A 57,671-nucleotide genomic window follows, 5' to 3' on the forward strand; every position below is an offset into this window, starting at 1 on the left:
CATTTAATTAATAATTTAATTGTTCAGATTTATATTTTTTCATTCTTATTTTAATTGAGATTTAAGTTTTAAAATTCGGATATAAAAAATAAAGTGTTAAGTACTACTGCTTAACACTTTATTTTAATCTTTTTTTGAATATCTAATTTTAGCTTCTTGAATTTGCTTATTCAAAACTTCTTTTAATGGCATGAAACCCTTTTTAGCTCTTTTTGAGGTCCAAAAATGAACTCTCTTTTTTCTCGCTTCTTCGACTTCTGGAAGTACCGCTCGTCGAGATAGGCTAATTTGATTAGAATATGGATCTATATCAATGACTTGTACCTTTATAGTTTCTCCAACTTGGTATTCTCTTCCTATATCTTTTACGTAGCCACCATGAATCTCAGAAATATGAATTAATCCTTCTATCTGACTGTCCAATCTTACAAAAATTCCGTATTGTTGTATACCGCTAATTTTTCCATGAACTATATCACCAATTTTAACTTGCATACTATCTCATCCCTTACTAATATTAATTATAACTGTCTTTTTAATTAACGCTAAAGACATGACTTCTAGATTAATTCTTATGGAGGATTGCTTATTACAATGGAAAAATATGATTTAGCTATTATCGGCGCTGGGCCGGTTGGTCTATTTGCTGCTTCTTTTGCTAATTTACATGGATTAAAAACTATTACCTTTGACGCGTTAGATGAAGTTGGTGGTCAAATTAATATGCTTTATCCACAAAAATATATTAAAGATGTACCAGCTTTTTCTTCTATTAAAGGAAAAGAATTAGTTTCTCGATTATTTGAACAAACCGAGAATACTAAATTAACCCTCTCACATAAAGTAAAAAAAATCTCTTTCTCAACAGGAGAAGATATTATCATTGATGATGATTATCAAGTGAAAAGTCTTCTTATTGCTACAGGTTTAGGAGCATTTAAGCCAAAAACTCTGCCTTTATCTACTACTCCAGAGCTCCAAGCCCATATTCACTATTCCATGCAACATCCCGAAATCTTTTCTAATAAAAAAATCGCCATTCTTGGTGGTGGCGACTCTGCGCTTGATTGGGCAGTGGAATTAAGTAAAACATCTGATGTATATGTAGTACACCGTAGAAATGAATTTCGTGGACTTGAAAGTTCTGTTAGTCAACTTAAAAGTTTAAAAAATGTTGAACTTTTAACTCCTTACCTTCCAAAAGAACTTCACTTAAACAATAATAGAATAGAATTAGTTTTGCATAGAGTTGGTGCAAGTCACGATTTTATTACTAAAGACGTTGATGAAATTCTAGTTGCATATGGTTTCAAAAGTGATAATCGTCAATTACGTAAGTGGGGCATTGAATTAGAAAATAATTTAATTTCTGTTTCTCAAACAATGCAAACAAATTTGCCTCATGTTTACGCAATTGGTGATGCTATTACTTACCCAGGCCGGGTACCAATGATTGCTCTAGGTTTTGGCGAGGCTCAAATTGCAATTAGCAGCATTATGCAAGACCTATTTCCAGAAAAAACAATGACTTTTCATTCTACGAGTATCTAATTTTTGAAAGGAATATATAGTTATTTATGGGACTTATTGATTTTATTCTTCATATTGATGACCACCTAGTCACAATTGTGAATATGTTTGGAAACTGGACATACTTAATTCTGTTTGCAATTGTTTTTATTGAAACAGGTTTAGTTATCTTTCCATTCTTACCAGGAGACTCACTTATATTTGCAGCTTGTGCAATGGCAGCAACACCAAAATACAATCTTCACTTTTGGATTTGCTATTTAGTTTTTCTTGCAGCTGCTGTTTTAGGCGATACAATCAATTATGAAATCGGTCGTTGGTCACAAGCTGAAGGTGCTAAACACAGTTGGTTTAATAAGTTGATTAATCAAGATAAACGAAAAGCTGCCGAAAATTTCTTCGACAGGCATGGCGGTATTACTATTGTAATTGGAAGATTCATTCCATTTATTCGTACTTTTGTTCCATTTGTATCTGGTGCAAGTAAAATGCACTATGGCACTTTTATCCGCTATAACTTTCTTGGTGGTTTTCTCTGGGTAACTTTATTTGCTGCTCTAGGATTCTTCTTTGGAAATATTCCAGTTGTTCAAGAACACTTCTCATTAATTGTCCTAGCAATCATCTTAATCTCCGTGGTACCAGTATTGATCATTTGGATAAAGAAAAAATTAGTATTAAAAAAGGAGCTTGGTTAAAGCTCCTTTATTTTTTTGTCAAAATAAAACATGAAAAATATAATTCATAAATTATCCCACCAGTTGCAAAGCATCCTGCAAAGAATTCCTCTGTTAGTACATTAATAATGGGATCGGTAGTAGGATCAAAAAGCCAATCACTATTGTTAAATAATAAATGATGAAAAGAAATAAAAAATTCATCAAAATTCATTAAAGCAAAAGGCAAAATAATTACAGGTAAAATCATAAAGATTAAGGCTGTAGTTTTCGAAATATAGATATAATTCATTCTCTTTCTCATTTTTAAGAAGATAAGAATAATTAATCCAACAATAAAGACAATTATTGCTAATTCAAACAATAATTTACACTCATAAAAATGGCGTGCTGCACTCGGAGAAGTAGGAAAATCAGACATTTGCAATTTATTTTTAAAGGGGAGCAACAAATAATCCAAAAGTTGAGTATAGTTTTTCATTATTGTTCCCAGTGACTTTCTTACTATTAAATCAGTCTTTTGAGCCTTTACAAAAATTGCTAGTAAGGGCCAGCTCAAAACAACTGCTCCTAAAGCCGCGGTAGCAAGCGCCATCATTAAATTGTAAACAACTGCAATTATTGGTTTTCTTTTCATAGTTTCCATTCATCTAGATTCTCTACAATATATGTCGGCTTTTTATCTTTTCCTTTTAACTGCTCCTTATTTGTTACGCCTGTCAACGTTAAGAGTGAATCAATATTGCAGTTAATCCCCGCCATAATATCGGTATCGTAGTTATCTCCGACTAAAATTGCATCTTGTCCTTGTGCATTCAACATTTTCAATGCACTCGCTACAATAATCGATGAAGGCTTGCCGATGTAAGTTGGCTTAACCCCCGTTGCTACTTCAATCATCGTGCAAAGGGCGCCGTTTCCAGGTAGTAGCTCATCTCCAGAAGGTAAATTTTTATCTGCATTTGTTCCAATAAACGTTGTACCATTTCTAATTGCTCGAGTTGCTATACGAATTTTGTGGTAGGTTAAATCTGTATCCATCCCTACAACCACATATTTTGGATTTCGATCATCATAGTAAAAACGTTCATTTTTTAATAAACCTTGTACTAAGCCAATTTGACCAATAATATAAATTGGTATTTTAGTTGCATCTGGATTTTGAGAAAGTAAATAAGACTCTGTAGCTAAAACTGGCGTATAAACATGGTAAATATCAGTATTAACGCCATGTCCTCTAAGCTTATCAACTACCATTTGTGGTGTACGAGTTGAATTATTAGTTAAAAATAAGTGTGGAATATTTTTTTCTTGGAGACGATGTACAAATCTCACACCACTTTCAATCGTATCGCTGCCACGGTAAATAGTTCCATCTAAATCAATTAAGTAACATTTATAGTCTTTATGTTCCACAATTATCCCTTTCTCTTCTTAATTACAAAGCTTTTATTTTTATGATTTCCACGTTGAAATTTTACTGCTGTCTTATGACTGCCAATCTTTGTTTTATGAACGCGTCTTTCTTTAAAGTAAGGACGCTTTGCACGGTAGCGGTTATTGTTTGTGCTCTTTCTCTTATTTTGCCTACCAAAAGCAATTTTTTTAATTTGGTTTTCTTGAGCTAAACGCAAAATAAAATATGCACTACCAGGATTACAGTATTCTTCTAAATAATCCACAATTGCATTAGCTTTTTTATCAATTGCAACGCGATCATTCTCATCATAAAAGCCCTTTAATCTCAAATGCTCACTTGATACATCCCCTACTAAATAATCATATTGATCTAAATAAGGGTCATACTTCTCCTTAAGCATTTCAATGTCTAGAACATCTTTTACGTTAGCTATAATTTCATACTCTCGCCCGTTAATCATTACAATATCTTCATTAATAATGACATGAGCTAAAGGATGGTATAGCGGCTGGTCTTTATCTGCTTCTTTATACTCCATTATTTTTCTTTCTCTTTATTTATTGGGTATTTCTTTTTTAAATAGTTTCCTATTACGGTTCTTAGATAATCGGGGAATAAAAATTTATTTTTACCCATAATTGAAATTGTAGGAAAAAATGGAATCAAAACATAGTGATCAAGCAAGGCAAGTGTATATTCTTTTTCAGGGTCAATTTCTTTTCCATTAATGTAAACTGTTCTACTTGCATGATCAACTTGTATTCCCTTATATACAAGATCTCCAAAAATCTTACCTCTAAAACTCATTCCCTTAAGTGCAAATTTACTTAGAAAATGACGATTTTTTTCCATCTCCATTACCATGCGCCAAACATCACTTCCAAGCAGCTTAGTTTGTACCACATGCATTGGATGAGGCAAAGCAGCTTGTAAGTCAGCTTCCGTTAAAACTCCCTGATGAAATGGTTTTAAAAATAAACCACTATTCAAGACAGCAACATCAGTTCCAGCAAATTCACTAATTGCATCAAGTGAAACTTGAATTGCTGCCATCTTGTCATGATCAAATTTACCTGGTAAATAAGCAATTTTTCGTGCTTTAAGCATCTGCTCACCTTTTTGATGCCAATCTACAATTTGCTTTTGATCGGAATCTAAACTTGGTAAGTCATCATTAGTGACAGTGTTTGGTTTAATTGATAATACTTGATGCTCATCATTTAATTCAACACTAATGTCACCAATATGTTGACCCCATTTTCCTGTCTGAGTGATCCAAGTATTGTTTACTTTTTCACCTTTTGCTAAATAGTCATGACTATGTCCGCCAACAATCAAGTCTACTTCAGGATAATGATGTGCTATATATCGATCCACCCTTAAACCAATATGACTAACAATAATTAACATATCATATTGACCCTTTATCTTCGGCAGTAATTTATCTAAAGTATCAGAAATCAAATTCACGTGCCAATGATTGGGACCATAGGTCATTGGATATGCAGCTGTTAAACCAACAACTGCAATTCTAGTCTTCTTTTTGGTTTCAAATATTTTATAGGGAGTACACCACTTTGGCATACTCTCATCTTCCTCACGTAGGTTAGCTAATACAACGGGAAAATTAGCGTGATCAAATAATTTTTCTAAAACTGCATGAGAATTTGAAATACCTTCATTATTTCCAATGGTAATTGCATCATAATTAAATTCATTCATTAATTTAATGTTAGCCTGTCCTTCTGTTGCGTCAGTCAAAGGATGTGATCGATCCATAAAATCACCAGCATCAAAAGTAAATGTTTGATCAACGCTCTTATCGTTTTGAGCTTTATGCAAGTATCTTTTTATTTTAGGAAATTGTTCAAAATGTGAATGTAGATCATTAGTATGAACAATACGTAATTTTTCCATACTTTTCCTCTTCTAACCAATATGATTGGCTTTTAATACTGTGTTATAGGCATCTAATACTTTTCCTTTAGGTTTTTCCCACTCCACCCATTGTGGGTCTTTCCAATCATCCTCATTAGTTAAGGTCTCTAATTGGTAGGTTTTATTAATATATTCTTCATATAGTTGTAGTGATTTAGTTCTAGCTAAATTCAACTGCAGGATTCGAACTTTTTTAATTAACCCACGGTCTACAGCTAGTTCAGCAATTCCGTTTTGATCGATATTTGAAATTTCATAATATTTCGATCCGTCATTGCGAGTAACTTCTTCAATCAAGTCTAGTTGCTCATAAGCCATATTTCAGCATCTACTTTCTTAAAATGATTTTAACTACTATGTTAATTATAGAAAAAAGTATACATCCATGCTATTGTTAAAAAGAATAGAGGTGTACACATGAAAACAAGCCGGCTTTACTTTTTAGCCCTTTTTTTTAGTTTAATTTTTATTTTTGAATCTGGATTTCTGGTTATCGGACACCGAGGCAACCCCAGTAAATATCCGGAAGAAACAATTCAAAGTGACAACTCAGCTTTCGCAGATGGTGCAGATTATGTTGAACTTGATCTTCATGTTTCAAAAGATAACGTCTTAGTCGTTTCTCATGACCGCGACTTAAGCCGAGTTATTGGATCACCGGTTATTGTATCACAAAATAATTTTTCCTATTTAAATACCTTAAAACAAGCTAACGGTGAGTCAATCATTTCGCTAGATCAATTATTTGATTATTATAAAGATAAACCTAATACTAAGTTCCTTCTTGAAACGAAAAAGACTAAACATAATAGCCCTAAAAATATGGAGGAGCTTCTTGCTAGCAGTATCAAAAAATATCATATGCAAGATCGGGTCATGATCCATAGCTTTTCTGCCCCTAGTCTAAAGACTATGAGTCAATTATTACCTGATGTACCTAGAATTTTTATTGTTGGCTCCTTGCAAAGAATTAATTTTGATGTATTAAGCTATGTAAATGGAATTAACATTTCATCTGATTTAGTCACCCAAAATCCTAAACTTATCAGTCAGCTTCATGCTCTACATCAAAAAGTATTTGTTTGGGCCGAAATGAATGAATCACCTAAATTATGGAACTGGTTAATTAACAATGATGTAGATGGTGTTGTAACAAACTTTCCTGCAAGAGGCTATAAATATAAATTAGCTAAGAGTGGTACTAAAAAATATACTGTTAATAAAGATGGTATTTACTTTGGTCGTACTCCGACTGGAGTTAGCGTAAATCCATATCTAAAAGTGAAAACTTCAAAGCAAATTAGTTTCTTACAACCTGTCCATGTTTCTTCAGCTGTTATTGCATCAGGACAAACTTTTTATCAAATTGGTGATAAGGAATTTGTTCCTGCAGATCTAGTTAGCTTAGATTTGCAGCCTGAATGGATTTTGCCATATTGGAATTTAAGTATTATTAATCCTACCCAAAATCCGATTTTCACTTATAATAAACCTGATAGGCAGTCTGGTAAAAAAGCCCAACTCATGCCTAATAAACGCTATAAAATATTAGGTGTAAGTGGCGGAGTCAATGATTTATGGCTTCTTACTGACTATGGCTGGGTAAAATCTTCTAATATCTTATATTATGGTCTATTCAATAAGAACACTTTTGCCTATAAGAATTATCGAAAACTTGATCTAGCTTATCGTCAAACCAACGTTGCACTATTTCCTTATTTACCAGTAGAAAAAGTCCCAATTAAAAACTTTTGGTCGACTTATTCTGATGTAAATGCTGTAATATTTAATCAGAGATAAAAATTAAAGGAGTATATTTATGGAAGAACTAGATTATAAAAAATTAGCTCAGGAAAAAAAGAACGCTATTTTAAATGATTTAAAAGAATTAATCGCAATTGATTCTTCTGAAGATTTAAACAACACCAGTAAAGAATACCCAGTTGGTCCTGGCCCAGTTAAAGCAATGAAGAAATTTTTATCTTTTGCTAAACGCGATGGTTTCGACACTGAAAATTTTGATAACTATGCAGGTCGAATCAATATGGGTTCTGGTGATAAACGTGTAGGTATTATTGGACATATGGATGTTGTTCCTGCTGGCGAAGGCTGGAAGACTGATCCATTTAAGATGACTATTAAAGATGGAAAAATCTATGGTCGTGGTAGTGCTGATGATAAAGGACCTTCTTTAGCTGCTTACTACGGAATGCTTATCTTAAAGGAACATGGATTTAAGCCTAAAAAGAAGATTGATTTTGTCCTTGGAACTAATGAAGAAACTAATTGGGTAGGAATTGATTACTACCTCAAGCATCAACCAGCTCCTGATGTCGCCTTCTCACCTGATGCTGAATTTCCAATTATCAACGGTGAACAAGGAATTGTTACTCTAAAGCTTGACTTCAAATTTGACCCAAGCCAAGGTGACGTTAAGCTTTGGACATTCCAATCCGGTATTGCTACTAACGTCATCCCTCAAACCGCTCATGCCCAACTTGAAGGCGATATTGACGGCATTAAAGAAAAATTTGATCTTTTCCTTAAAGAACACAAACTTGAAGGTAAGGCCGAAATGCTTAGCGGTCGCCTTGCCTTAACATTAATTGGTCATGGCGCTCATGCATCAGCTCCTGAAACTGGTAGAAATGCTGCTACTTACCTTGCCCTCTTCCTTGATGGTCTTAACTTTGATGGCCAAACAAAGAACTTCTTACACTTCCTAGCAACTGTTGAACATAAAGACTTCAATGGTAAGAAATTAGGCATTTTCCACCATGATGATTTAATGGGTGATTTAACCAGTTCACCAAGTATGTTTAACTTTGAAGGTCAAAATGCATACCTCTTAAACAATGTTCGCTACCCTCAAGGTATTGAACCAGAAGAAATGGTGAAAAATATCAACGAAAAGTTTGGTGATATTTTAGATGCTAGAGTTGAAGGCTCTGCTGAAGCTCCACACTATGTTCCTGGAGATGATCCAATTGTTAAGACACTTCTTTCTGTTTATGAAAAACAAACTGGTAAGAAGGGACATGAGGTTATCATTGGTGGTGGTACATACGGTCGCCTATTCAAACATGGTGTAGCCTTTGGTGCTCAACCAGAAGGTGCCCCACTTGTTATGCACCAACCAAATGAATACATGAAGGTTGATGATTTAATTAATTCAATTGCTATTTACGCCGAAGCAATTTATGAATTAACTAAGTAAACCAAAAATATTAATAAATTCGTAAAGAAGGACTGCATCAATGCTAGTCCTTTTTTTGCTATAATAGGTGAAAAGTAATTAACAAAGGATCCTGATCTGTGAAAAATTTAAAAGAGAAAATCAGAAAGTTCCTAACTGCGGGGCCAGAAGTTAAAACACTGCAAAGCGAATCAGATGAAAGCCAGTGGAAATTTTACAGTGGTATCGTCTATTTAACTTTTCGCCGTGTTTTTCATTATTTTATCTTAATTGCATTTTTCGGTTTATTTTTACTAATTGGTTTTGGCGGCGGTTATGCACTTGGTATTGTTCGTAATCAACCTATTCCAACTATTAGCGAATTAAATCATCAAATAAATCATGCTCAAAATTCAGCTACACTCTACTATGCTGGTAATAAAAAAATTGCTACTGTTCGACCAGATACAGTTACTAAAAAGGCGAGTGAAAGTGAATTAACTCCCCTCGTTAAGAATGCTGTAACAGCCACTGAGGATGAAAACTTTTATATTCATAAGGGTGTTTTACCTAAGTCTTTAGTTAGAGCTGTACTTTCTGAATTAACAGGTGTTGGTGTGCAGACTGGTGGGTCAACTTTAACTCAGCAGTTGGTTAAGATGCAATTCTTAACTAGCCAGACAACTTGGAGAAGAAAAGTGACTGAAATGTTTTATGCTCATAAGATCGAAAAACATTTTTCTAAAGAAGACATTCTCCGTGCATATTTAAATGCTGCTCCTTATGGTAAAAATAATCGCGGAGAAAATATTGTCGGCATTAAAACTGCTGCTGAAGGTATATTTGGTAAATCAATTTCTGAACTTAATTTACCGCAAGCTGCTTTTATTGCCGGTCTACCTCAAAGTCCGTCTGTATATACTCCATATCGCTTAAATGGAAAAGTTAAAAGTGATCTTGACTTAGTAATGCGGCGAAAAGACATTGTTTTATTCCGTATGTACAGAAATGGCGACATTAGTAAAAAAGCTTATCTTGCAGCTAAAAAATATGATTTGCGCGCTGACTTCCTTGCTCCTGAAAAAGCACCGAAGCAAAAGAAACAAAGCGGTTATTTATACAATCTAGTAATGAATAAGAGTGCCAGTCTTTTAGCCGAAAACTTGATTGAACAAGATGGTTTAAAAGTATCTGACGTTAAACAAGATACAAACCGCTATAATCAGTACCTAACTAGTGCAACTGAGCTTTTTCATCAAAAAGGCTATCACATCAAAACTACAATTAGAAAGCCACTATACCAGACTATGCAACAGGTTGTTAAGCAAAACAAGTATGGTCAAGACCGAACTTCTCGTGATTTTGATTCTTCTACTAACAAGTGGGTTAATACCACCGAACACGTGGAAAACGGTAGTGTCGTAATTGATAATGCAACAGGTAAAGTTTTAGCATTTAGCGGTGGGGTTGACTTTAAAAATTCTCAAATTAACCATGCCTTTGATACTTACCGCTCTCCTGGTTCTTCAATTAAGCCATATTTAGTTTATGGACCAGCTATAGAGCATAAGCTTATTTCAAGCCAAACTGCAATTTCTGACTTCCCTACCAGATTTGGTAACTATATTCCAACTGACTATAACTCAACTGTTGAAAACAGATTTATTTCAGCTCAGGAAGCTTTAAGTAAGTCTTATAACCTTCCTGCTGTAAATTTATACAGTAAGCTAGTTAACGATAAAAATATCAATCTGCGTCAAGATATGAAGAAATTAGGCTTAAATTTAAGTAAGAGCGAATTTGAAAACTTAGGATTATCTCTTGGTGGTACTGATTACGGTTTTTCAGTAGCTGATAATGCTAGTGCCTTTTCTAACTTCTATAACAATGGTAAACGTGCCGATCCATACTATATTGAAGAAATTCAAGATCCATCAGGTCGAGTAATCTATAAGCACAAACAAAATCCACAGAAAGTCTTCTCTACAGGCACTTCCTACATTATGCAGAAGATGCTACACCAAGTAGTAACTAAAGGGACAGCTTCAAGCTTAACGGGTACCTTGAAGTTTGACTATAAGAACTTAATTGGTAAAACTGGAACCAGTAATGATTATCGTGATATTTGGTTTAATGGATCTACTCCTGGAATTACAATTTCTAGTTGGATGGGCTATGATAACTTCTACGGTCATTCATACAACTTAGATTCTAATTCTAGTGAGACTAATTTAAATCTATGGGCCAATATTGCTAATGCATTATATAAGGAAGATCCATCGATCTTTAAATTAAATGATGCGCCTAGCCGTCCAAGCTCTGTTTATAAAAATAGAGTCTTAACAAGAACAGGAACATTACCTGGAACAGTAAGCTACGATGGCGATAATATTAATCTTAGTGGCAAAAAAACTACTGCATTAAGTCTTTCACCAGCACCAAATGCAACTGCTAGATTTGGTATTGGTGGCTCAACTAAAGACTACAACCTCTTCTATGATTACTTAGAAGGTAAAAATAATGACTATGGTAAAGTCTTAATCTACACTGGTAAGACGATTTCTAAGAAAAAGAATATTAATAGTCTCTTTGCTGTAGCTGATGGATCAACTTCAGAAAATGCAAAAAATTATTATGGCAAAAACCATGAAGTTTATCGTGAATCTAATAATAATTCTTCTTCCTCAACTAATCGGAATGTAGGAGCCAATGATGAACAAGCTAGGAGTACAGGACAAGGTGGAAACAATAATTCTTCCTCAACTACGAGAAGTACCACTTCTACTCGTGAGTCTCCTTCTTCATCTCAAAATAACAGATCAGAAAGTAGTAACGCTAATGAAGCTAATGAAGCTAATGAAGTAAATTCAAATATTAGTCCAAGTGAAAGTGCTCCTACTAGCGGATCTGCTAGCACAGAAGCTACTGCAGGTGATACGGCAGCAGATAATGCTCCTACTGCTCCATAATTAGAAATTTTCATATTAAAAAATCCTCTTAGGTTGAATTCAACCTAAGAGGATTTTTGGTATAACTATACTTTATTTAGTAGAACGAGATTGCTTTAAAGTATATGGCAAGATAACATGAGCTTCATCTAGTTCTTCGTCACCCATTAATTTAGTTAACATTCTCATTGCAACAGCACCGATATCATAAAGCGGTTGTTGAACAGTGGTTAATTGTGGACGAACAATTTTAGCCACATTAGTTGAAGCTGCAGAGATAATTTCTAAGTCATCTGGAATGGATACGCCCGCATCAACTGCTGCATTAATAATACCTGCTGCAGTTACATCACGAGTAGCAATAATTCCATCTACTTTATCTGCTTTAATTTTTTCGAATAATTCATAGCCATCTTCGTAAGTTTTAGCATCTTCATAGATATGAACATTATCTAAATTATGTTCTTCCATAAAATCTTTATAAGCTACAAAGCGATTGTTCTTATTAACATAAGCTTTTCCATCATCAACAACTAAAGCAAGATTTTTCTTACCATTCTTTAATAATAAGCCTAAAGCTTCTTTTTCAGCTGCCTTATAGTCAATTGTTACGCTAGGAAAATCTTGATTTGCATCAGCAGTACCTGCCAAAACAACTGGTGTATTAGTGCGCTTAAAAATCTCTTGTGCACTTTCACTCATTAAGTTTGACATGTAAATTACACCATCAACTTGCTTATTAAGTAAGTTTTGGATCACTTGATCTTCATTTAACAAAGTATTACCAACGCTAGAAAGTAAGATATTGTACTTATACATAGTAGCAATATCGTCAATTCCTTTAGATAATTCTGCAAAGTGCATATTCGTTAAATCGGGAACAATCAAACCAACTGTTGTAGTTCTCTTTGAAGCTAATCCTTGAGCTACAGCATTAGGTTGGTAATGCAAACGATCAATGACAGCTAATACCTTTTCACGTGTTTCTTTACGTACATTATTATTTCCATTTACTACTCTTGAAACAGTAGCCATAGAAACTTTTGCTTCACGAGCAACATCATAAATAGTTACTTCTTGTTTTTGCATAAATTTCTCACACTCCTGTAAAAACACTCTTTTATAACTTATCAAGAATATCAAGACATTGCAACCGTTTACGACTAAAAACTAATTATTTTACCATATTATATGGTATACTCCCAGTATATGTTAAAAAAGGAGTTAAAATTATGAACTTAGATAAGTTACAAAATTGGCTAATTTCAACCAATAATGATGTTGCCTACATCTCTGATCCAATTAGTATTAATTACTTTACCGGCTACAGTATGGATCCTCATGAAAGAATTTTTGCTTTACTTGCTTTTAAAGATAAGGCAGCCTTTATTTTTGCACCTGAGTTAAACGTTGAAGAAGCTAAAAATTCGGCCTGGGATGGAGATGTTTATGGCTATCTTGATCACGAAAATCCATGGTCAAAAATCGCTGACTTGGTAAATCAACGTATTGGTACTCCAAATAATGTTGCTATTGAAAAAGCCCATCTTTCAGTTGATCGCTTAGAAGCATTAAGAATCGCCTTTCCTGATTCTTCATTTACAACTAATGTATCCCCATTTGTTGCTGAAGCACGCTTACGTAAAACACCAGAGGAAGTTGAACAATTAAAGGCTGCTGGTGCAGAAGCAGACTTTGCTTTTCAAATTGGCTTTAATGCACTTAAAAATGGTGTAACTGAACGCTACGTTGCTGGTCAAATTGATTACCAGTTAAAACTTCAAAAAGGTGTAATGCACACTAGTTTTGAAACAATCGTTCAAGCTGGTAAAAATGCTGCTAACCCTCATCTTGGTCCAACCATGAATAAAATCGAACCAAATGAATTAGTTCTTTTTGACCTTGGAACAATGCATAATGGCTATGCTTCTGACTCAAGTAGAACTGTTGCTTACGGAGAACCAACTGCTAAAGAAAAAGAAATATACGAAGTTGATCGTGAAGCTCAACAAGCAGCGATTGAAGCCGCAAAGCCTGGTATTACAGCTAGCGAACTTGATGCTGTTGCTAGAGATATCATAACTAAAGCAGGCTATGGTGAATACTTCATCCACCGTCTTGGTCATGGTATCGGGATGAACGTTCATGAATTTCCACAAATTATGGAAGGAAATGATGTTGTTCTTGAAGAAGGCATGTGTTTCTCAATTGAGCCAGGTATTTATATCCCTAACGTAGCTGGTGTTAGAATCGAAGACTGTGGGGTTGTAACAAAGAATGGTTTTGAGACTTTTACTAAAACAAGCAAAGAATTGAAATACATTCCCGTTAAAGACTAATTTATACTAAATTAACTGGTGATAGATTATCTCTATCACCAGTTTTTTATACAAAAAAGAACCAAGTGAAAACTTGATTCTTTAATATTAATTAATTTTTTTCAGCGTTATTTAGATCACTAACAGCTTCTTTGTCAGATTTTTCATCTTCACCAAGATCTTTGTTAGTATCATCAATTACGATATCATCAAAATCTTTCAATTCTGAATCATCTTCAACTGATTTAGGGAATGAGGCTAATTGATTCTTAATTGCTTCAGTTCCCTTGTCATATTTTTCTTTTAAGTCTTGTAACTTTTCGTTTTCAGCTAGCTTTTTCTTTACATCATCAGTTGTTTCTTCTGGTAATAATAATGAGCCAGCAATCAAGCCAACACCTAAACCGACAACGCTACCTAATAAAAATCCACCTAATTTACGCATAATTGTTCTCCTTTAATAAATATTAGTCTTCCCCACGACGACGCTTACGTCTTGCGAACATTCGACTAACTAGAGATGAAAAGATGCCAATTCCAGCTCCTCTAATACCCATACCAGAGAAGCGCTCAATCATTCTTCTTGATGAAGAATTAATATCTGACACACTTTCACCTAAATCTGCAGCTGCTTTTACAACTGGTTCTAATTCAGTTACTTTACCATTTACATCGGCTAGAAGAGCATTACTTTTTTCTAATAAATCTTCACTTTGTTTCATCAATACTGCAGTCTGCTTAGTTAAGTCATCAACAGCTATATTAACGCTATCCATAGTTGAGTCAACTTTCTTCATTGTCTTAGTTGCTCTAACAATTAAAGGCAAAGTAAATAAGACTAAGATTAAAAAGGCAACTGCTGCAATCAAGCCAGCTAATGCACCATATGAAATTGACATAATCTATCCTCCATTAATTATTCCTCTCATAAAAAGTCTAGCATTATTCCTCCCTTCAAGCAATGAAATAGTACCTTACTTTTTGATATACTATCTAAAGAAATTGCTAAGGAGATGATGTTTTGAACTGGTCAACGATTTTAAAAGGAACATCTACAACTAAAAAAAATAGTAATGTTGATTCTCTAATTGATTGGAATAGTGTACTTCATACGCTCTTAAGTCGTGGTACTCAAATTCTAATTACAACTGGAATCTTTTTCTTGATTTGGCGTATAGGTAAACGCTTATTAACTCGCTACTTACTGAAAAATCCAAAGTTTCAAGAAAACATGACTGGTCGAAAAAGGACCTTAGCTCAACTTGGTGTTGCTCTTTTTCAATATACAATTCTTTTGTTTTATTTATACAGTCTTTTAACACTTCTAGGTATTCCAGTTGGCACTCTTATCGCTAGTGTGGGACTTGTTTCTCTTGCTTTAGGGATGGGAGCACAAGGCCTAGTAAGTGACGTAATAACGGGAATAAATATTTTCAGTGAGGGCGAATATAACATTGGTGATACTGTCAAGATTGGAACCTATACTGGAACTGTTCTTTCTTTTACTTTACGTAATACTCGTCTTAAAACTACCAATGGGGCAGTTATTTATATTCCCAATCGCAATATTACTATTGTAGAAAATTTAACTCATGGTTCACATTCTGGATGGAGTATGAACATTGATTTGAATTTATCTGTTGATAACGATCTTACAACCGTTAACCATGCAATTAACACAGTAAATGCAGCACTCAAAGATAAGTTTAAAAATCAAATTAAAAAGGGACCACAAATTATTGGCATTATCAATCAAACCGGTTCAAGTATTACTTACCAGATTCATTTTCAAGTAGTGACTAACAGTCAAAGCCAGGTAAAAAATGCTTATCTGGGCGCCTATATCAAAGAGTTTAATCAACAAGATATAAAATTTAGTTCTATACCTACAAAACAAGAAAATACTACTACTTCTTAAAAGATTAAGTAGTTAGACCTTTGTCTAATCCTACTTAATCTTTTTTTATTGCAAAACTCGCACTACCTCACGAGCAATCATTAATTCTTCGTTGGTAGGAACAATCATTGCTTTTACTTTTGAATTAGGTTTAGAAATAAACTTTTCTCCATCTGTCCGATTAGCTTTAAAATCAGGATCTAGTCCTAAATATTTTAATGATGCCATCACTCCTGCTCTAATGCCAGGATCATGTTCTCCAATTCCAGCAGTAAATATAATTGCATCAACACCATTTAATTCAGCTGCATATGCACCAACATACCTAACTACACGATTAATAAATATCTTTCGAGCTAGCTTTGCACGTTTATCTTTGCTCTCAATTAAATCTCTCATATCTGAAGATATACCTGAAATCCCCAATAATCCTGATTTATAGTTCAAAACTTTAACAGCTTCATCGATATTCATTCCAGTTTTATGCATTAAACGTTGTAAGGCAGCTGGGTCAAAGTCACCACTTCTAGTTCCCATTGTTACCCCAGTAAGTGGACTAGTTCCCATTGAAGTATCATAAGATTTTCCATTTTTTACTGCGGTAACAGAAGCCCCAGATCCTAAATGACAAACAATCAGATTGACTAAGTTAGGATTCTTATTAAGCATTTTTGCCGCACGTTGTGCCACATAAGAAATTGAAATTCCGTGCGCACCATACTTTCTAATACCATATTTTTGATAATACTCATAAGGAATGGAGTAAAGATAATGAATCTGATCTAAAGTTTGATGATATGAAGTATCAAAAACTGCTACTTGAGGTACATTAGGAATGATCCTCATGAATGTCTTAATACCATTTGCTTCTGGAATATTATGCAACGGTGCTAGCTCTCCCAGATCAAATATTTCCTGTAGTTCCTTTTCTTTAACATGGACGGATTCTTTAAAAATTTCTCCTCCATTTACTACTCTATGACCAACACCACTAATTTCTCGCAAATCTTCAACTACGTGAAATTTTTTTAAATCCTCAATTAATAATTTAACTGCCTCTTCTTGATTATGAATAGGCAGATTTTTTATATATTCTTGACCATTACTCAATTTAATTTTAAAGACAGCATTTTCTTTTCCTACTCTATCGGCCATTCCCGAAGCAATTACTTTTTCATTAGGAAAAGAAAATAACTTATATTTGAAAGACGAACTTCCAGAATTAATCGCCAGAACTTTTTTCATATGCTATAACCTCGAAATCTACTTAAACTTATATAACTATTCTTTCATTTTTAGTATAGCGCTTTCATATATAAATAAAAGATATTATTTAACATATAAATAACAAAAAGACTTAATTCCAATAAAATATCAGAACTAAGTCTTTTAAATAACTATTAATTATTCATTTTCCATTTTTTTCCACCAAGTTGGTAGCTCAGCAAGTAATTTTCTTAAAGCTTGGCCACGGTGAGAAATAGCATTTTTTTCATCTACTGTCATTTCAGCAAATGTCTTCCCCTTATCAGGAACAAAGAAAAGTGGATCATAGCCAAAATTACCATCCCCCCGCGGATAAGTCAAAATTTCGCCTCTAATTTCACCTTGCGTTACTAAATCATCATCAAATCTACCAGGCCAAGAAACTACCATAGTTGTATGAAAGGTAGCTTGTCTTTTCTCTTGAGGAACACCACCTAGTTCAGCTAACAATTTTGCATTATTTAAGGCATCATTATGAGCTTCTCCTCCATAGCGAGCAGAATGAACTCCAGGAGCTCCGTTTAATTTATCAACTGATAAACCTGAATCATCAGCAAGAGTTGGCAAATTACTGAACTCTGCCATTTTATGAGCTTTTAGTTTTGCATTAGCTAAAAATGTTGTCCCAGTTTCTAAAACATGAGGAGGATCAGTTAGATCCTGATTAGTAATTACATGAATGGGAAAATTTATTTTCTTTAAAGCCTCTTCAACTTCTCTAGCCTTATTTTTATTGTTAGTTGCAAATAATAAAGTATCCATTTTTAATCCTCAGCATCTACATGATGACCAACTATCGTGTCGTCATTCATCCATTGACGGGTAATTTCAGTAAACTTCTTTGCTTCTCCAGTTGTATAGTAGTCATGTTTTACCAGAGCAGTACTCTCAGCAAATAAATCATCACGTCGCAAAACATTATATGTATATTGTGCCACTTGATCAGCTGGATCTACAATTTTTTTATCTTGACCCACCACAGCCACAATTTCGTCTCTCAATAAAGGATAATGTGTGCAGCCCAAAACTAAGGTATCATAATCAGCATTTTTCAATGGGGTTAAACTTTCACTAACCACTGCATTCTTAGTATCTTCATCGGGATCTTCTTCAGCTAGTGGTGCCAATTTAGGCTGAGCAAATTCACTGACCTTAATTTCTGGATCACGATACTGAATTTCCTTTAAATAAGAATGACTATCCACAGTAGCCTTAGTACCAATTACAGCTACATTTTTAGTCTCTGTAGTTCTTGCTGCAGCTAAAGCACCAGATTGAACAACACCAATTATCTGTAGTGGTATTTCTTTCTGAATAGTTGACATTGCTACAGCGGTTGCTGTGTTACAACCAAAAATAATAATTTTTACATCTTTACTTAATAAGAAGTTTACACTATCGCGAGTTAGAGAAATAATTTCTTCTCTTGAGCGATCCCCATACGGCATATTAGCCTGGTCGCCAATAAAAATTGTTGACTCATTAGGCATTTTTTCAATTACTTTTTTTAAAACGGTTAAGCCGCCTAATCCTGAATCTAAAACTCCAATTGGTCGATTATCCATTAAAAAAACTCCTTTAAACAAATGATGATTAAATTCTCTTTTCTACTCCACCTATTTTAAGTTAAAATGATATAGAAGACAAAAGGAAATGAAAGCATGGAACATACAAACGAACATCTTTATTTTTTAAATTCATTATATCGTGATTTTATCTTACCTACCATTTTAGGTAGCGAAGATAAAGAAATTCTTTACTGGGCCGGAAAACATGTTAGTCGTAAATATGATTTATCAGATATCGATGATTTAATCGAATTTTTCGATATGGCTCAATTTGGAACTTTAAAAGTACTTAAAGATCGCAAACATACCGCAGTTTTTGAATTATCCGGCCAAGTCGTAACTGATCGACTGGATAGCCAAAGTGATGAATTTTCACTTGAAAGTGGAATTATTGCGGAATGTTTAGAGCGCCAAAATGGTACTCCAACTGAAGCTTCAGCTACTGTTACTAAAAAGCATGTAGTTCAAATCACTGCGCAATTTGACTAACTATTAACCAAGTAAGAGAATAGCAATAATAAAAACCGGGTAAGTCTCAATACAGAGGCTTACCCGGTTTTTGTTATTTATATTAGTCAGTATATTGATCTAAAATTTGTTCAAGTTTTTCCTTAGGAGTATAACCAGTTAAACGGTCAACAATCTTTCCATCTTTCTTAATTAATAAAGTTGGGATTGCCATAATTCCTAAGTTACGAGCAGTTTCTTGGTTTTGATCAACATCCATTTTGGTGAATTTTACATCATCCATTTCTTCAGAAAGTTGGTCAATAACTGGTGATTGCATCTTACATGGACCACACCAAGTTGCCCAAAAATCAATTAAAACAACGCCTTCGCTAGTTTCTTCTTCAAAAGTTGCATCTGTAATTTCATCAACCATTGTTATTACCTCACAAATAAATTCTTTAAATTATAAGTATAGTTTAGTAGAACGACTTACTTTTTGCAAGTATATTGCTTACTGTAACTGAACGATTGTCGCTCCAGTTCCACCCTGGTTAGCAGGCGCATAACTATAGCTCTTTACATGCCTATTTCGCTTCAAGTATTGTTGCACACCATTTCTAATTGCCCCAGTTCCAATTCCATGGATAATTGTGACGGTATTTAAACCAGCTAAGAGGGAAGAATCGATGTAGCGATCTAAGTTAGTTAGAGCCTCTTCATAGCGTTGTCCCCTTAAGTCAAGCTCACTACTTGCACGCGTAGAACGAAGGCCACGACTCGAGCGAACAGCTCTTTCTGCCTTCTTAGGAGCAGCTTGTGTACTAATCTTTTCAACATCCCGATCAGTGACTTTAACTTTCAAAATGCCAATTTGAACTTCAAATTCATGATCAGCAAGTTTCTTTGTAATTACACCTTGTTGTCCATAAGATAGAACTTTCACAGTATCACCAACACTTACATCATGACGCCGCTTTTCACGTTGCAAGACCTTGTTCTGGGCCAAGTTTTGATTTTCACGCTCAAGTTTATTTAAAGCACCTTTAGCTTCAATAACTTTATTGGTTCTAACTTGACCACCAGCTCTTCTTTGTTCTTCAAGATCATTGATGATCTTATCAGCTTTTTGACGCTTTTTAGCAAGCATTTCATCAGCTTTTTCTTGAGCTTTTTCAAGTTGCTTTTGTACTTGTTGATTATACCAGTCAAGACCATTCTGGAGTTGACGCTTCAAAGTGATACTTTGGTCAACATTTTGCTTTAAAGTTTCATGAAGTTGCTCAGCAGCCTTAGTCTGCTCCGTCAATCGTTCAATCATCTTATTAATATCACTATCTTCGTCATTCATCAAACTTCTAGCCTTGTTGACTACAGTTTCATTCATCCCTAATTGATGTGCAATGGCAAAGGCATTACTTTGTCCAGGGATACCAATTCTCAAACGATACGTTGGAGCAAGTTTCTTTAAGTCAAATTCCATTGAGGCATTCGTAGTTCTTGCACGATTATAGCCATAGAGCTTTAATTCCGGATAGTGTGTAGTAATCGCAATTTTAGCTTGTGCTCCCCGTAAATCATCTAAAATAGCGATCGCTAGACTAGCTCCTTCTTCAGGATCAGTTCCGGCTCCCAATTCATCAATTAAAACCAAATCATCCTCAGTTACATCTTTCATTATTTTTATAATTTGGTCCATATGTGATGAGAAAGTACTTAATGACTGTTCAATAGATTGCTCATCCCCAATATCGGCGTAAATTTCATTAAAAACAGTTAATTGACTGCCTTCTTCAGCTGTGATGAATAATCCCGCTTGAGCCATCAATTGTAGCAGCCCTAAAGTCTTCAGCGTGATAGTCTTACCACCTGTGTTAGGGCCCGTAATCAGCATGGTATCAAAGCTAGTTCCTAGTTCAATATTATTAGGAACAACTTTTTTAGGATTAATTAATGGGTGTCGAGCCTTTCTCAACTTAATGACATGATCTTGATTTAAGACTGGTTCTGTAGCTTTCATTGCTTTAGCTAATTTGCTTTTAGCACTTAAAAAGTCTAATTGTGTTAATGCATCCGCATTATTTTTTATTTCTTTTTGATACATACCAGCAAGTTCTGATAATTCAATTAAGATACGGTTGATTTCCTGACGCTCTTGAGCCATTAAATTTTGCTGTCGGTTATTAAGAACTAAAACTGCTTGTGGCTCAACAAATAAAGTCTGTCCACTGGCACTTTGATCATGAACAACTCCACCGAATTTATTCTTATATTCTTGTTTTACAGGTAATACATAGCGACCATCTCTGATGGTTACGATATTTTCTGACAAATATTGTGTATGCTTTCCACTGATATAATCATTCATGTGATTTTTAATATCAGTTTCATTGCTTTGAATATCATGTCGCAGCTGCATTAACTTAGAAGAAGCTGTATCCTTAACAGTTCCGTCATATTCAATTGCCTGATTCAACTTCTTAAATAAGTCTTCTGGAATTGCTAAATTTTTAAGAGTTTTTTCAATCGGTCGGATATCAATTTCACGCTCTTCTAAGTCATCAGTAAACTGAGAAACATCTTTAGCTAAGCTAAGAATTAGAAAAATATTACCTAATTCTTCCCCATTTAAATTTGCCTTGACCTTCAAACGCTTCAAACTAGCTCTAACATCTTTAAAGTCAGTTATCGGCATTGGTCCTTTAACTCGTAAAATATTAGAAAGGACCCTAGTTTGATCAATTGATTTTTTTACTTCATCAAAATTACTACTTGGCATTAACGTTAAAGCCTGCTCTTTTGCAGGTGCTGTAATAGCCAAATCACTTAATTGTTTAATTATGCGATTATATTCTAATTTTTCAATAATTTTAGAGTTCATATATTCCACCTAGCAAAAAGGCCCCAGAGTTGGGACCATTTTTTATATTGTTGTAATGAATAAATTTATAAAAACTTGGGAAATTACAGGAGAAAAATGCAAGATACCACTTGCTAAAATAGAATGCCCTAGCATATTTTGCAAACCATCATTAGGAATTGTGGCTAAAATAAACAAAAGCAAATAAACACTAATCTGTGTCACAATAAAAGAAATAATTAAACTTCCCCAGAGATTTAGGTTAGAGTTTACCGTAACATATCTTAATTGATTAAACCCTAGCATCACAAAACGCCATAAGCAACAAACAATCAACAAAATAATTGAAAAAGCAATTGCTGCATAAAATGATTTATCTAAGGTTAATCCCGTAGTTTTATCAAAGAAAGCAAAGCTGCTTCGATCATTTGCGGATGGATATGGAACCCACAAATTTAAAAAGTTACTAAATGGTTTATACATTAAAGTGGCTAAAATTAGCCCGATTACATATCCACCAGCTGCTAAGCCTTCATATACTACACCACGCCGATAGCCTACATAACAACAATAGATAAAAATTAATAAAATGAAAAAAGAAATCATTGCTCATCCTTGATTAAGCAAAAAAGACTAGCTTCAATCGCCAGTCTTTTTTGAAGATTATTCGCCGCTTAAGCGATCGTCTGACAAAAATGTATTTAAAACTCCTTGTACCATGTTCCACTCATCATCATCTGTGATTTCATGTAAGTCAGAACTAGTTACATCGCCATCTGCATCTGCATCATAGCTGAAAGCTTGTACTTCAACATCATCATCGTCACTAACAGCTGCTGGATATAGTAAAACGTAAGATTTACCATAATCTTCAGATGTAAAAGTAAATAAGATTTCAAATAATTCTTCATTACCTTGTTCGTCAACTAAAGTAATTTGACGATCATTATCTTGGTTAGCGTTAATTTTTTCACTCATTTTAATTATCCTTTCTGGTTGCTTCTAAATAGTTTTGCAAGATTAAAACAGCAGCCATTTGGTCAATAACTTTTTTTCGTTCAACACGATCATGGACGCCAGCTTCTTCAACTAAAATTCGATCAGCTTGCACTGTTGTAAGGCGTTCATCCATGTAATAAACAGGTAGGTCAAACTTTTCTTTCAAGCGCTCACCATACTGTTTACTTCTTTCTACCGAACGTCCACTACTACCATCCATGTTTTTAGGTAAACCTAAAACAAAGCCTTCAACATCATATTTACGTACAATTTTTCTAATCTGACGCAGACCAAAGCTAAACTTGCTTTCGTCAATCTTAATTGTTTCAAGCTCTTGAGCGGTAATTCCCAAAGGGTCACTGATTGCAACACCGACAGTTTTAGAGCCAACATCAAGTCCAAGTAATCGCATTATTTATTTTTACCTAAATAACTCTTAACCAATTCCTCAATAATTTCATCACGCTCATGTTTCAAGATCAAATTACGTGCATCATTATGCCGAGGAATATATGCAGGGTCGCCTGAAAGTAAATAACCAACAATTTGATTAATTGGGCTATAGCCCTTTTCCTCAAGTGCATTGTATACGTCTTGTAGAGTATCGTATACATTCTTACCCTTATTTTGGTTAAAGTCAAAATGCATTGTTTTATCTAGCGAACTCATAATAAAATTCCTCCTATTCTTCTTAATTTTACTTGAAATATCGAACGAACTCAATTAATTTTGTTTTTCTTCAACTTCTTGTAACACTTTAGCGATAGCAGCTTTTAATCCTGCCGGATTCTTACCACCGGCTTGTGCCATATTTGGACGGCCGCCACCACCACCACCAAAGATTGGAGCAGCAGTTTTAATCAAATCGCCAGCCTTAAGGCCTGCTTTAATAGCCTTATCATCTAAGCTAATTACCATATTAGCTTTACCATTCACTTCAGCAGCTAAAACTAAAACATCAGATTTATTGCTGCTCTTCCAGTTGTCAGCAAGTTCACGTAAATCATTCATGCCTTCAACATCAGCTTGCGCAGCAATTACAGTTAAATCTTTAACTTGCTTAATGTCATTAAAGAGATCGCCAGCTTTTGCCTTATTAATTTGAGCCTTTAATTGTTCAGCTTCTTTTTGGCTTGCACGTAAATCAGCTTCGATAGAAGAAATCTTATTAACTACGTCTTCAGCCTTAGTTGCCTTAACTTCATCTTGAACTTCTTTCAAGATTTCGTCACGGTCTGTTACATACTTGTAAGCTTCTGGGCCGGTAACAGCGATAATTCTACGAGTGCCAGCACCAACAGCAGACTCAGAAACAATCTTTAGCATACCGATTTGATCAGTATTTTCACAGTGTGTACCACCACAAAATTCAGTGGAGAAGTCATCGATTTGAACAACACGAACTGTGTCACCATATTTTTCACCAAATAATGCTAAGGCGCCCATCTTTAAACCAGTATCTGGGTCGGTAACAGTGGTCTTGACTGGAATTTCTTCCCAAATCTTTTCGTTAACTAACTTTTCAACACTGGCAATTTCTTTCTTAGTCATTGGCTCTAAGCTTGTAAAGTCAAAACGTAAGTAATCTGGTTCAACTAAAGATCCAGCTTGGTGAGTATGAGTACCTAAAACTTCACGTAAAGCTGCATGCAATAGGTGAGTAGCAGTATGGTTATGCTTTAAGCCGCGACGACGTTTTTGATCAACTTTCAAGACATACTCTTGTCCCTTTTCAAGTGGCAAAATAACATCTACAAAGTGCAAGTTTTGATCATTTGGTGCATGTTGTACATCAGTTACACGAGCAACTAATTCACCATTTTGGTTCAAAATTTCACCGTGATCAGCAACTTGTCCACCACGCTCTGCGTAAAATGGAGTTTTATCAAAGATTAAAGTTGCATGTTCACCATCTGCCTTATCAACTAACTTGTCATCAACAACAATATCGATTAATTTGGCATGCTTTTCTTCTAAAGTACCATATTCAAATTCGCTCTTATCTTTGATATTCATCAAAGTAACATCTTGTGAACCCATTGATTGCAAGTTACCACGAGCTTTACGAGCACGTTCCTTTTGAGCTTTCATTTCTTCATCAAAGCCCTTTTTATCAATCTTAAGACCTGCATCTTGAGCAGCTTCAAAAGTTAATTCATATGGGAAGCCGTAAGTATCGAATAACTTGAAGGCATCTTTACCAGAAATAGTCTTATCATCGCTCTTCTTAGCTTCAGCAATGATATTATCAAGTAAGTTTAGACCAGATGAAAGAGTTACTTGGAATCTTTCTTCTTCGTTCTTAATTACTTTTTGAATGAATGCTTGTTGTTCAACAACTTCTGGATAGTGGCTCTTCATAATTTCGCCAACTACAGGTACTAATTTGTACAAGAATGCCCCTTTAATACCTAAACGTTGACCGTTTAAGTCAGCACGTCTAATTAAACGACGTAAAACATATCCACGTCCTGAGTTTGAAGGAAGTGCACCGTCAGCAATCGCAAAGCTTACTGCACGAACATGGTCAGCAATAATCTTAAATGCAACATCATCTTCTTTATTTGCGGCATACTTCTTGCCATCACTTAACTTTTCAGTTTCCTTAATGATTGGCATAAATAAATCAGTTTCGAAGTTAGTTGGAGCATCTTGAATAATTGATACTACACGTTCTAATCCCATACCGGTATCAATATTTTTATGTGGTTGGTCAACATATTTACCATTTGGTAAGTGGTTAAATTGTGAAAATACGATGTTCCAAATTTCAAGGTAGCGAGCATTTTCTCCACCTGGGAAGTTTTCTGGATCATCTTCAGCCACATCGTTATTTTCTTGACCACGATCATAGAAAATTTCTGAGTCAGGACCACATGGACCTTCACCAATATCCCAGAAGTTATCTTCTAGCTTAACAATATGGTCTTCAGGTAAACCAACAACATCGTGCCACATGTGGTATGCTTCAGTATCCTTAGGATAAACAGTTACGTAAAGCTTATCTGGATCAAGACCTAACCATTTTGGACTAGTCAAAAATTCCCAAGCCCAAGGAATAACTTCTTTTTTAAAGTAATCCCCAACTGAGAAGTTACCAAGCATTTCAAAGAAAGTTTGGTGACGAGCGGTTTTACCAACGTTTTCAATATCGTTAGTTCTAATTGATTTTTGAGAAGAAGTAATTCGGTGATTCTTAGGCACAACGGAACCATCAAAGTATTTCTTCATTGTAGCAACACCAGAGTTAATCCATAACAAGGTTGGATCATCTTGTGGAATTAATGATGCACTTTGCATAACCATGTGGCCATGCTCTTTAAAAAAGTCCAAGAACATTTGACGTACTTGTGAACTAGTCAATTGTTTCATAAAAAGTTCTCCTACAAATATAAAAAACACTATTGCATAAAACAAGGACGCTCCCAGCGCGGTACCACCTTGATTGCAACAGTGTTTGTTACCTCTTTAAATATTTATTTCTCTAATTATCTTAGGTAGCATTACTAAATATTTTCTAGACCTTCTCACCAAGCAGTCCTCTCTTTGAAGAAAATACTTTAATAATATGTCCTAAACGTGCTTTATTTTACTACAAATTTTCTAGTTGTCAAAATTACTACGTGCTTGCTCACGTTCACGCTTACGTTTACGCTTTGCTTTTCGAATTTGATGACGTTCTTCAAGCTTACGTTTTTGCTGACGATCTTTTTGAATGGCCTGCTTAATCTTCTTCTTGTAGCCTGGCTTTACTTTTTTCTTAGTTTTCTTAACCATACCAATCATGCGGTTATCAAGTTTATGGTTGCGCGTTTGACGATTATCTCTTCTGTGATAGTGAGTTCTTTCAACTAATTCACCATTTCTAAGATCTTTAAAGTCAAAATGAATACCCAATTTTTCTAAGTCCTCAATCTGACTCATTTCATCATCATAGATTAAGGTAATGGCATGTCCTTCAAGCCCGTTTCTGCCTGTTCGACCAATTCGGTGAATTACAAATTCTAAGTCTTTTGGAATTTCATAGTTAACAACTAAGCTAACACCGGGTACATCAATTCCACGAGCAGCTAAGTCACTAGCTACGACGTATTGATATTGTCCTTCTCTAACTTGACGAATAATTCTCTTTCGTTCGCGTTCAGTAATTCCACCATGAATTTTTGCCACTTTAAGGCCTTGTTCTACAAGGTAGTCCGTTAATTCATCAACAGTCTTTTTCGTATTAGCAAAAACAAGGGCTAAATATGGCTGTCCCATTGTTAATAACTTATACAAAATTGATTTCTTGTCTCTTGAACCTACGTCAATTAAATCATTTTGAATCGTTGGCGCAATAATTGCCGGATTGTCAATAACGATAAATTCTGGCTTTGACATGTACTTTCTTAAAAAGTTTTCGAGCTTAACAGGGATCGTGGCTGAAAATGCACCTAAGACTGCTTTTTTGTCCAACTTAGACATAATTTCATCCATTTGACTTAAAAAGCCCATATCTAAAGTCATGTCAGCTTCATCGATAATAAAAGCTTTTACATTCTCCAAGTTAATAAACTTTTTGGATGCAAAATCATGTAAACGACCAGGGGTTGCAATAATTAATTGTGGAGCTCTACTTTCAGCCTTTTCAATTTGGCGATTACGGTCATTTCCACCGCCTAAATATTCAATTGAAATATTTAAACCACTAGCATCCCTTAACTGACGCGCAACTTTATATAATTGATTAGCCAATTCACGACTCGGTGCAGTAACAATTGCTTGTGTTACAGGTGCGTTCTCATCAATCATATTCAAAATTGGAATCAAATAAGCATGAGTCTTTCCAGATCCCGTTGCAGCTTGCACTACAACATTCTTTTTATTTAAAAGTGCTGGAATAACCGAAGACTGTACTTTAGTCGGTTTCTTAAAATTAATTTTTTCTAATCCGGCTTGTAGTTCTGGCCGGATTTTTTCATTTTGAAATATACTACTTGTTTGTGCCATGTTCTTCTTTATACTTCTTTGTTACTTCTACTACTTCATTAAAGACTTGTTTTACTTCATCCATGTCTTTTGCATTAGCTCCAGATGCTAGGGCATGACCTCCACCATCGTGCTGTTCAGCTAAATGATTAATAACAGGTCCCTTTGAACGATAATGAACGCGGAAAGTTCCATCTGGCTTTTCTACAAATACATTCCAAGCTAAAACATCTTTAATTCGACCAGGAGTTGAAACAGCAACATTTGCTTGATCGTCAGTTAACCCCATCTTCTTCAAATCATCTTGCATCAAAATTGTATAAGCAGCCCCAACTGGATCAATATCCATCTTATCCATTGCTAAAGCTTGTAATTTCGCTTCATCAAAAGTAACATCAGCAATTTCTCTAGCAATATCGGTAATATTAATTCCAGTTTTAGTTAATTCAGCTGCAACATCAAAAGTATGAGCTGAAGTTTCAGGATACATAAATCTTCCCGTATCACCTACAATACCTGCATATAAAGCTGCTGCAACTTCCTTAGTAATTGGTAAGTTTTCTGCTTTTAAGAAATCAAAAATAATTTCAGAAGCAGCTGGTGCATCTGGATCAACATAGCTCATATCTGCATATGGATCTACATCTGGGTGGTGGTCAATCTTAATTAGAAGATCACCTTTGTCATAATTTTTGTTAGAAATACGAGGAGTATTTGCAGTATCGGTTGTAATAACTAAAGCACCCTTGTAGTCTTCTGGCTTAACCTCATCCATCTTGTTAATCCAAATTAAGTCACCTTCATCATTTTCACCAGCACAAAGGATTTTTTTATCAGGGAAAGCTAGTCTCAAAGATCTAGCCAAACCAGCTTGAGAACCAATTGCATCTGGGTCTGGACTAGTGTGACGGTGCAAAATAATTGTTGGATATTCTTTTATCTTTTCATAAATTTCATCAAAAGTTGCCATTAATTTTTTCTCCTAAATTTTTCTTTTTATTTTATCATTACTCATTATCAAAAATTTCTAGCGATATATTCTCAACGGGATGCTCTTCAAAATCAGTAACAGTAAGGCCTAAAAGCCGGATTCCAGTTGAAAGCATGCTTTTTTCTGTCGCAAACAAAGCACGCCCAGTATCGTAGATAACAATTTTATCATTAGTGCCCTGCTTTAGCTTCCTTCTTTTAGTAATTGTCTTAAAATTAGCATCGCGTACTTTTAAGACAACACAATTTGCAAGAAAGTGGCGCTCCTTTAAGCTTTTTTCAAGTTCTCTACTATATGACCGCAATTTTGTTAAAGCAGTATTTTCATCAAATAAATTTTGATGAAAAGTACGTTCAATGCCAATTGACTTTCTATTTCTTTCTGAATCAGTCACGACACTTCTTAAGTCGATACCATGCGCATGCTGCGCCATGAGATAACCCATTCGATTAAATTTTTTAATTAAAATATCAGTTGGAATTTTTCTTAGATCGGCCCCAGTATAAACCTCCATCTCTGCCAGTTTTTCTTGGGTCTTTGGTCCAATACCAGGGAAGTTCTTTATTGGTTGTTTTGCCAAAAAATCGCGAGCACCTTCTGGTTTAATTACAGTTCTCCCAAAAGGCTTGGCATATTCTGAGCCCATCTTAGCTAAAAACTTGTTATAAGAGACCCCAAATGAACTAGTCAAACCAATTTTTTGATAGATTCTTTCCTGAAGTAAAGCGGCAATACGAACTGGATCGGTTAAATTAAGCTTATTTTCAGTAACATCTAAATATGCTTCATCTAACGCAACAGATTCTACGCGATCAGTTATCTTATGCATCAATTGATGAATTTCAGCTGATACAGCACGATATTTTTCAAAATTTGGTTGAATAATTACCAACTTCTCTGCTGGTATTAATCTTACCGCCTTAGCCGTCGGCATCGCTGAATGAGCTCCATAACGCCGGGCAATATAATTCGCTGTCGCTACAACCCCATGACCCTTATTTTTCTTCGGATCTCCACCAATTAAGACAGCTTTATTTCTAATTGATGGATTATCCCGCATTTCTACTGAAGCATAGAAGGCATCCATATCAATATGAATAATCTTACGGCTCGTATTGTTTTTAGGCAGTAAATCCATTAGCGGTAAATCCAGTGCTCGCTATCTTTTTCAAAAATATGATTATTTGATTCCGTACCGAACTTACCACTTGGATATTGTTCAAGCTGCTTAACATCTTTATTTTCATCTTGCCAAGCATCTTCAACTGCATCCACGAACTTCCAATATTGCTTCAATTCTGACCAATGAGTAAAGTTAGTTCTATCTGCTACAAACACATCATGAAGCAATCGTTCATAGCCATCTGGAACTTGCTCCATTTCTTCCTTAGAAAACTTATAACTAAGGTTTTCTCTTTTTAACCCTTCAGAGGTAATCTTCTTTCCATTAATTGTGAAATAGATTTCACTAATCGGATCAATAATAATTGAGATATTATTTGAATGTGCACTACCGTATAAATTATTCATATGGTGAAGAACAATATCAATGCGAGAAACCTTATCCTTCATTTTCTTACCAGTTCTAAAGTAAATTGGCACATCAGCTACTGGACCCTTTTTGAATTTAACTTCTCCAGCTACAAATGTTTCCACTTTAGAGTCTGGTGCAACTTGATCAGCCTTTAAATACTCTACTTCATTATCATCAGCCAAATATTGTCCCCGTGAGAAATGCCTTTTAACCATTTCTGGAGTTGGAATTACTAGGCTATCTAATAATTCTTGTTTAGCTTGGTGAATATGGTCTGAATCAAGTCCTTTAGGCTCAGGCATAGCTAAAAGTGTAATAATTTGGAAAATATGGTTTTGAACCATATCACGTAAAGCACCAGATGTTTCGTAGTAACCACCACGAGTCCCTACTCCTAGACTTTCTGCTAAAGTTACTTGCATATTTGCGATATAGTCATTATTCCAGATATTCTTAACAATTGGATTAGTCATTCTTAGAGGCATAATATTTTGAACCATTTCTTTTCCAAGATAGTGGTCAATTCGATACACCGACTCTTCATCAAAACTTTCGCCAATTTCTCGGTTTAACTTTTCTGCTGAAGCTAAGTCATGACCAAATGGCTTTTCAATTACTAAACGGTTAAAGCCGCTACCAAGCAATTTTTGATCATTAATGTGAGTAGCAATTGTACCAAAAAATCTTGGTGCCATAGCCATGTAGAAAATTCGATTTCCTTCTGCTTGATATTTTTCATCAAGTTTAGCTGCTAATTCCTTCAAGGCAATGTAGTGGCCAATATCAGTTACATCGTGAGACTGGTAATAAAAATGTGAAGCGAATTCTTTTGCTTCTTTTTCATCAAAGTTGTCACAGCTTTCTTTAACAGCTTCAACTACTTGTTCTTGCAAATATTCATGGCTCCAAGGTCTTCTAGCTGTACCAATTACAGCAAAATGATCATGAATTAAACCTTTTTGATACAAATTAAATAAGGCTGGATAAAGCTTTCTATGAGCTAAATCCCCGGAGCCACCAAAAATAATCATAACAACTGGAATATTTTTCATTCTAACTACCTACTTAATAAAAATTAACTTTACCAATTCTATTTTACAATACTAGTCATGACAATAAAAAAATAAAAAACGTCCTTGCGGACGTTTTTTATTTATCTTCTGAATTAGTGTTTTCAGTTGTATCAGTAGCTTTTTCTTCTGGCTTACTGTCTTTTTCAACAGTCTTTTCTTTAGTTTCAACTTTTTCTTCTTTAGCTTCATTAGACTTAAGGTCTTGTGTAGGAGCTGCAGCAGTTGGAAGAACACGACGAATAGCCATTCTTTCAAATGTTAAAAAGATTCCGTCTGCATCAATAACGACAGTCTTATCACTATCATTAATTGAATCAACTTTACCATGAAGACCATCAACCATAATTACTTGGTCGCCCTTCTTAAGTTCAGACATCATCTTCATACGTTCTTGTTGTTGCTTTTTTTGTGGCTTGATCATTGAGAAATAGAAGAAAACAAAAATTGCAATCATTGCAATGATCATAAAAATATTATTCATACCAGCAGCACTTTGTGCTAAGAAAAATGTATTCAAAGTATTACACCTCATTGTTTTTATTAATTAACTTTCAAATAATAATTATACCGTATTTTTAGCTTAACTAAAAACTTACTTTTCATCTTTTGGCGGATAACCTAATTGTAGATAAGCTTTTTGTGTAACGCTTCTGCCTCGAGGAGTTCGAGTAATAAAACCTTTTTGCAGTAAGTACGGTTCATATACTTCTTCAATTGTATCTGTATCTTCCCCTACATTAGCTGCAATTGTCTTAATTCCAACTGGACCGCCGCCATAGTTTTCAATCATCATTCTTAAAAGTTTCCGGTCTGTCTGATCTAGTCCTTCATCGTCAACTTCTAACAAATGAAGTGAATGCTTAGTTGTTACTAAAGAAATAGCTTCTTCACCCTTTACTTCAGCAAAATCACGAACACGTTTAAGCAGGCGGTTAGCAACACGAGGCGTTCCACGAGAGCGACGTGCTAGTTCAATTGCTGCTTCAGGATCAATCTTTGTATTAAAGACTACACTAGATCTTTGAATTATTTTTTCTAAATCTTCAACAGAATAATACTGCATGTGTTCAATAATTCCAAAACGATCTCTTAGCGGTGCAGACAATTGACCGGCTCTAGTGGTTGCCCCGATTAAAGTAAAAGGAGGTAGCGGTACATGTACTGCATGTGTTGTTTGACCTTCTCCAACAACAATGTCGATATAAAAATCTTCCATTGCGGAATAGAGAACTTCTTCCACGGGTTTTGCTAAACGGTGGATCTCATCAATGAATAAGACATCCCCAGGATTCAATTCTGAAAGCAGCGCTACTAAGTCTCCAGCCTTTTCAATTGCTGGTCCGGATGTACTCTTTAAATGAACCCCCATTTCATTAGCAATTACAAAGGCCAAAGTAGTCTTACCTAATCCAGGAGGTCCATACAAAAGAACATGATCTAAAGCTTCATCACGTTGTTTTGCTGCCTTAATGTAGATTTTCATCTCGCTCTTAACTTTATCTTGTCCAATATATTGAGCAAGTAGTTGCGGACGCAGCGATAATTCGATTGTTTCATCTTCTTCACTGCTTTCTGCTCCTATAATTCGTTCTTCCTCGTTCACATCTTTCACTTCCCTATCATCAATTAATTTCTAACTTTTATTTCTTAAGTAGTAAAGCTAATGCTTCCTTAACGTAACCATCAGCAGTATTTTCAGGTAATTTTGCTAATTTTGGCGTAATTCGATCAACTTCTTTTTGGGTATAACCAAGTGCTACTAAGGCAAGTAAAGCATCTTGCAGACTTGGAGTAAGATCGGCAGCAGCTGCTGATTTTTTTACATAGTCGCCTAGTTTTCCCTTCAAGTCTAAGACAATCTGGGAAGCAGTCTTTTTTCCTACTCCTGGGAAACGAGTCAGGTATTTTACTTCACCATTTTGAATTGCACTAGCCAAAGAATCAGTATCTTCAGCAGCCATAATTGCCACAGCAGACTTAGGTCCAATTCCTGAAACGCTTAATAATTTTAAAAATAATTCTTTATCTTCTAAAGACAAAAAACCATATAAAGTAATTCCGGTATCTCTTACAACTTGCTCAACGTAAATTGTTGCCGGTTGATTTTCATCATAACTATAAGGAGTGGGACAAAGAATCTTATAGCCAACTCCGTTTACATCTAGAACGATATAAGCTGGATAAATTTTTGTTACTATTCCCTTGAGATATTCAAACATTTTACCTACTCATCTTTTTTAAACATCTTGTTAAGATCATTTTTGCTTAACTGGATAATAATTATTTTTCCTTCAAAATCTTGATAAGGATCACTGCTATTTCTTAATTCTTTTAACAACTCTTGTGCTTCAACTGGATTGAGCATTCTTCTTCTAGCACTTTGACGCATAGTTATTTCGCCAGCAATTTGCGCTTTAAGCTTAGAAATATCATGCTCAGTTTGATTTAAATATAAGTCCAAAATCATCCGGACATTTTTTTCCACATCTGGCTGAAGCCACATAGGATATGTTCTCAAGATCAGGCTATTTTGACCAAAATCTTCTAAAAATAAGCCAAATTCTTGAAGATTTTCTAGATTTTCTTTTAATTTCAAATAATCAACATTGCTAAAGTCCAAAATTAAGGGACTAAGAAGACCTTGCTGAGAAATATTTTCACTATTTAAATCTTGAAGAATTTGATCATAAGCCAAACGACGATATGCGTTAACCTGATCAATTAAATACAGATCTTCCTCATGGTGAGCAATCAAATAAGACTTAGTTTGTCCCATATAGGTCAATTCAGGTAGATTATTAGCTAAAATTTCATCTCCAGATAGGATAATACTATCATCTTTTCCTTGAATATCTTTTTCTTCATCAAAAGGACTCAATTGTATTTGTTGATCTACGTTGTCATCCCACGTTGACGTAATCACATATTTATCATCATTACGCACCTGGTCTAAGCTAACAAAATCAGCAGCAGTTTCATGCACTTCGGCACTTTGGTCAGGTTCAACTCGCGGAGTAAATTCAACAGGACGAGCAGTATTAACTACATCTTTATTTAAGTTGAATTTCAATTGATCAATATTAGTTGATTTTTTAGGCGCTAATAAATTATTTAACCCTGAATCAATCTGATTATTTTGTTCTAAAGCTTCAGAAATACTAGTAGTTAACAGACGCTCTAACTCTTGTTCCTTTGACAAACGCACTTCTTGCTTAGTTGGATGAACATTGACATCAACTAGAAGTGGATCAAGTTCAATCTTTACTACTGCAATCGGATAACGACGCGGTCTTAATTTATTGCCATAGCCAGCCATAATTGCTTGGGTTAACCGGTAGTTTTTGATATAGCGTCCATTTAATAATAAGGAAATAAAGTTACGATTTGAACGAGTAGTATTAGGGTCAGAAATTAGGCCGCTAATCTCAAAGTCTGGGCTCTTTCCCTTAAGGATGTCCATTTTTTCAGCAAGCTGCCGACCATAAATATTAGCTATATCTTGCCTTAAATCATCACGTCCATTAGTCTTTAACAAGATTTTTCCATTATTGGTTAACGTAAACGAAACATCTGGATGTCCTAAAGCTAAACGGTTAACAATATCAACAATCTTTAAAATTTCAGTTCTTTCAGAGCGCAAATATTTTAAACGAGCTGGCGTATTAAAAAATAAGTCGCTAACTGTAATTTTGGTTCCTTTAGGCGAAGCTGCATCTTCTTGAAGCTTCTTTTCACTACCTGAAAAAATTGCCCGTACGCCACCTAAATTATCATTATTTGTCGTTACTTCTACATGAGAAACAGCTGCAATTGAAGCCAAAGCTTCTCCGCGAAATCCTAAAGTAGAAATATTAAATAGGTCTCGTTCAGTCGCAATCTTACTAGTTGCGTGACGAGTAAAGGCTAAATCAATTTGATCTTTAGCAATTCCGCTACCATTATCTTGAACTGTAATTTGCTTTAAACCAGCGTCAATAAAGTCAATTCTGATTCGCTTGCTTCCTGCATCAAGAGAATTTTCACATAGTTCTTTTACAACACTCGCCGGTCTTTCAATAACTTCACCAGCTGCAATCTGATTAGTTAGTTCAGGTGACAGTTCATGAATTTTACTCATGATTCTCAGTCCTTATCTTTCAATTCCTGCTGCCACTGAGCCACTAATTCCATAACTTGGAGAGGTGTCTTGTCAGCAAGATACACATTTTGAATCTCATCTAATACATCTTTTTCATCATCTGAAATTGCTGGCACACTCGTTTCTTCAGGAACAAAGAGATCAAGTTGTTCACTAGCTGGTTGCAATTCACTAGCGCCTTGCTTTTCTAACCGCTTAAGCATTGTTGTTGCTTCACGCAAAACCTTGTGTGGTAAACCTGCTAATTGCGCAACATGAATACCATAAGATTGATCGGCAGGTCCTGGAAGAATCTTGTGTAAGAAAATTAACTTTCCATTTTCTTCTGTTGCTCCTACATGAATATTCTTCAAATGCTTGAGCGTTTGATCTAAATCAGTTAATTCATGGTAGTGTGTAGCAAACAAGGCCTTTGCGCCAACCTTATCATGAAGGTATTTAACAATTGCACCAGCAAGTGCCATTCCGTCATAAGTAGCTGTACCTCGGCCAATTTCATCAAACAAAACTAGCGACCGCTTAGTTGCATGTTGCAAAGCGTCGTTTGCTTCGCTCATTTCTACCATAAAAGTACTCTGGCCAGAAATCAAATCATCTGCTGCACCAATTCGAGTAAAAATTTGGTCAAAAATTGGTAAGGTTGCACTATCGGCTGGAACAAAAGAACCAATCTGCGCCATGATTGCTATTAAAGCCATCTGACGCATATAGGTTGATTTACCAGACATATTTGGTCCCGTAATCAAGAAAATATTAGTATCTTGATCCATCTTCACGTCATTTGGAATGTAGCTACCTGCAGTCATAACTTGTTCAACAACTGGGTGGCGTCCATTAACTACATTAATTTCTTGCTTATCAGTCGCAAAGTTAGGGCGAACATAATTATTTTGTTCACTGACTGTCGCAAAATTAGTTAAAACATCTAGACTTGCAATTTGTTTAGCTAGTTTTTGCAAGGCAGGGATGTATTTTTTAACATCTTCTCTCAGCTTTACAAATAAATCATATTCTAGACCAGTTGATTTTGCCTCAGCTTCTAAAATTAAAGCTTCATGTTCCTTTAAATCAGGCGTAATGTAACGTTCTGCATTGGTTAGAGTCTGCTTTCTAGTGTAGCGATCAGTTGGCACCTTACTCTTATTCGAATTTGTAACTTCAATATAGTAGCCAAAGACCTTGTTATAACCAACTTTTAGATTATTGATTCCAGTTACTTCACGTTCATGACTCTCCATTTCAGATAGCCACTTCTTACCATTATTCATGGCATCGCGGTAGCGGTCTAATTGTTCTGAAACGCCCTCTCTAATTAATCCACCTTCTGTAGTTGGAAGTGGTGGATTATCCACAATGGTGTTGACGATTAGGTCATGAATCCCTTTTAGTGGGTCAATTTGTTTAGCATAGTTTTGCAGATGTGGATTACTTGTTTCAAGCAGTGCATTCAAAATTTCAGGAATTGCACCTAAAGAATGCGCTAATTGAAGCATTTCACGTGCATTAACTGAACCAAAGGCAATTCGACCAGTTAATCGTTCTAAGTCATACACACCTTTTAAGCTGTCGATAACTTTTTCACGGGTAAAGTAATCATCAAGAAGGGCTTGAACCATTTCTTGACGACGCGTAATTTCTGTAACTGAAAGAAGTGGTCGTTCAATCCAAGATTTTAATAACCGTCCACCCATGGCAGTACTAGTCTTATCTAAAAGCCAAAATAAAGAACCCATCTTCTTAGAGGTTTTAGCTGACTTAATTAACTCTAAATTAGTTTGAACCGTGTGAGACATTTGCAAGTATTGCGTTGGTTCATAGCTTTGAGCCACTTGTAAGTGTGCTAAGCTACGCTTTTGGGTTGAAAGAAGATATGCGACTAGTTGCTTAGTAGCTTTAATTTCTGCATCATTAGTTAAGTTTTGAGCTACGTAAGAGATTTCTGCATGTTCACCTTCAACTTCAACAGGCTCAGAAACAGTAATATTAGCCTTCTTCAAAAAATCCTTATTTAAGTCAGTTAAGCGGCCGTTATACACAACTTCTCGTGTTTGAAGGGATAATAATTCGTTTGCTACTCCTTCAAAGTCAGTTAGATGAGTAGAAAAAGTTTCCCCAGTGGATAAGTCACTGTAGGCTAAACCGAAGCCAGAATTTGTAGAAATAACAGAAGTTAAATAGTTGCTGTCTTTTGCTTGATCTGGCCGCTCTTGCATCATGGTACCTGGCGTAATTAATTGAATAATTCCGCGTTTAACCATCCCTTTAGCTTTTTTCGGATCTTCAAGTTGTTCACAAAGCGCTACTTTATAGCCTTTTTCTACTAAAGTATTAACGTAAGTATCCACAGCTAAATGAGGCACGCCTGCCATTGGAATTGGATTTTTAGTTTTATTTGAACGATGAGTTAAGGTTAATTCTAGAATTTGTGCACCTTTGATTGCATCATCTTCAAATAATTCATAGAAATCACCAACACGATAAAACAAAAACGCATCGGGATATTGTTCCTTAATTTCGTAATATTGCTTCATCATTGGTGTCGTATCTTTTTTTGCCATTCGTTACCAAATATCCTTTCTTCCAAAAACCTATGTTCTATTATAACGTAAAAATCACTTAAAAATGTTAACTCTTGTGGCGCAAAAAAATTCTCCATGCCTAATTGCATGAAGAATTTTTCTAACATTAAATATATGCATTTTTCTGTAAGTTATACATTTCTTGATATTTTGCATTTTTATTCAATAAATTAGCATGAGTATCAAAGCCACTAACTTTTCCACTATCAAGAAAGAGTACTTTATCAGCAAACTTAACTGCAGATAGTCTGTGCGTAACAAAGAAGATCGTCTTTTGGTTGTTTTCTCTTAAAAAGCGCTCATAAATTTCTGCTTCACTCTTAGCATCTAACGCTGCTGTCGGTTCATCTAAAAATTCAATCTTACCATTTGCATATAAGTCTCGTGCTAAAGCAATCTTCTGCCATTGACCACCAGATAAGTCAGTTCCATTTTCAAAATCTTTAGCAAGAATCATGCTTAGTTGCAGATGATCATTAGCCAGCAAATTCTCTAGGCCTGCTGCTTTTAAAACATTATTTACTCGCTCTTCATTAAATGAATATCCCGTAATCACATTTTCTTTAAGCGTTAACTTAAAATGAGAAAAATCTTGGAAAGTAGCTGATAAATTTTTATGTAGGTCAAAAATATTAAAATCTTTTAAATTATCATCATCAATTGAAATAGCTCCAGTAGTCGGGTCATAAAATCGCATTAACAACTTTACTAAAGTAGATTTTCCTGATCCATTTTCACCAACAATTGCGATCTTTTCACCATTTTTTACTGAAAAACTAACATTGTGTAAAACTTCATCATCAGAAAATGGGTATGTAAATGAAAGATCCTTAACTTCAATCTTCTTAAACTCATCAGGAAATTCTTGCTTTCCATTTTCAAAATTATCGTGATATTCAAGAAAATTAAAGTACTTTTCAATCCACAGTAAAGAATCATAGAGCAGACTGCTATCTTCCACTACTCGTGCCATACTTGTGGAAATATAACCAATTACAGAAACAAACATTAACAAAACGCCAACTTCTAGAGCACCTGTTCTTACCGAGTTAGTAAACCAATAAAAACCGTAACCAAACACTCCAACAGTTAGAAGAACAAATGCTGAACTAACAGCAAGTTGCTTTTTACGAATTTGATTTACATCCCTTTTAGTCTGTTCAAATAAGGTCGTATACTTTTTAATAATTTTAGGAAACATATTGAAAAGTCGAACTTCTTTAGCATCCCTGCGGTCTAACAACAAACTACTATAGTAATGTAAGTATCTCGCATTCTTGCTTCTTTCAACCATTGTCTCAAATGATTGCTGCTGAATACGGTAATAAGAAATACTCTGCGGCACCATTACAACTAATAATAAGAGCGCCAGCCACCAATTATAACGAGCCAAATACACTAACATAAAAGCTAACGTTAAAAACGACTGCAAAACTGATACTCCAAAAACAATTAAATTAACTGGACGCCAGCTTGCATCATCTCGAAGCATTTGTAAATCATCAAAGTATTTACTGTCGTCAAAAATCCTAATTGACTGTAAATCTTCAGATTTCTTCATCAAACTAATGTTAATAAAACCTGTTAATTTATCAGTTAAAATTCCCTGCACCATTGTTGATAAAGATGGTAAAAACTGTTGAAACGCAGTCGCTACAATCCATACAATGATCATTTCCATAAAGGGAGAATGATTAGTAACCTGGTCAATTACCTTTTGTCCGGCTGCCACGGCAATTAACGGAACTACCGCTTGCAAGGGTGCTAATAATAAAACGCAAGTCGCAATTAGAGGTGCTGATTTAAAGAACAAATGATAGGTTCTAGCTAATTCGTTGAAGTACTGATTTAATTTTTTAACGTGCTTCATTTACTTTTCCTCCAATTGTCAAGTGCCAAAGCCTACCGCCAATTTACTGGATTAACAAAATAACTATATATTTTATTAATTTCCAAATTTGTCATTTCTCTTTGTTTAATTACACTATACCTATTTCTCATAGGTGTATTTTTATCTTTCTTCAGTTCTGTTACTATAAGTTCACCGGAAATAAACAATGGAAATTTTTTACCAGATTCATCATATTCATAAATTACGGTTTCTTCATCTAGTCCATAGTATGCATCTACATCGTCAGAAACATTCATAATCAATAAATTAATACCTGGCTTAATGTCGTTATAACAACTAGTACGATATTTACCACCATCTACAAACTCATTATTTGAAGTTCCAAAGATATATACTTTGCCATAATAAACTGGTACTACTCCTGCAATCGTTCGTTCAATACTAAATTCACTATTTTTGTCTAATCTAAATGTAATACCAGATGAAGCTCTAATTTCAAGTCTTTGATTATTAGTCTCTAACAATCCTCCTTCTGAGATTGCCATTCCCGATCTAAGTTTATGCACCACTCCGCTTAAATCCGTAAAAATTGCTTCCTTACCATTATTATTTGATACAAAAGTTACTACATATGATACATTTGAGCTTTGATGACCTAATTTTTTATGTTGATCATGTGTATTAAACTCTGTTTTATCTTTATATTTTAATAATAAACTCATGTTGATATACCTCCACAAATATTATCATAAAAGCTAATTCTCAAAAGGGAAACAATGGATACATGACTATCACCTCATATTTTTTATCTTTAATTTAATTTGTTTTTTTATATTTATAATTATATTCACATTAATACACAAAAGAAAAAAGTGTCTAAATTGACACTTTTAAAACTTCAGCAATTTTGTTCATATCGTTATTACTCAAAAAAGATAATATATCTTGTATCTTTCTCTTATCTTGCTCTAAATATGCTTGATAAAAATTCTTCATGATTTTATTAAAACAATTAGCAGGTTCAATAGGTAAGCGGTCTAACAAATTAAATATCTCACCTATAAATTCTACATTTTGATAGGAAGACCTGATCATGTGAGATAAATAATTGACCATAATAGAAGAAACCAAAACTTGAGTTGAACGAGGAAAGTTCTCAATATTATTATATTTTTTGATAAATGAAGATAGCAATGTTTTCATTTCTCCATCTGTCCAAAAGGATAGGCTTAATGAGAACAGTCTTAATTTATCTTCATTCCACTCACCTTCAAGTATTAAAGCTTTTATTTGATCTCTTTTTTTATTTGGAATCTGATCAATTTTTCTACTTATAATGAACTCAGCCAAAATAGCATTGGCCTCTAAAATTTTTTGCAAAGATTCGCTCCCTTTAACTTCTACTATTTTACCTTTTAAGCTTTTTACTTGTTCTAAATCTTGGCCATAATATGCTTGGCGTAATTTAGACATCCATTGATCTTTATCAATTCTATTATCCTTAACCCCGCATTTTACTAGAAATTCACTAATATCAACATCATGCATTTCTAAAATCTTAATTAAATCACTGGCATTAATCTCGTGGATTCCTCGTTCAATTTTAGAATAATAAGATTTCGTTAGAATAGGATATGCCATCTCGGTTTGAGATAATCCTAGATTTTTTCTAGTTTCTTTTAAAGCTTCGCCAATGGTCATCACTGTCATCTTCTTTCTTAACAAAAAATTACAGTTTAATTTTTTATTAAGATATTATACTCTACTACACAAAAACACTCCATGATCATCAAAAATCATGGAGTGTTTTATCAATCTATTAAATTAGTAAATGTAATTAGTTTCTAAATTACATTCCCATACCCATACCTGGGTTTGGAGCTGCAGGAGCTTGGTTCTTGTCATCTTCTGGAGCGTCAGCAACAACAGCTTCAGTAGTTAATAACAAGGCAGCAATTGAAGCAGCATTTTGAAGTGCTGAACGAGTTACCTTAGTTGGGTCGATAATACCAGCCTTAACCATGTTTTCCCACTTGTTAGTTGCAGCATTGTAACCAACTTCTGGGTCTTCATGTTCTAAGTGGTCTAAGATAACAGCACCATCTTTACCAGCGTTTTCAGCAATTTGACGTACAGGAGCGCCTAAAGCTTTCATAACAATCTTAACACCAGTTTCTGCGTCTTCGCTGTCACCCTTAACAGTATCTTGGATGGACTTCATAACATCAACTAATGCAGTACCACCACCAGCAACGTAACCTTCTTCAACAGCGGCACGGGTTGCGTTCAAAGCATCTTCGATTCTGTACTTTCTTTCCTTTAATTCAGTTTCAGTAGCAGCACCAACCTTGATAACAGCAACACCACCAGCAAGTTTAGCAAGACGTTCTTGTAATTTTTCACGGTCAAAGTCTGAAGTAGTGTCAGCAATTTGCTTCTTAATTTGATCTACACGTTCTGCAATAGCTTCCTTAGAACCAGCACCTTCAACAATAGTAGTTGAATCCTTGGTTACAGTAACCTTGCCAGCCTTACCTAATTGATCAATCTTAGTGTCCTTTAATTCAAGACCTAAGTCTGAAGAAATTACAGTACCACCAGTTAAGATAGCGATATCTTCAAGCATTGCCTTACGACGGTCACCAAAGCCAGGAGCCTTAACAGCAACAACGTTGAAAGTACCACGGATCTTGTTCAAAACAAGAGTTGGAAGAGCTTCACCATCAACATCATCAGCAATGATTAATAAGCTCTTACCTTGTTGAACGATTTCTTGTAATAATGGCAAGATATCTTGAATGTTAGAAATCTTCTTGTCAGTAATCAAAATGTAAGGGTTGTCTAAGTCTGCTTCCATCTTGTCGTTGTCAGTTACCATGTATTGTGATAAGTAACCACGATCGAATTGCATACCTTCAACTACTGAAAGTTCAGTATCAATACCTTTTGATTCTTCAATAGTAATAACACCATCGTGACCAACTTTTTCCATTGCGTCAGCGATTAAGTTACCAACTTCAGTTGAAGCTGATGAAACAGAAGCAACTTGAGCAATTTCGTCCTTAGTACTTACCTTGTGGCTAATCTTGTGTAATTCGTCAACAGCTGCCTTAGTAGCAATTTCAATACCGCGACGAATACCAACAGGGTTTGCACCAGCAGTAACGTTCTTCATACCTTCACGAACTATTGCTTGAGTTAAAACAGTAGCAGTAGTAGTACCGTCACCAGCAATGTCGTTAGTCTTTTGTGCAGCTTCAGAAACAAGCTTTGCACCCATGTTTTCAAAATGGTTTTCTAATTCAATACTCTTGGCGATAGTAACACCATCGTTAGTAATGTCAGGAGCACCATAACTCTTTTCCAAAACAACATTTCTACCCTTAGGTCCTAAAGTTGTCTTAACAGTATCTGCTAATTTATCAACACCTTTTAATAATGAGTGTCTTGCATTTTCAGAAAATTTAATCTCTTTAGCCATATTATATGCCACCTTTTATTTCAAATTTTATTACTTAACGACAGCTAATAAGTCGCTTTCACGAAGAACTAAGTACTTTTCGCCTTCGTACTTCAAGTTAGTGCCAGAGTATTTATCAAAGAATACAGTTTCACCTTTTGCAACTGACATAGGAATTAAGTCGCCATTTGCGTTGCGCTTACCATTTCCTACGGCAATAATTTCGCCCATTTGAGGCTTTTCTTTAGCGTTAGAAGCCAGGACAATGCCTCCAACTTTTTCTTCTTCTTCGTCTTTTACTTTAACGATCACGCGATCACCGATTGGTTGTAACACGTTAGTCCCTCCTGTACATAATTTAAATCTATAATTATATTACTTAGCACTCATATATTATAAGTGCTAACTTACAATTACGATAGTACATTGTTTATAAAAGAAAAGCAAGTATTTAGACACAAAAATTAGCACTTTTATCATCAGAGTGCTAATTTTTTTCTGATTATTGATATATCAACGCTTTAGACTACTTTCAAACAATAAAAAAATAATATTGCTCCTAATTTTGTTCTTAGTAGTCCCTAACCCTCCATAAATCTAGCAAACTTTTCAGCAGTTTTCTTCTTTTCGGATTTAGTGACGTGAGTATATACGTTCATTGTTGTTGTGATATCTGAATGCCCTAAACGTTCTTTTACGTCCTGCATTGGTGTTCCAGCCTCGAATAATAAAGAGGCGTGAGTGTGGCGAAAGCCGTGTACAGTAATATGTTTAAGTCGTGCGTCTTTTGCTATTGTTTTATTCCAATATTGAACTAACCACGGTCTTATTAACTGATTATTGCCGTTGCTAAAAAGTAACTGGTCGTCTGTTAGAGCATTAAACCCCACCTTAAACAACTCTTTACGTTGCCTCTTTCTCCATTCTTGCAAGTAATAAATAGTCTGTTCATCTACTTGTATAGTTCGATTACTTGCTTTTGTTTTAGGCGTACCAATCACTAAAGAGTTATGCGTTCCTAAAGATAAAGTTTTATTAATCCTTATTGTTTCATTTTCAAAATCTATATCACTCCACTTTAATGCTAGCGCCTCGCCTTTTCGCATCCCTGTATAAGCCAAAAGTCTAAAGAATAAATACACTCTAGGATTTTTCTTCTGCTTGCAAGCGTCTAAATATTTATTTAACTCTTCTTTTGAGTAAAAATTAGTAAACTCCCGCTTATCTTTTTGCATTTTGGGTTTAATTACCCTTTTCATTGGATTTTTAACAATCAAGTCATTATTAACGGCATAATCCAAAACTTTAGAAGACAAGCTATAGACTTTCCTATACATTTTTGGCAAGTCACTAAACCACTTGTTAAGAGCTTTCTGGCATCTAAATGTACTTATCTTTTCTACATATAACTCGCCCAATACAGGCAAAATATGATTTTTAAAACATGCTTTAGTATTCAGCAAAGTAGTAGGCTTTACCGTTAACTCATAATTAGCAAGCCACATCTCATAAATCTTTTTAAATTTATGTTTCTTGTTTTCTTTACCTGTATAAGTTCCCTTTGCTATTTTGTCTTTAATTTCAAAGTAAGACTTTAGGGCATCATCATAGCTTTTAAAGCCTTGCTTTCGTGCTTGTATGCTATTGCCTGTTTCTTCGTCCTTGCCTACATAAATCTTAAACTTATAACGAACTTGACCGCTAGGTGTTTTGTATTCGCTTATATCCTTGTTTCTTTTCATGTTTACCACCCTTATTTTTTGCTACAAGCGTAAATGTGCTAATCAAAGGCTTTTAACACAAACATTAGCAATAGCAGTTACTAATATTTGAAACATGCTTTTAACAAGAAAATTGTCAAGTTTTGTCAGGTTCTGAGATGCACACTTTTTAGTTTAGTTGCAGTCAGTAAGTAGCAAGATATAGGCAACAAGAGCCGTTAAAGTCGGGGTATAATGCTAGCTTTTGCTAACATCAATTAACTACATCCCTTTGAGGGATGTTTTTTATTTATCTGTATCAGTCAACATTTACATTTCAAGGCGTATTTGTAGCTACTCGTTGCTAGCTTGTATTTTTAAGTATTCTCTACCAGCGTATGTAAAAGTACGTAGGTACAGCCGTAATTATGATTACACCTGTAAAATTTAATAAGCGTAGTTACAGCTACGGACATCATGACACCCTAAAAAGAAAAGTTTCAGGGATGAACAAAACGTTCAGACCTGCACTACCAAACTAGTACCGCAGACTAGATAAAAAACAAGCGTGCAGAGTGTACGGTTGTTATAAGTCCTTTTCTTTTGTATTTAATATCGGATTATCAGAAATAATTTTAGTTAATGACGCATCCATTTTTGGATTGGTTAAAATTACTAAATGCTAGCTTTTGCTAACATCGTTCAGGTTTTTTCAGGTTCAAATACTAATAATTCAGCAAAAAAAGTCAGGTTTTGTCAGGTTCAAAGGTGCAACTCGCTTTATTTTATGTGCAATCAGCAAGTAGCAATCTATAGACACTAAGAGCCGTTGAAATTATCGGTAAAATGATAACTTTTGATAACATCAATTAATTACATCACTTTGAGGGATGCCAATATTTTTAATTCAAAGCAACTTGTTAACAACAACGAGGTAACTTATAAGTTACTTCGTTCAAGGTAATCTATTAATTATTCGTTTATCTTTAATATTGAACATTTGCAGTTATAACTGCAGTTGTTAACAAGCGTAACCGCAGTTGCGGACATCATGACACCCTAAAAAAGAAAGTTTAAGGGATACGAGTTAATGTTCAGTTTTAGAATACTTATTTATAAAACTTTTCAGGTTTTTATTTATATCATTATCGTTTAGTAACTCCTTTAAAATTTCGTTGTATTCTTTATAAATTCCTGTTGGTTGTGGGTTTTCAGGTAGATATTTAAGTTCTTTTTTTATTTTTTCTAAATTACCTTGAATAATCTCAATAAATAATTTCAAATCTTTTTTATCAGCTATTCTTGAATATTCTAATAAGGCATCGTTGATATTTAATTTAATTAAATTTTTATCTATCATTTTGCTAATTGGCGTGCTAGTAACATCTAAACGATGCTTTTTTATTACTAACTTCAAATTCTGTTTTAGTTCTTCACTAGCTCCACCAGCATAAAATATATTTTTAGCTATTAAGATTTTAACTAGTTCGCTTTCACTGAATATAAAATTAAAATTCTTTTGCCAATAATCAACAACTTCAAGTGGATATTCTTCTAGTTTTTCTTTTTTAAATTTGGTTAGAGGTAATTCTTTGTTTTGTGACTTTAAATAAATTTCTATTTCTTTACCTAGTTCATCATTGGATAAATAAGCATTATTTAATATCTTTAGTATCTCTTTTTTTGAAAAACCGTTCATTCCTTGCAAGTATGGCACAGAAACCCCGAAAAAGTCGGCTAGCTTTTGCCAAGTCTCCAATTTTGGTTCACGGTCGCCCCGTTCATATTTTGCTAAGGCATCAGGAGAAATTTTTAAATTATTTTGTTCTAATTGAGAGCTAACTTCTTTAAGAGTTAGCTTTTTTTCTTTGCGCAATTCTCTTAATCTGTTCATTTTCTCGCCCCCTTTATTAAAGAATATTAACACAAAATATTATTATTTAATACATATTGTCTTGACAATACAAAATGTATAATTTAATATTTGCTTTGTTAAAAGATACAAAACGTATTTTTATAGAAAAGAGGTTAGAAAGTGGCTATTGAATATTTAACGTTCAAAGAGGCAATGAAGTATTTGGGGATGAAGTCCCCGATTACTTTAAGAAGTTACATTGATGCAGGTTTACCAGTTATTGAAGTAGGTAAATCTAAGAAGATAAGTAAAAGCGATATTGATGAGTTTATGAGTAAGCACAAAAGGACGGCACAACATGAAACGACTGTATAGAGCCTTTAAGAACTGGCTTTACTTACCAGATGGAGCAAGCAACGAAATATTTAATTTATTGCTGTTTGGCATCCTTGCCTTATCGTCCATTGTGGCAATCGTAAGCTTTACCAGAACACTAGGTATCTTCCTAGCATTGTTTAGATAGATTGGAGTTTAAAGAATGAGGTACACAGAAAACAATTTCAACAAGAAAATGAATATACCAACAAAATAAAATTTTTAAAGCGGTCTACTATGTTTGCTGAAAATGAAGGTAATTACAACATTGATGGTACTAATTACCCTATTTCTACTATCTGGCGTGAAGTTGCATCTACTGCGTTAGCATTAGCAGATTTAGCAGATTGGTTCGATAGATACGATAAGGACGGGCAAAACGATAACGATGAAGTTGTATTTGTGCGTAAAAATAGTTTTGAGGATGGTTTAGACAATGAATAAGCAATTAACTAAGTTTGAAAAACAAGTTTTTGAGTGCATCCCTGCAGGTAAAGAACACCCTATTAGTCAACAGGATTTAGCATTAGCTAACGACACAACAAGACGCAATATTACTAGCACCGTTAGAAAGCTAAGGCTAAAAGGCCGTCTAGTTGGTTCAAGTCGTTCATCTATTAACGGCTATTACAAAATCAAAACCACCGAGGAATTTTTTGAAAATATAGGGATGCTGACAAGTCAACGAGATACTTTAAGCAAGACAATAACGGCAATGATGGAAACTTTTAACGAAAAAGAGCCGTTAATAGGTCAACAATCTTTATTTAACCAAGTTAACGAGTAGCAAAATAAAAAGCCCACTAAGGGCTATTAGATTTAACGAACTAAAAAGAAAGAGTGAAAACAATGAATATTATTTATCCACCTTTAGTTGAACAGATGTATAAATTCATGCACGAAATAGATAAGAATGTAACTAAACAAGACGTTTACAAGAAAGCTATTGAGGCTAATATGATTGACTATCAAGGCAATCCCACTAAGTGGGCTATTAAACATGGATATATTGCAGAAATCCCAACAGTAAACGAAAGACAAGCCAAACTAAATAAAACTAGTTCTACAACAAGTAGCGAAAAAGATTTAGATGCTGTTTTTAGTAGAATGCCACCTAGTGCTTTTACATGGATAGAAAATCAAGGCAGTTATGCAATGGATACAGCCGAACTTAAAAAGGCTATCTTATCAGCTTTAAAAGATGGGAGCTTATCCCCTGTTGGTCGTAAACATTGGTTAGAGGTTTTAGCAAAAATTAGAAACTAGAAAGGAATAATCACAATGGAAATTAAGCTAGATGCAGACCAAGAAAAGGAATTAACAAACCGTATTATTAATTTAGTCAAAACAAGCGTTAAACAAGCTATAGGTAGCCAAGGCAAGCCCTATTTAAACCGTAAAGAGACCGCAAAATATTTTGGAGTTGCCGAAAGTACTATAAGATATTGGGCTAGTTTAGGGATGCCAGTTGCAAATATTAATGGTCATAAGTTATATGGCAAGCAAAGCATCACTGAATGGCTCAAAAGCAAAGAAGAGCCTAAAAAAGAACACAAAAAAAGCCCACTAAGGGGCATCTAACAAATCTAAAGCATTAAAAAATCAAAAAATGTCTTTGACTATAGCAGTAATCAAAGACTAGAGAAATAGCCGTTTAACACCTTTGGTTTATATTCTCTTTTTTGATTATAGCAGATTTTAAACAAGCGTAAATGTGTTAATCAAAGACTTTTAATATTTGAATGAGGTAAGCAATGAGTGAAGAATATTTTTACAATATCACGTTGGCAGAATTAAGGACAAAATTAATAGCAAGAAAAGAAGAATTAAAACTTAATTACACCGAATTATCCGCAATGACAAATGTTTCACGTGGAACTTTAATGCGCTTTATTAGCGGTAATAACAGCATTCAAGCTGATACATTTAGAAAATTATTTGAATGGATACATCTTCAAATTATGCCTATTACCTACCAAAAGACCTATAAAGATATAACTATCTTTTTACAACAAGTTCCAAACATTCAGCATATAACTACCAAAGAGCCAGCAAAAACGGGGATGCTTAAATGATTAATCTTCCAAGTAATGTGAGGTGGTGTTATATGTGACAAACAAAAGAAACTGGTTTCAATATCAATTAACAAAAAGCATATTTAAAAAGGGCTTAACACCAATTGAGTCATTAATATTAAGGTCGATTGAGGCACTAGACAATGGTAAAGGTTGCTTTGCCACTAATGAATATTTTGCAAGTTTTTTTGAAATTAACGTCTACACTGTTTCAAGAAATATAACTAAATTAAAAGATAAAGGATATATAACGGTGCGGTTAGAGCGCAAAAACAATAACAAGACTAAACGCATATTGAAAGTAAAACGTGCATCCCACTATACAGAACAAAGCGAAATAAATGGAGTTATCAATTATATAAACGGCATGTTTAAAGAAGAACATGATTTTGAACCAATCAAGCCAACAACAGAAATAAAAAAAGCTATTCAGCAAAAAATAAAAGAATACCATTCACAAAAAGAATTAATACAATACTTAAAAATGCACCGTGATAATTTTTTAAGTACGCACGGGGTTTCCTTATGGTTAAAAGGTCAATTAAATATTTAATATATTGTTGTACCGTCATGATCTATGACGGTATTTTTATACCGTCTAAATTAAATTTATATCGTTAAAAAGTTATTAACAGCCTTGATAATTTAGCAAGTGGGTATTGCTAAAAGCGCAAGTGGGTATTGACGATTTAGCAAGTGGGTATTGCTAAAAGCGCAAGCAGATAAAAATTATTTATAAAAATTAATTATTAAAATTATTTATTAAAACTCTATTGAGAAATAAACAGCAAAAAACTAACTTATCGAATTACTATTCAACATGATAAAATTTAAACGTAAAGCTTAGACCAAAGTTTTACTCATTTTCAAATTTAATTAGTTCTAACAAATAAGACCGTTTAAGGTGGTTCAGGGATGCAATAACTACTAGATACCACTTTAGACGGTCTTTATTGTTTATAGGGCTTATTTTGGTTTATAGGGATGATTTAGCACTAAACCAATACATCTAACTCTATTTATCTATCTAAATTAAGCCAGCATCCCTTTTATGCTCTAATTTAACTTCTAAGAGCTTTAATTATGCTTTAGTATGATTACACGTTAATCAAATAAAAATAGCTTAGCATTGAAATATTTAGCAAAAAAGTTAAGTAAATTGATTAGTATTAAATTCATTATGATAAAATAATTTTGCAGGCGGAAAACTGCAGACTTAAATTATTGATTTATTTCAATGTGATTAGATTTTGACTAATTCAAACAAAAAGCCGTTCAGGTAGTTGTTAAGTACTACTTGGACGGCTTTTTTATGCTACTTCTTTAATTTTTGTGAGGTCAATAATATCTTTATCTTCAATGCCTAATCGTGCTTGCATTGCAAAGAACCTAATAGCAAACTCTTTCAGCATTTTATTTTTTGAGTTAGCTATTGTGCGTTCAGCATATCCAATTTGTTGTGCTATTTGAAACATTTTTAAATGTTTAAAGTACGTCAATTCTATTACTTGTTTATATAGCGGTGGCATCGTGTTTAAAGCTAATTTAATAGCCTGAACATACTGCAGAGACATATCAACCCTAAATATAAGACTTTCAGCACTGTTTTTATTGCTACTGCTCACTTTAGGGGCGCTTAAATCATGACTAGATATCAATACACTTTCACTATAGCCAGCATACGCCAATAGTTCAGGGACTTTATTCTTAAAAAACTTTCGTGTGTTGTTTGCTACTTGGTCTTTCATTCTGCATCCCCCTTAATTAAAAATCACGCTTAATCTTTCTAAATTCAGGTAAAAAGATATCAGCAAATAAAGTAATAGCTTTTTTCCTGTAGTCATACATCCTACTTCTAGACTTGCCTATTATTTCAGGTAAATCTTTTAAGCGTACCTGCTCGGCATATTCAAATAAGAGAATGCTTTTATACGGCGTTGGTAAAGTATGAATTGTCTTAATAACAATTTTTATCACTGTACTTGCATAATCTACTCTTTTATCAATTCCATTACTATCAAAGGGCTTATAATCTTTATTTTTTAATTCTATTGCCTTAGTTCCTGAAAAATTTAAATAATGCTGTAAGCAATAATTTAAAAAGTAATATCCTAGCTTGTAATTATCCACTTTGACCACCTAAACAACGATACATTTAAAATTATTAAAATTTTTCCTGTTTAAGATAATTTTATTTATCTTAGTGTAATTATACTAAATCAACTAAAAAACTGATTTCAACACGTAAATTTTAAATATTAGGCATATTATACAGGCTATTAAAAGCTTTTTATTTTTAGTGATGCAAAGAACTTAAAGCAAAATAAAAACGACCTGCTAAGGTCGTTAGGGTAATAAATAAAAAAAGATTTTCTTAAACAAGGTAAGTCAATTATATCATGCTAAAACCCTTTGAATAGCACATTTACGCAAAATAAAATATTGTTCCTAATATTGCTCCTTTTTAGTTTAATTCAACTTAATTTTTGAAAATCACTAAGAGACAAAAAGCTTATATTACTAGCTTTCTAAACTACTTTAGCTATATCTAAAATTATATTGTTCAGATTATCATCAGAGTGCTAAAAAGGTGCTAATTTACTGATAAATGTAGATTAATTTTGGTAATTTTTTGATAAAATTAAACAAACACAAAAAGTTAAATATGCGGTGGTACTTTCGTTTGAGAGGATGATGCCAATGGTGTAATAACTGTTGTTCAGAGTCTTACTGAAGGGAGGTACACTTTGCTTTATGACAGCCTTTTTTGGTGCTGTCCTTGCCTTTATTGGTTTCTTGGATTGTGTAGTGGTAGCTTTTATCAAACTAACCAACGATACAAACAAGTTAGCGGAAGCTGTAAAACAACTAATAGAGACTCTCCACGATTTGTGGAAGAAAAAATAGAGCAGATTAAAAGCCGCTTGATAACTTTTGGCGGAGTTGATAGCGACTTTTAGTTTGTTATTAATCTTGCCACCGCATTTTAGCGGCTTGTGCTTCAAGAGAGCTATTAGGAGTAGCTCTCTTTTTTATGCTATAACTAGTTTACTTCTTTTTTATTCAAATTGAAACAATAATATATTAAACTCTTTTAACAGTAATATCTCCCATATTGGCGCGGCCTTGAAGCACTAAGGTTGGACCCTCTGCTGGTTGATCACCATCAATAGTAATATCATTGAATCCTTGATTTAATTGATTATCCACCCGCCAAGAGGTTGGAATGTAGAACGTTAAATCTCCCATTGACATATTTACATTAGCAATCACTTCATCCCCAGCTGGTTTTGCTGAATCAAGGTAGACATTAACGTCTCCCATTGAAACATTTATCGTTACTGTCTCTAAATGCTGTGAATGAACATAACGTGAAGTAGACGACATTTTTTCGCTAATTACAATATTGTCACCATTATCTGAACTTGTTGTATCAGAAAATACATGTTCAGCCTTAAATTTATGAGGTGCCTTTAAGTCAGACCAATTAGTACTGACTTTTTCACCATTAATAATTACAGTTGGCTTCCAACTTTTTTTGAAGATTAATCTTAAACCTCCCCAAACCAAAAATGCTGCTAAAAGCACTGTCCAAGGAACAATACTTTCAATATGAAGAGGCTTTGCATAGATAATTAATAAAAATGCAATTGAAAAAATTGTTCCACCTAAACTTCTATTAATTAAGGAAGTAATTAATGTTGCCGCAAATACTACGGTCCAAAAAATTGTCCAGAACCCTAATTCTACTGGAATTAAATGCAACTGATCTAAAACTAAAAATGCTGCTGCTGCAAGCAGGCCTAAGCCCCAAAGAACCCTTCCAAAACTGGCTTTTCTCATGATAATGCCCTTCTCTCTTTTAATCTATCATTTAAATCTCGATAATATCGTCTAGAAACATAGACTGTCTTATATGAATCATGAAATTTAATCTGACAATTAGAGATCGATTTAGTAATAGCATAAATCTGATCTAAATTTAAAATTGTCGATTTTGATATTCGCATGAACTGTCCACCTAATAAGTTTTCTAATTCATATAATTTATATTTAACAAAATATGCATTCCTAGTCGTGTGCGCCATTACTTGCTTAGCATCTGTTTCAAAAAACAAAATATCATTAATACTTAAATAGTAGGAAGTGTTGTCCATCATTCCTTCAATTTGGTCAGGATGATCGGAATCCATTTGAAGCTGTTGATAAATTCTTTCTATTTCAGGCGTTAACTGACCAGCATGAATGGTTATTTCTGTTTCCTTCTGATCTGGATCAAGTTCAAGCTTAACTTTCACAATTCTCACTTCCTTGTTTCATTTTCGATAATTATATTAAACATGAATGTAAGATTAAAATCTAGTGAAATTAACTAAGCGGTCATTTTATAGTTCTAAGTGGTCAAAAAAAGAAGTATGAATCAAGAGGGTGATCTTGTTTCATACTTCTTTTAAGCTTTATCCTAGTAATCGCTCGGCTTGGGCAATTACATTTTTACCATTCATTGTGCCATAGTCTTGCCCCCAATAGTTTCTAAGGGAATATTATGCTTATTTGCATCCGCCTTAAGATGGTCTTCCATATACTTAATTTATGGTCCAATTAAGATACAATCTGGTGCATCTTTTTCAATAATATCTTCCACTTGAGCTGCTGCGATAGCTTTAATTTCATACTTTTTCTCTACCTTAGTCAGTCTTTTATTAATACTTCCGATAAGCAGGTGCTTGATAGTCTTCCATAAATTGCAGAATTTTATCAAAATCGGTTCCAAAATAAATTGCATCTAAATAGATATTCTCCAAAAAATCATCTTGATTCATTCGCTTAAGGAGCTTATCTAAATAATCATAGAAACCTTCATAATTATAAAAAGCTACTGGCTTAGCATTGTCACCAATTGCGGTCCAAGAAATAGCCTGACTTATTTCTTCTAAAGTTCCAATACTTCCAGGTAAAGCTACCATTCCATCTGATAGATTCATCATGGTATCTTTTCGCTTATCCATATTAGGTACTACACGAAAATCCTGTACTTCGTCGTAAGCAGCTCCGCGATTCTTTAATTCTTCAGTAATAATGCCGTGGACGATACCACCATTTTCTAAAACACCGTCTGCAACTGCCCGCATTAAGCCGAACTTTCCGCCACCATAGACTAATTCAATTTGGTGGTCGGCCATTTTCTTACCAAAATTATAGGCAGCCTTGGTGTATTCAGGACGATTTCCAGCCCTGGCACCACAGTATACTGCAAGTTTTTTAATCATTTTATCTACCTGATTTCTATCTCATTACTTTGTCTATCTCATCTATCTTAAAATTATTTTCTCTTTAATTACAAATAAAAGCGCATAAAAAATACACAAGCCTACCTAAACTTGTGCAAAAGGACTATATTATAGTAAATTATTTTTGTTCTTATCTTTATCTGAATCCAAAAAGTAAATTAAAGTTTGCAGTTCAGTTGCTAAGTCAACATTTTGAACCCGAACACTAGATGGAGCAGATAAACGAAGCGGCGTGAAGTTCATAATTCCCTTAATTCCAGCGTCAAACATTTCATTCGCTGTCTTTTGGGCTGCCGTTTGGGGAACACAGAGAATAGCAATGGTAATCTGTTGTTCACGCAATTGCTTCTTCATCTCACTCATGTCATAAACAGGCACACCTGACATAATTGTGCCAGTAATTTCAGGATTAATGTCAAAAGCGGCACTAATTCTGATATTATTAGTACGCTTAAAGTTATAATTTAAAAGCGCATGACCCATGTTACCAACACCAACTAAGGCAACATTGGTTAAAGTATCTTGATTTAAAATCTTTTTAAAGAAATTAAGTAAGTTCTTAACGTCATAACCGTATCCACGCTTACCTAAAGCACCAAAATAAGAAAAGTCTCGACGAATTGAAGCACTATCTACCTGAACAGCTTCAGCAAGTTCAGTTGAAGATACTTTTTCTTTTCCTTCATCATTCAAAAATATCAAATAGCGGTAATAAAGTGGCAAACGTCTAGCGGTAGCCTTAGGAATCTTAATTTCATCCATGAGAGGCCTCTTTCTTTCATAAAATAAAATGTGAAATATTTACTAATCAAACTAATAATAGGCATTCTTCAAGGATAAATCAAGAAACAATTTTCACAAAGATAATATTTTCATAAAATTTAAAACATTTGCTATGTTAAAATAAGTTCTAGGAGAACAAACTATGATTATTGCACAAGCTCAAGACCTCGAACAACGTTTCGGAGGCAATACTATTTTCAGTAACATTTCTTTTTCTGTTCCTGATAATGCCAGAATCGGTCTGGTTGGTCCTAACGGAGCCGGAAAAACTACCTTATTAAAGATTATGACTGGCCAGCAAGAACCTACTAGTGGTCAATTTACCATTAATAAGGGATTAAAAGTCGGTTATATCGCCCAGGAAAATGCCCTAGATGAAGATAAGACTATCTGGGATGAAATGCTTACTGTCTTTGATAATTTAATTGAAAAGAATAAGCGCATCACTAAAATGCAGGAACAAATTGCTGAACATCCTGAAGATGAAGACCTGCTCAAGCGCTATGACCAGCTTGCATACGACTTTGAACAAGAAGGCGGCTTTACTTATCAAGCTGAAATTAAGAGCATTCTTAACGGTTTTAATTTTAAAGAAAATACCTGGCAGAAAGTTATCGGAACTCTTTCCGGTGGTGAAAAAACGCGCCTTGCTTTTGTGAAATTACTGTTGCAAAAGCCACCAGTTCTCTTGCTAGACGAACCTACTAACTATCTTGACTTAGATACTTTAGATTGGTTAGAAGCATTTTTGAAGAACTACCAAGGCGCAATTATCACTGTTTCTCACGACCAGTACTTCTTAGATCACTTAGCTAACCAAATCTTTGAATTAAACTTTGGAAAACTAACTACCTTTAAAGGTAACTATAGTCAATACGTTAAAGAACGTGAATTGATGAATAACCAGCAAGAAGCTGCCTATGAGAAGCAACAAGAAAAGATCAAAAAAGAAGAAGAGTTCATCCAAAAGAACTTAGTTCGTGCTTCGACTACTAAACGTGCTCAGAGTAGACGTAAGGCTTTAGACAAGATGGAGCGAATTAAGCCACCTAAGCACAAGCAAAAAGTTCGTATTAACTTTACTAGTGACCGTCCTTCAGGAAAAGAAGTCTTAATTGCCAAAGACTTAACTATCGGTTATCCAGACAAAACAATGGTTTCTGACATTGACTTTCAAGTTAATAAAAATGACCGTGTTGCAATTATCGGACCAAACGGAATTGGTAAGTCTACCCTACTTAAAACAATTATGAAAAAAATTGAACCTAAAGATGGTTCAATTAAGTATGGTGCTAGTTTAGACATTGGTTATTACGACCAAGAACTTCAAAGTCTTGATCCTTCAAAGACTGTTCTTGATACCATTTGGGATCGTCACAAGACGATGCCAGAAAAAGACGTTCGCTCAATCTTAGCTTCCTTCTTATTTACTGCTGAAGATATTGATAAGACTGTTGGTCAATTATCTGGTGGACAAAAAGCTCGTTTAACTTTAACTGTTTTGTCTCTTGAAAAAGACAACTTCTTGCTAATGGACGAGCCAACTAACCACTTAGATATTGAAGCAAAAGAAGTGCTTGAACAAGCCTTAAATACTTATGACGGCACTCTTCTTTTTGTTTCTCACGACCGTTACTTTATTAACGAGTTAGCTAATAAGATTATTTCAGTTCGTGATGGTCACGCTAAGATCTATAATGGTAATTATTCTTACTACTTAGATGAAAAAGCTAAACAAGCTGCTGCAGTTCAAGAAGCAGAAGCTGAACAAACTGAAAGTACTACTAGTGCTAATCAAAATAAGGGTAAACTTTCCTATCAAGAGCAAAAGGCTCGTGATTCACAAAAACGTAAGTTAGAACGCGCTGTTAGTGATGCAGAAGCTAGAATTGAAAAATTAGAAAATGAAGAACAAGAGATTCAAACTGAAATGGCTAATCCAGATATTGCTGCT

Annotated in this window: 58 protein-coding genes (1 of these 58 running past the window's edge); 17 read left to right on the plus strand and 41 right to left on the minus strand. The window is 34.4% G+C overall.

Annotated elements, in window-relative coordinates; translation table 11 throughout:
- Positions 1 to 123: 123 nt before the first annotated feature.
- Entirely contained in the window at positions 124 to 495 is a 372-nt protein-coding gene (locus tag HMPREF0528_RS05020) for a CvfD/Ygs/GSP13 family RNA-binding post-transcriptional regulator (protein WP_004895648.1), read from the minus strand.
- 99 nt (positions 496 to 594) lie between these two features.
- Here HMPREF0528_RS05020 and HMPREF0528_RS05025 point away from each other — a divergent pair, with 99 nt between their 5' ends.
- Both HMPREF0528_RS05025 and HMPREF0528_RS05030 read left to right on the plus strand, forming a co-directional pair.
- Positions 595 to 1,551 carry an NAD(P)/FAD-dependent oxidoreductase gene (locus HMPREF0528_RS05025; RefSeq protein WP_004895649.1) on the plus strand — a complete coding sequence of 319 codons (957 nt, stop codon included), beginning with the start codon at positions 595 to 597 and terminating at the stop codon, positions 1,549 to 1,551.
- Positions 1,552 to 1,577: 26 nt separating this feature from the next.
- Positions 1,578 to 2,228 (plus strand): VTT domain-containing protein, encoded by a 651-nt coding sequence (locus HMPREF0528_RS05030; RefSeq protein WP_004895650.1) that lies wholly within the window; start codon positions 1,578 to 1,580, stop codon positions 2,226 to 2,228.
- A 7-nt stretch (positions 2,229 to 2,235) separates the two neighbouring features.
- On the opposite strand, the gene HMPREF0528_RS05035 is transcribed toward HMPREF0528_RS05030, so the two are convergent.
- The 5 genes from HMPREF0528_RS05035 to HMPREF0528_RS05055 are packed head-to-tail and all read right to left on the minus strand — an operon-like array spanning position 2,236 to position 5,883.
- Positions 2,236 to 2,853 (minus strand): TIGR01906 family membrane protein, encoded by a 618-nt coding sequence (locus HMPREF0528_RS05035; RefSeq protein ID WP_004895651.1) that lies wholly within the window; start codon positions 2,851 to 2,853, stop codon positions 2,236 to 2,238.
- A complete protein-coding gene (locus HMPREF0528_RS05040) occupies positions 2,841 to 3,623 on the minus strand; it encodes a TIGR01457 family HAD-type hydrolase (RefSeq protein WP_004895652.1) in 783 nt (260 codons plus the stop codon). The genes HMPREF0528_RS05035 and HMPREF0528_RS05040 overlap by 13 nt, the downstream gene beginning before the upstream one ends.
- Before the next feature lie 2 nt (positions 3,624 to 3,625).
- Positions 3,626 to 4,165, minus strand: coding sequence for a YutD family protein (locus HMPREF0528_RS05045; RefSeq protein WP_004895653.1), 540 nt, complete (start codon positions 4,163 to 4,165; stop codon positions 3,626 to 3,628).
- Positions 4,165 to 5,544: a bifunctional metallophosphatase/5'-nucleotidase gene (locus tag HMPREF0528_RS05050; RefSeq protein ID WP_004895654.1), complete on the minus strand. Its 1,380-nt coding sequence runs from the start codon at positions 5,542 to 5,544 to the stop codon at positions 4,165 to 4,167. The genes HMPREF0528_RS05045 and HMPREF0528_RS05050 overlap by 1 nt, the downstream gene beginning before the upstream one ends.
- 12 nt (positions 5,545 to 5,556) lie before the next feature.
- Complete coding sequence (locus HMPREF0528_RS05055; RefSeq protein ID WP_004895655.1) at positions 5,557 to 5,883, minus strand: hypothetical protein; 327 nt, start codon at positions 5,881 to 5,883, stop codon at positions 5,557 to 5,559.
- Positions 5,884 to 5,982: 99 nt separating this feature from the next.
- On the opposite strand from HMPREF0528_RS05055, the gene HMPREF0528_RS05060 reads away from it, so the two are divergent.
- From HMPREF0528_RS05060 to HMPREF0528_RS05070, 3 genes are all read left to right on the plus strand, one after another.
- Positions 5,983 to 7,365 (plus strand): glycerophosphodiester phosphodiesterase, encoded by a 1,383-nt coding sequence (locus tag HMPREF0528_RS05060; protein WP_004895656.1) that lies wholly within the window; start codon positions 5,983 to 5,985, stop codon positions 7,363 to 7,365.
- A 19-nt stretch (positions 7,366 to 7,384) separates the two neighbouring features.
- Complete coding sequence (gene pepV / locus HMPREF0528_RS05065; RefSeq protein ID WP_004895657.1) at positions 7,385 to 8,782, plus strand: dipeptidase PepV; 1,398 nt, start codon at positions 7,385 to 7,387, stop codon at positions 8,780 to 8,782.
- Positions 8,783 to 8,880: 98 nt separating this feature from the next.
- A complete protein-coding gene (locus HMPREF0528_RS05070) occupies positions 8,881 to 11,709 on the plus strand; it encodes a transglycosylase domain-containing protein (RefSeq protein ID WP_004895658.1) in 2,829 nt (942 codons plus the stop codon).
- A gap of 72 nt (positions 11,710 to 11,781) precedes the next feature.
- On the opposite strand, the gene HMPREF0528_RS05075 is transcribed toward HMPREF0528_RS05070, so the two are convergent.
- Positions 11,782 to 12,777, minus strand: coding sequence for a substrate-binding domain-containing protein (locus HMPREF0528_RS05075; protein ID WP_034525257.1), 996 nt, complete (start codon positions 12,775 to 12,777; stop codon positions 11,782 to 11,784).
- Positions 12,778 to 12,920: 143 nt separating this feature from the next.
- Here HMPREF0528_RS05075 and HMPREF0528_RS05080 point away from each other — a divergent pair, with 143 nt between their 5' ends.
- Positions 12,921 to 14,027, plus strand: coding sequence for an aminopeptidase P family protein (locus HMPREF0528_RS05080; RefSeq protein ID WP_004895660.1), 1,107 nt, complete (start codon positions 12,921 to 12,923; stop codon positions 14,025 to 14,027).
- A 91-nt stretch (positions 14,028 to 14,118) separates the two neighbouring features.
- Here HMPREF0528_RS05080 and HMPREF0528_RS05085 read toward each other — a convergent pair whose 3' ends face one another.
- Together HMPREF0528_RS05085 and HMPREF0528_RS05090 are read right to left on the minus strand one after the other, a co-directional pair.
- Complete coding sequence (locus HMPREF0528_RS05085) at positions 14,119 to 14,451, minus strand: YtxH domain-containing protein (RefSeq protein WP_004895661.1); 333 nt, start codon at positions 14,449 to 14,451, stop codon at positions 14,119 to 14,121.
- A 22-nt stretch (positions 14,452 to 14,473) separates the two neighbouring features.
- Positions 14,474 to 14,905 carry a DUF948 domain-containing protein gene (locus HMPREF0528_RS05090; RefSeq protein ID WP_004895662.1) on the minus strand — a complete coding sequence of 144 codons (432 nt, stop codon included), beginning with the start codon at positions 14,903 to 14,905 and terminating at the stop codon, positions 14,474 to 14,476.
- Between the two features lie 122 nt (positions 14,906 to 15,027).
- On the opposite strand from HMPREF0528_RS05090, the gene HMPREF0528_RS05095 reads away from it, so the two are divergent.
- A complete protein-coding gene (locus HMPREF0528_RS05095; protein ID WP_004895663.1) occupies positions 15,028 to 15,924 on the plus strand; it encodes a mechanosensitive ion channel family protein in 897 nt (298 codons plus the stop codon).
- Positions 15,925 to 15,969: 45 nt separating this feature from the next.
- Here the strand turns inward: HMPREF0528_RS05095 and HMPREF0528_RS05100 are convergent, their stop codons facing one another.
- The 3 genes from HMPREF0528_RS05100 to murI form a co-directional block, all read right to left on the minus strand.
- A complete protein-coding gene (locus tag HMPREF0528_RS05100) occupies positions 15,970 to 17,148 on the minus strand; it encodes an acetate/propionate family kinase (RefSeq protein ID WP_004895664.1) in 1,179 nt (392 codons plus the stop codon).
- A gap of 159 nt (positions 17,149 to 17,307) precedes the next feature.
- Positions 17,308 to 17,931 (minus strand): XTP/dITP diphosphatase, encoded by a 624-nt coding sequence (locus HMPREF0528_RS05105; RefSeq protein WP_004895665.1) that lies wholly within the window; start codon positions 17,929 to 17,931, stop codon positions 17,308 to 17,310.
- A 2-nt stretch (positions 17,932 to 17,933) separates the two neighbouring features.
- The gene (gene murI / locus HMPREF0528_RS05110) at positions 17,934 to 18,734 is read right to left on the minus strand and encodes a glutamate racemase (RefSeq protein WP_004895666.1); all 801 of its coding nucleotides are present in this window, start codon (positions 18,732 to 18,734) and stop codon (positions 17,934 to 17,936) included.
- 96 nt (positions 18,735 to 18,830) lie between these two features.
- Between murI and HMPREF0528_RS05115 the strand changes: the two genes are divergently transcribed.
- Positions 18,831 to 19,226 carry a YslB family protein gene (locus HMPREF0528_RS05115; RefSeq protein ID WP_004895667.1) on the plus strand — a complete coding sequence of 132 codons (396 nt, stop codon included), beginning with the start codon at positions 18,831 to 18,833 and terminating at the stop codon, positions 19,224 to 19,226.
- An 82-nt stretch (positions 19,227 to 19,308) separates the two neighbouring features.
- Here HMPREF0528_RS05115 and trxA read toward each other — a convergent pair whose 3' ends face one another.
- The 23 genes from trxA to HMPREF0528_RS08885 all read right to left on the minus strand — a co-directional run bounded on the left by trxA (position 19,309) and on the right by HMPREF0528_RS08885 (position 47,232).
- Positions 19,309 to 19,620, minus strand: coding sequence for a thioredoxin (trxA, locus tag HMPREF0528_RS05120; RefSeq protein ID WP_004895668.1), 312 nt, complete (start codon positions 19,618 to 19,620; stop codon positions 19,309 to 19,311).
- Between the two features lie 78 nt (positions 19,621 to 19,698).
- Positions 19,699 to 22,065, minus strand: coding sequence for an endonuclease MutS2 (locus tag HMPREF0528_RS05125; RefSeq protein ID WP_004895669.1), 2,367 nt, complete (start codon positions 22,063 to 22,065; stop codon positions 19,699 to 19,701).
- A 42-nt stretch (positions 22,066 to 22,107) separates the two neighbouring features.
- Positions 22,108 to 22,650 (minus strand): CvpA family protein, encoded by a 543-nt coding sequence (locus HMPREF0528_RS05130; RefSeq protein ID WP_004895670.1) that lies wholly within the window; start codon positions 22,648 to 22,650, stop codon positions 22,108 to 22,110.
- Between the two features lie 57 nt (positions 22,651 to 22,707).
- Positions 22,708 to 23,022: a DUF1292 domain-containing protein gene (locus tag HMPREF0528_RS05135; protein WP_004895671.1), complete on the minus strand. Its 315-nt coding sequence runs from the start codon at positions 23,020 to 23,022 to the stop codon at positions 22,708 to 22,710.
- Position 23,023: 1 nt separating this feature from the next.
- On the minus strand, positions 23,024 to 23,455 hold the full coding sequence (ruvX, locus tag HMPREF0528_RS05140) for a Holliday junction resolvase RuvX (RefSeq protein WP_004895672.1): 432 nt from the start codon (positions 23,453 to 23,455) through the stop codon (positions 23,024 to 23,026).
- Entirely contained in the window at positions 23,455 to 23,712 is a 258-nt protein-coding gene (locus tag HMPREF0528_RS05145) for an IreB family regulatory phosphoprotein (protein ID WP_003647717.1), read from the minus strand. Before HMPREF0528_RS05145 ends, ruvX begins: the two co-directional genes overlap by 1 nt.
- A 54-nt stretch (positions 23,713 to 23,766) precedes the next feature.
- The gene (gene alaS, locus HMPREF0528_RS05150; RefSeq protein ID WP_034525258.1) at positions 23,767 to 26,415 is read right to left on the minus strand and encodes an alanine--tRNA ligase; all 2,649 of its coding nucleotides are present in this window, start codon (positions 26,413 to 26,415) and stop codon (positions 23,767 to 23,769) included.
- Positions 26,416 to 26,646: 231 nt separating this feature from the next.
- Positions 26,647 to 28,032 (minus strand): DEAD/DEAH box helicase, encoded by a 1,386-nt coding sequence (locus tag HMPREF0528_RS05155; RefSeq protein WP_004895674.1) that lies wholly within the window; start codon positions 28,030 to 28,032, stop codon positions 26,647 to 26,649.
- Positions 28,016 to 28,981, minus strand: a complete 966-nt coding sequence (locus HMPREF0528_RS05160) for a DHH family phosphoesterase (RefSeq protein ID WP_004895675.1) — start codon at positions 28,979 to 28,981, stop codon at positions 28,016 to 28,018. The genes HMPREF0528_RS05155 and HMPREF0528_RS05160 overlap by 17 nt, the downstream gene beginning before the upstream one ends.
- Positions 28,982 to 29,018: 37 nt before the next feature.
- The gene (dinB, locus tag HMPREF0528_RS05165; protein WP_004895676.1) at positions 29,019 to 30,140 is read right to left on the minus strand and encodes a DNA polymerase IV; all 1,122 of its coding nucleotides are present in this window, start codon (positions 30,138 to 30,140) and stop codon (positions 29,019 to 29,021) included.
- Positions 30,140 to 31,588: a glucose-6-phosphate dehydrogenase gene (gene zwf, locus HMPREF0528_RS05170; RefSeq protein WP_004895677.1), complete on the minus strand. Its 1,449-nt coding sequence runs from the start codon at positions 31,586 to 31,588 to the stop codon at positions 30,140 to 30,142. The genes dinB and zwf overlap by 1 nt, the downstream gene beginning before the upstream one ends.
- Before the next feature lie 97 nt (positions 31,589 to 31,685).
- Entirely contained in the window at positions 31,686 to 32,141 is a 456-nt protein-coding gene (gene yajC / locus HMPREF0528_RS05175; RefSeq protein ID WP_004895678.1) for a preprotein translocase subunit YajC, read from the minus strand.
- 60 nt (positions 32,142 to 32,201) lie between these two features.
- Positions 32,202 to 33,221 (minus strand): Holliday junction branch migration DNA helicase RuvB, encoded by a 1,020-nt coding sequence (gene ruvB, locus HMPREF0528_RS05180; protein ID WP_004895679.1) that lies wholly within the window; start codon positions 33,219 to 33,221, stop codon positions 32,202 to 32,204.
- Between the two features lie 28 nt (positions 33,222 to 33,249).
- Positions 33,250 to 33,828: a Holliday junction branch migration protein RuvA gene (gene ruvA / locus HMPREF0528_RS05185; protein ID WP_004895680.1), complete on the minus strand. Its 579-nt coding sequence runs from the start codon at positions 33,826 to 33,828 to the stop codon at positions 33,250 to 33,252.
- 5 nt (positions 33,829 to 33,833) lie between these two features.
- Complete coding sequence (mutL, locus tag HMPREF0528_RS05190) at positions 33,834 to 35,726, minus strand: DNA mismatch repair endonuclease MutL (RefSeq protein ID WP_004895681.1); 1,893 nt, start codon at positions 35,724 to 35,726, stop codon at positions 33,834 to 33,836.
- A 5-nt stretch (positions 35,727 to 35,731) separates the two neighbouring features.
- A complete protein-coding gene (gene mutS, locus HMPREF0528_RS05195) occupies positions 35,732 to 38,305 on the minus strand; it encodes a DNA mismatch repair protein MutS (protein WP_004895682.1) in 2,574 nt (857 codons plus the stop codon).
- Positions 38,306 to 38,432: 127 nt separating this feature from the next.
- Complete coding sequence (locus tag HMPREF0528_RS05200) at positions 38,433 to 40,196, minus strand: ABC transporter ATP-binding protein (protein WP_004895684.1); 1,764 nt, start codon at positions 40,194 to 40,196, stop codon at positions 38,433 to 38,435.
- Positions 40,197 to 40,228: 32 nt separating this feature from the next.
- On the minus strand, positions 40,229 to 40,900 hold the full coding sequence (locus tag HMPREF0528_RS09565) for a hypothetical protein (RefSeq protein ID WP_004895685.1): 672 nt from the start codon (positions 40,898 to 40,900) through the stop codon (positions 40,229 to 40,231).
- A 154-nt stretch (positions 40,901 to 41,054) separates the two neighbouring features.
- The gene (locus HMPREF0528_RS05210; protein ID WP_034525260.1) at positions 41,055 to 41,879 is read right to left on the minus strand and encodes a helix-turn-helix domain-containing protein; all 825 of its coding nucleotides are present in this window, start codon (positions 41,877 to 41,879) and stop codon (positions 41,055 to 41,057) included.
- 148 nt (positions 41,880 to 42,027) lie between these two features.
- Positions 42,028 to 43,659, minus strand: coding sequence for a chaperonin GroEL (groL, locus tag HMPREF0528_RS05215; RefSeq protein ID WP_004895687.1), 1,632 nt, complete (start codon positions 43,657 to 43,659; stop codon positions 42,028 to 42,030).
- A 30-nt stretch (positions 43,660 to 43,689) separates the two neighbouring features.
- Positions 43,690 to 43,974, minus strand: coding sequence for a co-chaperone GroES (groES, locus tag HMPREF0528_RS05220; RefSeq protein ID WP_003647727.1), 285 nt, complete (start codon positions 43,972 to 43,974; stop codon positions 43,690 to 43,692).
- A gap of 245 nt (positions 43,975 to 44,219) precedes the next feature.
- The gene (locus HMPREF0528_RS05225; RefSeq protein WP_004895688.1) at positions 44,220 to 45,380 is read right to left on the minus strand and encodes a tyrosine-type recombinase/integrase; all 1,161 of its coding nucleotides are present in this window, start codon (positions 45,378 to 45,380) and stop codon (positions 44,220 to 44,222) included.
- 1,045 nt (positions 45,381 to 46,425) lie between these two features.
- The gene (locus HMPREF0528_RS08885; protein WP_050756190.1) at positions 46,426 to 47,232 is read right to left on the minus strand and encodes a helix-turn-helix domain-containing protein; all 807 of its coding nucleotides are present in this window, start codon (positions 47,230 to 47,232) and stop codon (positions 46,426 to 46,428) included.
- A 141-nt stretch (positions 47,233 to 47,373) separates the two neighbouring features.
- On the opposite strand from HMPREF0528_RS08885, the gene HMPREF0528_RS05235 reads away from it, so the two are divergent.
- The 7 genes from HMPREF0528_RS05235 (at position 47,374) to HMPREF0528_RS05265 (ending at position 50,196) form a co-directional block, all read left to right on the plus strand.
- Complete coding sequence (locus HMPREF0528_RS05235; RefSeq protein WP_004895690.1) at positions 47,374 to 47,568, plus strand: helix-turn-helix domain-containing protein; 195 nt, start codon at positions 47,374 to 47,376, stop codon at positions 47,566 to 47,568.
- Between the two features lie 237 nt (positions 47,569 to 47,805).
- A complete protein-coding gene (locus tag HMPREF0528_RS05240; protein WP_004895691.1) occupies positions 47,806 to 48,012 on the plus strand; it encodes a hypothetical protein in 207 nt (68 codons plus the stop codon).
- Positions 48,005 to 48,355, plus strand: a complete 351-nt coding sequence (locus HMPREF0528_RS05245) for a hypothetical protein (protein ID WP_004895692.1) — start codon at positions 48,005 to 48,007, stop codon at positions 48,353 to 48,355. Before HMPREF0528_RS05240 ends, HMPREF0528_RS05245 begins: the two co-directional genes overlap by 8 nt.
- A gap of 62 nt (positions 48,356 to 48,417) precedes the next feature.
- Positions 48,418 to 48,834 carry a hypothetical protein gene (locus tag HMPREF0528_RS08890; protein ID WP_004895693.1) on the plus strand — a complete coding sequence of 139 codons (417 nt, stop codon included), beginning with the start codon at positions 48,418 to 48,420 and terminating at the stop codon, positions 48,832 to 48,834.
- 15 nt (positions 48,835 to 48,849) lie between these two features.
- A complete protein-coding gene (locus HMPREF0528_RS05255; protein WP_004895694.1) occupies positions 48,850 to 49,149 on the plus strand; it encodes a helix-turn-helix domain-containing protein in 300 nt (99 codons plus the stop codon).
- 173 nt (positions 49,150 to 49,322) lie between these two features.
- On the plus strand, positions 49,323 to 49,643 hold the full coding sequence (locus HMPREF0528_RS05260; RefSeq protein WP_004895695.1) for a helix-turn-helix domain-containing protein: 321 nt from the start codon (positions 49,323 to 49,325) through the stop codon (positions 49,641 to 49,643).
- A gap of 34 nt (positions 49,644 to 49,677) precedes the next feature.
- The gene (locus HMPREF0528_RS05265) at positions 49,678 to 50,196 is read left to right on the plus strand and encodes a helix-turn-helix domain-containing protein (protein ID WP_004895696.1); all 519 of its coding nucleotides are present in this window, start codon (positions 49,678 to 49,680) and stop codon (positions 50,194 to 50,196) included.
- Positions 50,197 to 50,953: 757 nt separating this feature from the next.
- On the opposite strand, the gene HMPREF0528_RS05270 is transcribed toward HMPREF0528_RS05265, so the two are convergent.
- Both HMPREF0528_RS05270 and HMPREF0528_RS05275 read right to left on the minus strand, forming a co-directional pair.
- Positions 50,954 to 51,391 (minus strand): sigma factor-like helix-turn-helix DNA-binding protein, encoded by a 438-nt coding sequence (locus HMPREF0528_RS05270; protein ID WP_004895697.1) that lies wholly within the window; start codon positions 51,389 to 51,391, stop codon positions 50,954 to 50,956.
- Positions 51,392 to 51,407: 16 nt separating this feature from the next.
- On the minus strand, positions 51,408 to 51,773 hold the full coding sequence (locus tag HMPREF0528_RS05275; protein WP_034525261.1) for a hypothetical protein: 366 nt from the start codon (positions 51,771 to 51,773) through the stop codon (positions 51,408 to 51,410).
- Between the two features lie 624 nt (positions 51,774 to 52,397).
- Here HMPREF0528_RS05275 and HMPREF0528_RS09245 point away from each other — a divergent pair.
- Entirely contained in the window at positions 52,398 to 52,550 is a 153-nt protein-coding gene (locus HMPREF0528_RS09245) for a hypothetical protein (RefSeq protein WP_004895699.1), read from the plus strand.
- Positions 52,551 to 52,727: 177 nt separating this feature from the next.
- On the opposite strand, the gene HMPREF0528_RS05280 is transcribed toward HMPREF0528_RS09245, so the two are convergent.
- The 4 genes from HMPREF0528_RS05280 to HMPREF0528_RS05295 all read right to left on the minus strand — a co-directional run bounded on the left by HMPREF0528_RS05280 (position 52,728) and on the right by HMPREF0528_RS05295 (position 55,696).
- A complete protein-coding gene (locus HMPREF0528_RS05280; RefSeq protein ID WP_004895700.1) occupies positions 52,728 to 53,486 on the minus strand; it encodes a LiaF transmembrane domain-containing protein in 759 nt (252 codons plus the stop codon).
- The gene (locus tag HMPREF0528_RS05285; RefSeq protein WP_004895701.1) at positions 53,483 to 53,941 is read right to left on the minus strand and encodes a LytTR family DNA-binding domain-containing protein; all 459 of its coding nucleotides are present in this window, start codon (positions 53,939 to 53,941) and stop codon (positions 53,483 to 53,485) included. The genes HMPREF0528_RS05280 and HMPREF0528_RS05285 overlap by 4 nt, the downstream gene beginning before the upstream one ends.
- Before the next feature lie 405 nt (positions 53,942 to 54,346).
- On the minus strand, positions 54,347 to 54,913 hold the full coding sequence (locus HMPREF0528_RS05290) for an LOG family protein (RefSeq protein ID WP_004895702.1): 567 nt from the start codon (positions 54,911 to 54,913) through the stop codon (positions 54,347 to 54,349).
- 129 nt (positions 54,914 to 55,042) lie between these two features.
- Positions 55,043 to 55,696: a redox-sensing transcriptional repressor Rex gene (locus tag HMPREF0528_RS05295; RefSeq protein ID WP_004895703.1), complete on the minus strand. Its 654-nt coding sequence runs from the start codon at positions 55,694 to 55,696 to the stop codon at positions 55,043 to 55,045.
- A 163-nt stretch (positions 55,697 to 55,859) separates the two neighbouring features.
- On the opposite strand from HMPREF0528_RS05295, the gene HMPREF0528_RS05300 reads away from it, so the two are divergent.
- Positions 55,860 to 57,671, plus strand: the 5' portion of a protein-coding gene (locus HMPREF0528_RS05300; RefSeq protein WP_004895705.1) for an ABC-F family ATP-binding cassette domain-containing protein. It continues 114 nt past the right edge of the window; 1,812 of the gene's 1,926 nt are visible here — the first part of the coding sequence; the start codon lies at positions 55,860 to 55,862; its stop codon lies off the right edge, out of view.

The sequence above is a fragment of the Lactobacillus johnsonii ATCC 33200 genome (assembly GCF_000159355.1).
In the GTDB taxonomy this organism is placed as follows: Bacteria; Bacillota; Bacilli; order Lactobacillales; family Lactobacillaceae; genus Lactobacillus; species Lactobacillus johnsonii.

Bases quoted from the DNA above. Each gene is read 5' to 3' on its own strand.
- alaS (WP_034525258.1), bottom strand. From the start codon at position 26,415: ATGAAACAATTGACTAGTTCACAAGTACGTCAAATGTTCTTGGACTTT.
- mutL (WP_004895681.1), bottom strand. From the start codon at position 35,726: ATGAGTAAAATTCATGAACTGTCACCTGAACTAACTAATCAGATTGCA.
- murI (WP_004895666.1), bottom strand. From the start codon at position 18,734: ATGGATAATCGACCAATTGGAGTTTTAGATTCAGGATTAGGCGGCTTA.
- HMPREF0528_RS05085 (WP_004895661.1), bottom strand. From the start codon at position 14,451: ATGCGTAAATTAGGTGGATTTTTATTAGGTAGCGTTGTCGGTTTAGGT.
- HMPREF0528_RS05060 (WP_004895656.1), top strand. From the start codon at position 5,983: ATGAAAACAAGCCGGCTTTACTTTTTAGCCCTTTTTTTTAGTTTAATT.
- HMPREF0528_RS05080 (WP_004895660.1), top strand. From the start codon at position 12,921: ATGAACTTAGATAAGTTACAAAATTGGCTAATTTCAACCAATAATGAT.
- HMPREF0528_RS05125 (WP_004895669.1), bottom strand. From the start codon at position 22,065: ATGAACTCTAAAATTATTGAAAAATTAGAATATAATCGCATAATTAAA.
- zwf (WP_004895677.1), bottom strand. From the start codon at position 31,588: ATGAAAAATATTCCAGTTGTTATGATTATTTTTGGTGGCTCCGGGGAT.
- yajC (WP_004895678.1), bottom strand. From the start codon at position 32,141: ATGAGGTGTAATACTTTGAATACATTTTTCTTAGCACAAAGTGCTGCT.
- HMPREF0528_RS05130 (WP_004895670.1), bottom strand. From the start codon at position 22,650: ATGATTTCTTTTTTCATTTTATTAATTTTTATCTATTGTTGTTATGTA.
- HMPREF0528_RS09245 (WP_004895699.1), top strand. From the start codon at position 52,398: ATGACAGCCTTTTTTGGTGCTGTCCTTGCCTTTATTGGTTTCTTGGAT.
- pepV (WP_004895657.1), top strand. From the start codon at position 7,385: ATGGAAGAACTAGATTATAAAAAATTAGCTCAGGAAAAAAAGAACGCT.
- HMPREF0528_RS05145 (WP_003647717.1), bottom strand. From the start codon at position 23,712: ATGAGTTCGCTAGATAAAACAATGCATTTTGACTTTAACCAAAATAAG.
- HMPREF0528_RS05090 (WP_004895662.1), bottom strand. From the start codon at position 14,905: ATGTCAATTTCATATGGTGCATTAGCTGGCTTGATTGCAGCAGTTGCC.
- ruvA (WP_004895680.1), bottom strand. From the start codon at position 33,828: ATGTTTGAATATCTCAAGGGAATAGTAACAAAAATTTATCCAGCTTAT.
- HMPREF0528_RS05105 (WP_004895665.1), bottom strand. From the start codon at position 17,931: ATGGATACTTTATTATTTGCAACTAACAATAAAAATAAGGCTAGAGAA.
- HMPREF0528_RS05280 (WP_004895700.1), bottom strand. From the start codon at position 53,486: ATGAGAAAAGCCAGTTTTGGAAGGGTTCTTTGGGGCTTAGGCCTGCTT.
- HMPREF0528_RS05210 (WP_034525260.1), bottom strand. From the start codon at position 41,879: ATGACCATTGGCGAAGCTTTAAAAGAAACTAGAAAAAATCTAGGATTA.
- HMPREF0528_RS09565 (WP_004895685.1), bottom strand. From the start codon at position 40,900: ATGAGTTTATTATTAAAATATAAAGATAAAACAGAGTTTAATACACAT.
- HMPREF0528_RS05260 (WP_004895695.1), top strand. From the start codon at position 49,323: ATGAGTGAAGAATATTTTTACAATATCACGTTGGCAGAATTAAGGACA.
- HMPREF0528_RS05255 (WP_004895694.1), top strand. From the start codon at position 48,850: ATGGAAATTAAGCTAGATGCAGACCAAGAAAAGGAATTAACAAACCGT.
- dinB (WP_004895676.1), bottom strand. From the start codon at position 30,140: ATGGATTTACTGCCTAAAAACAATACGAGCCGTAAGATTATTCATATT.
- HMPREF0528_RS05290 (WP_004895702.1), bottom strand. From the start codon at position 54,913: ATGATTAAAAAACTTGCAGTATACTGTGGTGCCAGGGCTGGAAATCGT.
- groL (WP_004895687.1), bottom strand. From the start codon at position 43,659: ATGGCTAAAGAGATTAAATTTTCTGAAAATGCAAGACACTCATTATTA.
- HMPREF0528_RS05020 (WP_004895648.1), bottom strand. From the start codon at position 495: ATGCAAGTTAAAATTGGTGATATAGTTCATGGAAAAATTAGCGGTATA.
- HMPREF0528_RS05240 (WP_004895691.1), top strand. From the start codon at position 47,806: ATGTTTGCTGAAAATGAAGGTAATTACAACATTGATGGTACTAATTAC.
- HMPREF0528_RS05135 (WP_004895671.1), bottom strand. From the start codon at position 23,022: ATGAGTGAAAAAATTAACGCTAACCAAGATAATGATCGTCAAATTACT.
- HMPREF0528_RS05245 (WP_004895692.1), top strand. From the start codon at position 48,005: ATGAATAAGCAATTAACTAAGTTTGAAAAACAAGTTTTTGAGTGCATC.
- HMPREF0528_RS05270 (WP_004895697.1), bottom strand. From the start codon at position 51,391: ATGAAAGACCAAGTAGCAAACAACACACGAAAGTTTTTTAAGAATAAA.
- HMPREF0528_RS05155 (WP_004895674.1), bottom strand. From the start codon at position 28,032: ATGGCACAAACAAGTAGTATATTTCAAAATGAAAAAATCCGGCCAGAA.
- HMPREF0528_RS05035 (WP_004895651.1), bottom strand. From the start codon at position 2,853: ATGGAAACTATGAAAAGAAAACCAATAATTGCAGTTGTTTACAATTTA.
- mutS (WP_004895682.1), bottom strand. From the start codon at position 38,305: ATGGCAAAAAAAGATACGACACCAATGATGAAGCAATATTACGAAATT.
- trxA (WP_004895668.1), bottom strand. From the start codon at position 19,620: ATGGTTGATGAAATTACAGATGCAACTTTTGAAGAAGAAACTAGCGAA.
- HMPREF0528_RS05200 (WP_004895684.1), bottom strand. From the start codon at position 40,196: ATGAAGCACGTTAAAAAATTAAATCAGTACTTCAACGAATTAGCTAGA.
- HMPREF0528_RS05115 (WP_004895667.1), top strand. From the start codon at position 18,831: ATGGAACATACAAACGAACATCTTTATTTTTTAAATTCATTATATCGT.
- HMPREF0528_RS05025 (WP_004895649.1), top strand. From the start codon at position 595: ATGGAAAAATATGATTTAGCTATTATCGGCGCTGGGCCGGTTGGTCTA.
- HMPREF0528_RS05055 (WP_004895655.1), bottom strand. From the start codon at position 5,883: ATGGCTTATGAGCAACTAGACTTGATTGAAGAAGTTACTCGCAATGAC.
- HMPREF0528_RS05050 (WP_004895654.1), bottom strand. From the start codon at position 5,544: ATGGAAAAATTACGTATTGTTCATACTAATGATCTACATTCACATTTT.
- HMPREF0528_RS05100 (WP_004895664.1), bottom strand. From the start codon at position 17,148: ATGAAAAAAGTTCTGGCGATTAATTCTGGAAGTTCGTCTTTCAAATAT.
- HMPREF0528_RS05225 (WP_004895688.1), bottom strand. From the start codon at position 45,380: ATGAAAAGAAACAAGGATATAAGCGAATACAAAACACCTAGCGGTCAA.
- HMPREF0528_RS08890 (WP_004895693.1), top strand. From the start codon at position 48,418: ATGAATATTATTTATCCACCTTTAGTTGAACAGATGTATAAATTCATG.
- HMPREF0528_RS08885 (WP_050756190.1), bottom strand. From the start codon at position 47,232: ATGAACAGATTAAGAGAATTGCGCAAAGAAAAAAAGCTAACTCTTAAA.
- HMPREF0528_RS05075 (WP_034525257.1), bottom strand. From the start codon at position 12,777: ATGCAAAAACAAGAAGTAACTATTTATGATGTTGCTCGTGAAGCAAAA.
- HMPREF0528_RS05030 (WP_004895650.1), top strand. From the start codon at position 1,578: ATGGGACTTATTGATTTTATTCTTCATATTGATGACCACCTAGTCACA.
- HMPREF0528_RS05045 (WP_004895653.1), bottom strand. From the start codon at position 4,165: ATGGAGTATAAAGAAGCAGATAAAGACCAGCCGCTATACCATCCTTTA.
- HMPREF0528_RS05160 (WP_004895675.1), bottom strand. From the start codon at position 28,981: ATGGCAACTTTTGATGAAATTTATGAAAAGATAAAAGAATATCCAACA.
- HMPREF0528_RS05295 (WP_004895703.1), bottom strand. From the start codon at position 55,696: ATGGATGAAATTAAGATTCCTAAGGCTACCGCTAGACGTTTGCCACTT.
- ruvX (WP_004895672.1), bottom strand. From the start codon at position 23,455: ATGCGATTACTTGGACTTGATGTTGGCTCTAAAACTGTCGGTGTTGCA.